The organism is Nocardia sp. MH4 (assembly GCF_019266065.1).
GTDB classification, from domain to species: Bacteria; Actinomycetota; Actinomycetes; order Mycobacteriales; family Mycobacteriaceae; genus Nocardia; species Nocardia canadensis.
Window position 1 is genome coordinate 54,866 of the sequence record NZ_LPNR01000102.1, and the last position, 50,584, is coordinate 105,449.

The window sequence follows — 50,584 nt, forward strand, 5'->3', positions numbered from 1 at the left end:
GCGTCGCGGTGGCGACCGGCAGCATCCACGGCCGCGTGACCATGCCGGCCACCGTGGCGAAATCTGGTTGCGCCTCCACCGCGACGACGGCCGCGGCGCCACCGACGAGGATCGCGGGGATCGCGGCCGCCGAACTCAGGCTGGTCGTCGACGCGATGACCAGCCCGGCGATGGCCGCCTGGAAGGTGAGCCGCGAGTACAACCGGAACTTGGCCGCGCTCGACAGCTCGTGCCACCAGGCGGTCCAGCGCCTCACCCCCGGTCGTCCCAGCGGAAGCTCTTGCGGGTCAGCGCGAGCGCCAGGACGGTCCATATCGCCAGTGTCGCAAACGCCGGGCCGGACGCGGTGAGGGTCCCGGCCGGGGTCAGCACCGGATCGGCCGCCGCGGCCGTCGCGGTCTTGCCGGACGCGCCGAGGAACACCAGGTCGGAGACGGCGGCGAACGGTGTCCAGTCGGCGAGCGCGGCCAGCCGGTCGGGCAGCACCGCGCGGATCGACGCGAGCCCGAGCATGGCCAGCAGCATCACCGGCAGGGAGGTGATCTGGGCGGCCTCGGCGTTCTTGGTGACCGCGCTGGTCGCCAGCGCGAGCAGCGCGAACACCGCGATCCCACCGAGGAGTGCGGCGATCATCAGCGCCGGATTCACCGGTGCGGGCGCCCCACTGCCGTAGACGACAGCGAGAACGGCCACCGCGCACGCGAGGGTCACCAGCACGCCGGGAACCGCTGGGGCGGTCTGGATCTGCCAGTCGGCGGCCTCGCCGGTGCGCAAACGTCTCAGCACGCCCTCGCTGCGGCGGGTCGTCACCATCGACAGCACCGAGTAGTACTGCACGAACACCAGCGCCATGAGCGCGAGCATCTCGATGGCCACCGCGGCCATCGCGGCCGTGGGTTCGGTGTCCTTGCGGGCGATGAAGTAGGTGACCAGCGGAATCCCGACCGGGAACAGCGTCGCCAGGTAGACCAGGGTCTTGTTGCGCCGGAACTGCAACCATTCCGCCGCGGCGAGGGCGGCGAGCGGGCGGCGACGAGGCGCGGTGGCGGTGGTCATCGGCGGGCTCCGATCAGTGCGGTGGCGGGCGCGGGGGTGGTGTCGTGGTCGCCCGCGATGTCGAGGAAGACCGATTCGAGGGAGGCGGCGCGGGCTTCGAGCCCGGTCAGCCGGACCCCGGCCTCGCGGGCCCAGTCCAGGAGTGCAAACAGATGCCCTTGGAGGTCGTCGGTGCTGACGGTGACGCGCTCGTTCGCCTCGATCCGCGCGCCGTGCAGTGGCGGCACCGGCAGGCCGGGATGATCGAAGACGATCCGCGACGGATGGCCGTCGACGATCTCGCGCAGCGTTCCGCGTCGCGCGACCGTGCCCTTGTCCATGATCACGATGCGGTCGGCCAGCGACTCGGCCTCGTCGAGGTAGTGCGTGGTGAGCACCATCGTCACCCCGGCCGCTTTCAGATCGGCGAGCAATCGCCACGTCGCGCGGCGGCTTTCGGGATCCAGGCCGGTGGTCGGCTCGTCCAGGAACAGCAGGCGCGGCTGCCCGAGCAGCGCGCAGGCCAGGTCGACGCGGCGCTGCTCGCCGCCCGAGAGCGACCCGACCCGCACCGCGGCGCGCTCGACCAGGCCGACCTGGGCGAGCACCGTCTCCACGGTGGTCGGATCGCTGCACGTCCCGCGCCACATCTCCAGCGTCTCCGCGACGGTCAACTCGGCGGGGAGTCCGCCGGATTGCAGCATGATCCCGACCTGCGGCCGCACCTGATCGCGGTGCCGGAGCGGGTCGAGGCCGAACACCTCGACCCGGCCCGCCGACGGCGCGGCGAGCCCCTCCAGCAGATCCAACGTCGAGGTCTTGCCCGCGCCGTTGGTCCCCAGCAGCGCGAAGACCTCTCCCCCGACGATGTCGAGGTCTACCCCGGCGACCGCCTCGAACGCCTGCGCACCGCGACCGTAGGTGCGGCGCAGCCCCCGCGCGGAGATGACGATGTCGTTCATCGTGTGCCCCTTTCTCACACTCCCCACGGTCATCGACGCGGGTGCCGTCCGGTAGTACGCGCGATCACCGTTCAGCGATGAGTCCTGCACGGGCGGACGATGACAAAAGTCATGCGGCCGGGCGGACCGGATCGACCACGGCCCGTGGATATCCGGGGTCAGCGGCGGCGCAGCGCCGGGTCGAGCAGAGACGGTGGGGTGTCGTGCTTCTCGTCGGGGGCGAGGTCGGTGCCGGGGGTGACGATGGCATCGATCGCGTCGAGGACGTCGGCGGACAGGGTCGTGTCGGCTGCCGCGAGCTGAGAGTGCAAGTGCGCCATCGTGCGTGGGCCGATGATGGCGCTGGTGACGCCGGGGTGAGCGGTGACGAAACCGAGGGCGAGCTGGATCAGGGTCAGCCCGGCCTGATCGGCCACCTCGGCCAGCTGTTCGACGGCCGCCAGCCTGGCCTGGTTGACCGGGAGGGTGGTGTCGAAGCGTTCGGGCATGAACGCCGAACGGCTGGTGGCGATCTCGCGGTCGGCGCGGATCGCGCCCGAGAGCCAGCCGGAGGCGAGCGGACTCCACGCCAGCACACCCAGGCCGTACTCCTGGGCGACCGGCAGCATGTGGGTTTCGATGCCGCGCTGCAGGATCGAATAGCTGGGTTGCTCGGTGACATAGCGACCCAGGCGATGCTCCCGCGCCGCCCACTGCGCCTCGACGATGCGGTAGGCGGGGAAGGTCGACGAGCCGAAGTAGCGGATCTTGCCCGCCTGCCGCAGGTCGGTCAGCGCCGACAGCGTCTCCTCGTCGCGCACGCTCGGATCCCACCGGTGGATCTGATAGAGGTCCACGTGATCGACACCGAGACGGCGCAGGCTGTCGTCGAGCGCGGTGACCAGCCAGCGGCGCGAAGCGCCGCGGCGGTTGCGCTCCTCCCCCATCGGCAGGCTCGCCTTGGTGGCGAGCACGAGATCGTCGCGACGGCCCGCGACGGCCTTGCCGACGAGTTCCTCCGACTCGCCGCTGCCGTAGAAGTCGGCGGTGTCGATGACATTGATGCCGCCCTCGATCGCGACGTCGATCATGGCGGTGACCTCGGCCTGCGTGGAATTCCCGAGCGCGCCGAAGTTCATCGCGCCGAGCGTGAGGCTGCTGACCCGGACACCGGTCCGGCCGAGGCTGCGGTACTGCATGCGCTGCTCCTTCGTGAGCTGTGCGAGTTGGTTCAGGTCGCCGGATCTGACATCCTGAACAAACGGAACGACGTTCCGATAATCAACATACGGAACATGGTTCCGTTTGCCAACCCTGGAGGTGACGGCACTGTGGCCGACAACGACAGCTCGCCGCCGCGCAAGCGCGCCGACGCCCGACGCAACCAGCAGAGCCTGCTCGAGGCGGCCGCGGCGGCCTTCGTCGCCGCGGGCGTCGACGTTCCGGTCCGCGATATCGCCGCCGCGGCCGGCGTCGGGGTCGGCACCATCTACCGCCACTTCCCCACCCGTGCGGACCTGATCGTCGCCGTCTACCGGCACCAGGTCCAAGCCTGCGCCGAGGCGGGACCCGCCCTGCTCGCCGCCGAGGACTCACCGCATGCCGCCCTGACCGCGTGGATCGAACTGTTCGTCGACTTCCTCGTCACCAAACACGGTCTCGCCGAAGCCCTGCAATCCGACGACGCCGCCTTCGACACCCTGCACGCCTACTTCCTGGACCACCTGCTGCCCGTCTGCGCCCAGCTGCTCGATGCCGCCACGGCGGCGGGCGAGATCGGCCCCGGCACCGATCCCTACGAGTTCCTGCGCGCGGTCGGCAATCTGTGCATCGGCGCGGGAAACGATCCCCGCTATCAGCCGCGTCGCGTGGTCGGGCTACTCGTCCGGGGATTGCAGGGGTAGGAATTCGTCATCGCCGCACGAATCATTTCGGCACCGGAGCGAGCTGCTCGCGAGCTCCCGCGCGCGGCGACGGGTTTCGAACCAGCCTTCGGTGCCCGCCCTTTCGGCGGGCTACCGTCGATCACGTGACCGATCCCGGAGCTGTCCGATCCGCCCGTAGCCGAGTCGCAGCACCATCCGCCCCGGCGGCTCGACCGACGTTCGTCCTCGTCCACGGCGCACACGGCAGTTCCGCCTCGTGGTCGGCCCTGTTGCGGGAACTGGCGCTGCTCGGCCATCGCGGCCTGGCCGTCGACCTGCCCGGACACGGCCTCGACGCCCACTTTCCGCTCGCCTACCAGTCGCCCCAGGACCTCGACACCCTCGCGGCGCAGCCCTCGCCATTGGCGTCGATCACCTTGGACGACAACGTCACCCACGTCCTGGACACAGTGCGCCGAGTCCACGAGTACGGGCCGGTGGTTCTGGTCGGCACCAGCGGTGGCGGCGCGACGATCTCCGGCGTCGGAAACCGGGCACCGGAGCTGCTGGCCGGAATCATCTACGTCTCGGCCTGGTGCTGTGTCGAATTGCCCAGCGTCGCCGCCTATCTGGCCGCGCTCGGACATCACGGCGTCGCCGAGACGATGGTCAATTGGCGCTCGGCCGATCCCGGGCACCTCGCCGCGCTGAAGCAGGGCCTGATGGCTGACGCCACCGACGATCAGTTCCGCGCGTGCCTCAACATGCTCGAACCGGCCGACTCGGCGCAGGTCCTCGCCGCCGACAGTCGCGTGCGCGTCGCCACCTGGGGACGAATCCCCCGCACCTACATCCGCCTGTCCCTGGACCGCGCGATCCCCCTGGACATGCAGGACCGGATGATCGCCGAAGCCGATGCCCTGACCCCACACAACCCGTTCACCGTGCACACCGTCGAGGCCAGCCACCTGGGCGTCTGCCTCCGCGCGGCCGAGATCGCCGCGATCCTGGCCGGCCTCTCCCCGGCGAGCGGAACGTTCGGGTGATCGACCGTTAGTGACCTGCGTCACTCCTTGTCACATCGGGTGGGCCGGTGACGTCTTATGCCCGAAGCCCTCGAGTGAAGGAGAGACCGATGAGCGAGAAGATCGATGTGGTCGTGGTCGGTGGCGGGTACGCGGGTGTGATGGCGGCCAATCGGCTCACGCAGCGGGCCGACGTGGCGGTCACGGTGATCAATCCGCGGGGGCGGTTCGTCGAGCGGATTCGGTTGCATCAGCTGGTGGGCGGGACCGATGACGCGGTGGCCGAGTACAGCGATGTACTGGCGCCGGGGGTGCGCCTGGTGGTCGACGCGGCGACCGGGATCGACGCGGCCGCGCGCACCGTGGCGCTGGCCGGCGGCGACACGATCGGCTACGACTATCTGATCTACGCGGTGGGCAGCGGCAGTGCCGCGCCGCGGGTGCCGGGCGCGGCCGACTTCGCCTATCCGATCGCGAGTCTGGAGGAGGCGCAGCGGCTGGCGCCGGTGCTCGACGCCACGGCGGCGACCGCCGCGGTGACGGTGGTCGGCGCGGGACCGACCGGGATCGAGACCGCTGCCGAGCTGGCGGAGCGGGGCCGCGCCGTGACGCTCATCTGCGGCGATGTGCTCGGCCCGTACCTGCACGCCCGCGGGCGGCGCGCGGTCACCAAGCGACTGAGCGCGCTCGGCGTGACCATCCTCGACGGTCCCGACGCGAAGGTCGTCGAGGTGACCGCGGAGGCCGTGCGGCTCAGCGGCGGTCATACCCTGCGCAGCGCCGTCACGATCTGGACCGCGGGCTTCGGTGTGCCCGACCTGGCGACCCGCAGCGGCCTGCGCACCGATGCCGTCGGCCGCTTGCTCACCGACGAGACCTTGACCAGCGTCGACGACGAGCGGATCGTCGCCGCGGGCGATTCGGCGGCGCCGTCGAACCTGCCGTTCCGGATGAGCTGCCAGGCCGCGGGCCCTTTGGGCGCGCACGCCGCCGACACCCTGCTGCGCCGGATCGCCGACGAGCGCCCCGACCCGATCGACCTGGGCTTCGCTGGTCAGTGCATCAGCCTCGGCCGTCACGCGGGCATCTTCCAGTTCGCCGACAAGGACGATGCCGCCAAGTGGTACCACCTCGGCGGGCGCCCTGGCGCGAAGCTCAAGGAATTCGTGTGCGCCCACACCATCAAGCAATTGGCCACCGAAGCGCGGAAGCCGGGCACGCACAGCTGGGCCAAGGGCGACCAGCGCGCGCAGCTGTTGCGGGACCGGGCCGACACCGACGCGACGCGCACCGCCGCGCACGCCGGGCACCGGTGACCGCGCGGCCGGGGCGGCCCCGAGGACCGCGGTAGGTCATCGGGGCCGTCGGTCCGGGCGTGCGGACCAGCAGAGTGGCGCGCACGGCCGACGAGCGGACAGCGCCGGTCAGATCGTCAGCGGCGAAGTAGTGAGGCTCCAGAAATCGGCGTAGCGGCCGCCGCGATCGAGCAGCTCCGCGTGGGTGCCTTCCTCCACGATGCGCCCGCTGTCGACGAAAATGACGCGGTCGGCGCTGCGGACGGTCCGCAGCCGGTGCGCCACCAGCACGACGGTGCGGCCCGCCATCAGACGTTCGATGCCCTGGTGCACGGCCGCCTCGTTCACCGGGTCCAGGGCGGAGGTGACCTCGTCCAGCAGGACGATGGGCGCGTCCTTGAGCAGCGCGCGGGCGACCGAAACCCGTTGCCGCTCACCGCCGGAGAGCAGCGCACCGCCCTCGCCGACGGCGGCGGACCAGCCGCCGGGCAGTCGTTCGATCACCTCGTCCAGACGCGCGGCCGTCGCCGCCGCGCGGACCTCGGCGTCGGTGGCGTCGGGACGGCCGAGGCGGATGTTGTCCTCGATGGTGCCGTCGAAGAGGTAGACGTGCTGGAAGACGATGGCGATGCGCGACATCAGCGTGGCGGTGTCCATCTCGCGAACATCGACGCCACCGATCCGGATCGCGCCGGCGTGCACATCATGGAACCGCGCGAGCAGTTGGAGCAGCGTGCTCTTGCCCGCGCCGGACGGCCCGACGATCGCGAACCGCTGTCCCGCGGGCACCGTCAGCGACAGGTCGTCGACGACGGTGCGATCGCCGTGCCGGAAGCCGACTCCGGCGAACTCCAGGTCGTGCCGATCCGGGACGATCGGCTGCTCGGGTTCGGGCAGCGGCTCCAGCCCGAGCAGCTCGTCCAGCCGGGTCAGTTGCGCTCGCGCGCTGCGCAATCGACCGCCGATCTCGGCCAGCGACAGCAGCGGCTCGGCGCAGCGAGCCGCCAGGACGAGGATCGCCAGCAGTTCGGCCGCGCCGATCTGACCGCCCAGAGCGAGGGCGGCGCCGAGCGCGAGCAGCGCGGTGAACACGACCTGCACGGCCAGCGTCAGCCCGACGATCCCGGGCAGGGCCGACAGCGCGGATCGGCGCGCGGCGCGCTGGAGTCCGCGCAGCGCGTCGTCGAGCAGGCCGAAGCGTTCGGTGGTGCGGCCACCGGCCCGCAGTACCGGCTGGGCCTGCAGGTATTCGATCACCCGCCCCGCGGCCTGCTGGTCGCGGTCGTGTCGTTCGGCGTCGGCGGCGGCCATCGCTCGCCCCGTCCACCCCTGGATCGCCGCCACCAGCGGCACCGCGATCAGGGCCGCCAACCCCAGCTGCCAGTGGAACGCGAGCATCACGACGACGATCGTCAACGGCGTCACCACCGCGCCGACGAACGGCGCGAGCAGATGCGCGATCACGCTCATCGCCTCCAGCACTCCGCGACTGGCGAGCACCGACACCTCGCCGACCCGGTCGGGGCCGTACCAGCCCAGCGGCAGCCGGGCCAGATGGTCGCCGAGCCGGTGATAGGTGCCGCGCAGCAGCGTGGTGCCCGCGCGGAAACCAGCCAGATCGCTGAGATAGCGCAGTGTGCCGTAGCAGGCGACCGCGATCCCGAACCCGAGCAGCCACGGCCGGGCGCCGGCCGGATCGTCCCCGAACAGTTCCCGGAGCACCGGCACCAGCAGGGCATAGGACAGGCCTTCGAGGATCGCGGTGGCCGTCATCAGCGCGACGGTGCGGCGCACCGGACCGGCATACCGATGGCCGAGCACCCGCAACAGGGTCCGGATCATCACTCGTCTCCTTCGTGGGATCGCCGCAACCCGGCGAACTTGCCGTGGCCTGCCAGCAGGCGCGCGGGCGCGCCGCGCTCCACGATCACGCCGTCGTCCACCATGACGACGGTGTCGGCATCGGCGATCGTCTCCAGCCGGTGCGCGATGACCAGGATCGTCCGGTCCGCGCGCAGGCTCGACAGTGCTTGGCGCACCGCTTGTTCGGTCTGTGGATCGGCGAAGGACGTGGCCTCGTCGAGCACCAGGATCGGGGTGTCGGCCAGCAGAGCGCGGGCCAGGGCGAGTCGTTGCGCCTCACCACCGGACAGGCCGGCCTCCACGCCGAGCACTGTGTCGTATCCGCGCGGGAGTTCGGTGATCCGGTCGTGGATGCCCGCCAGCCGGGCCGCGTGGACCACCCGCTCGTGGTCGGCGTGCGGGACCGCCAGCGCGATATTGTCGGCCACCGACGCCCGCAGCAAGCGCACATCCTGGAAGACGAACGACACCTCGCGATACAGCCGGTGACTGCCGATCTCGCGCAGGTCGACGCCGCCGAGGGTGATCGTGCCGCCCGTCGGATCGAAGAATCGCGGAAGTAGCCGCACGAGCGTGGATTTGCCGCTGCCCGACGGCCCCACGAGGGCGGTGACCGTCCCCGGCTCCAGCACCAGGTCGATCCCGCGCAGCACCTCACGGTCGGCGTCGTAGCCGAACCGGACGCCGCGCAGTTCCACGCGATGCCCGCGCGGCTCGACGGGCGCGGCCGGCTCGGGCAGCGGTTCGACGTCGAGGACGTCCCGGATCCGCCCGACCGCGCGGCCCGCGGCCTGCAGGTCGTCGAAGCCGTGGCCCAGCGCCGCGACCGGGGCGGTCAACCCGAGGCCGAGCAGCAGGAACGGCAGCAGATCGGCGGGCGCCATCGCGTCCGTCGTGATCAGGAACGTGCCGCCGACCAGGACCACGAGCAGCACGAACGGGGGCGACAACGCCAGCTGCATCGCGGCGGCGATCGGCGAGAGCCCGCGCGCCCAGCGCAGGAACGTATCGGCGAAATCGTCCACCGCCGAACGGAATCGACGGTGCGCCCGGTCGCCGCCGCCGAACGCCTTGACCTCGGCGATGCCCTGCACGAACTCCACCACCGCGTCGGCGATGCGGCCCATCGCCGCGTCGAACTCGGTTTGCTCGCGCTGCCGGGCCCCCGTCATCATCAGCGGGACCAGCGCGATCGCCGACAGCACCGGGATCAGCGTGATCAGCGTCAGTCGCCAGTCGACGGTCACCAGGTAGATCAACGACACCAGCGGCACCACGAACGCCGATACCAGCTCGCCGGGCGCGTGGGCGATGAACGGATGCACCGCGCTCACATCCTCACCGACCACCTTGGCCAGCTCCCCGGTGCCGCGCCGGGAGAACCAGCCGATCGGCACCCGGCCCAGATGGTCCGCCAGCTGCCGCCGCAACGACAGCTGCACCGTGCTGTCGAGGACGTGCCCGAGCCCGGAGGACGCGGCGGTGCAGACCAAGCGGACGAACAGTCCCGCCGCCCCCAGCACCACCACCAGCCACACGTGACCGTGGTCGACCGGGCCGGCCGACAGCAAGGTGCGCCCGAGCTCGACCACGGCCAGCAGCGGCGCCAAGCCCGCGACGGCGCCGACGACTTGCAGGATGAGCACGGCCGCGAATCCCCCGAGATGCGGGCGCAGCAGCGCGGTGAGGCGCGGACCCGCGGACCCGATATCCGGCGGCGGGGCGGACATCTCCCTTACCTCGACAAGGTCGGTGGTGGTCATCGCTGTCCCTTCTCCTCGCACAACAGCGGCATCAGCACAGGTCAGCGACCTGATGTCGACACTCGCGTCGTTTGAGAAAGTCACTATCTCTAGCAAGTGACTGTAGGTAAGCAATTACAGACAGTCAATGTCTGTAGCGAGTCACTTTCTGAAACGAGTAGCTCTTGCTAACCTGCTCGCATGACCGGACTTCGTGAGCGGTGGCGGCTCAAGGCCATGCACACCATCCAGGAACGCGCCCTGGATCTGTTCGACGAGAAGGGCTTCGGCGCCGTCACGATCGACGAGATCGCGGCTGCCGCCGAAGTCTCACCGTCGACGGTCTACCGGCTGTTCGGCACGAAGGAAGGGATCATCGTCGCCGACGAGTTCGACACCATGAGCGAGGCCGAGATCGCCGAGATGGTCGACCCCCACGACCCCGTCGAGAGCCTGCTCCGCTCGGTACGCGCCGACGAATCCACCGGCGAGGAACCCGCCCCGGCCGACAAGGGCCCGTGGCGCCGGGTCCGCTACCACTTCACCGAGCCCTCGGTCCGCATGGCCGCCTGCGCCTCCGCCGATCGCACCAGCCGGCGACTCCTCCCGCTGATCGCCTCGACCGGGAAATTCACCGAAACCCAGGCCCGCGTCGCCACCAATGCCCTGACCTTCGGCTACTTCGCCGCCCTCGAACAGTGGTACCTCGACGGCGGCGACCGCCCGATCGCGGACTACGTCGAAGACGGCCTGCGACCCCTGCGCGCCCTCTGGACCTCCGACGACGGGCCCGCCTGACCCCAGAATCCGGCCACGGCCGGGCGAACTCCCCGACCGAACCGCACTGCTGGGCAATGCCGTTCACGCGCTGCCGGCGGAACCGGCGCGACGGGCGACCCGGAAAACGAACGAGTTCCCCCTCGACAACAGCTGCGTCACGATCGGCGACAGGCCCGGCACTGTGGTGCTGGAATAGGGAACTACCAGCCGTTCTTTGTCGACCCGGAACCGGTCGGGCGCCACGCCCGCCGGTTTCGCCGAGGAGGCAGGCAGATGAGCACCCCGTACCGCCACGACGAGGACCTGTTCCCCGCGGCCGCCGGCGAACCCGCCGATATCTGTCAGCGTCTGCACGCCGAGCTCGAGTCCCGCAGCACCGTGGTCATCCTGCACGTGCACGGCGAGATCGACGCCTTCACCCTCCAACGCTGGCATCGCATGGTCGATACCGCCGTCGACCGCGCCATCGAGTGCGGTCACCTCGTCGTCGACATCAGCGACACCGAATTCATGGCGTGCCGCTCGGTGCTGGACCTGGCGGCCCGCGCTCAGCAAGCCGCCGCCCACAGCGTGCTCGTCAGCGTGGTCGATCCGGGCCCCTCGGTGGTCGCGCGCGTCGTCGCCGTCGCCGGCCTGACCGAGTGGCTCCCGCTGCACACCACCTTGATCGACGCTCTCGCCGCCCACACCCCGCGCACATCCCCCTGCCCGACCCCGCCCCGATCTCCCCGACACGCCAAGCCACCGCGAACCACCCGAAACCGACCGACTCCCCCACCCTGACAGGACAGTGGGGCGGGTGGGGCTCGAACCCACGACCAGCGGATTATGAGTCCGCGGCTCTAACCGACTGAGCTACCGCCCCTGGCCAGGGGTGTCCCCGGGCGAGTCGCATGGTACCCGGTGGGGTGCGACGTTGACCACTCGGCGAGCCGGGTGGCGGGGGTCGGCGAGGCGGGCGAGGATGGGGGTATGGCCGATCTTTTCGTGCGAGTTCTGGCGGGGCATCAGTGGATCTACGAGCACAGCGGTGGGCTGGTGGGGCACCGTTTGCTGTTCGGGAATCCGACCCTGTTGCTGCGGACGGTGGGGCGCAAGACCGGGCAGGCGCGCACATCGGCCTTGACCTATGCCCGCGACGGAACGGACTTTCTGGTGACCGCGTCGAACGGCGGGTCGCCGCGGCCGCCGGGATGGCTGGCGAACGTGACCGCGCGGCCGGACTGCGAGATCCAGGTGGGGACGCGCAAGATCGCGGTGACCGCGCGGGCGACCTACCCGGACGATCCGGACTACGCCCGGCGCTGGGAACTGGTGAACGCAGTCAACGGCGACCGGTACCGCGGCTATCAGACGAAGACGCGGCGACCGATCGCCGTGGTGGTACTGCACCCCAGAAGTGAACCCAGCTAAGCCTTTTCGGCTTTCTGCCGCGGCACCTGCGCCCGCCGCTCGCGGTCGCGACGCTCGATCGTGCCCCCGGGGTTGCTGGCTAGCTTGATCACGCCGATAACCAACAGAAGAACCGCGACTATCACTGCTATGACAATTATTCCCTGCACAGTATGAACTTATCGCGTATTCCGTTGCGGCGCAGACTAAGTTACAATGACGCGCCGATCGTCAACAGGGTCCGGCCGAGTGCCGATCGGCTCTCGATGACCGCGTGCGCGCGCTCGACTTGCTCGATCGGGAACGTCTGACCGATCACCACCTCCAGTCTGCCTGCGGCGACCTCGGTTTGAGCGCGTCGAGCGATGGCCGTCCAGTCGATTTCGCCGGCGACGACATCGAACAGACCGAGCACGGTGACGCCGCGGGCGGCGGCCGCCTCGGCGTCGGCGTGAGCGAAATCACCTGCGGCGGACCCGTATCCGAGGAAGATGCCGCCGTCGGCCGCGGCGGTCAGGGCCAGGCCGCCGAGCGCGCCGCCCGCGCCGTCGAAGACGACATCGGCACCCCCGCCGGTGATCTCACGCACCCGCTCGTCCCAGCCGTCGACGGTGTAGTCGACGACCTCGCTCGCGCCGAGCCGCTGCGCGAGGGCGAGCTTGTCGGCGCCGCGCGCGGCGGCCACCACCTTCGCGCCCGCCGCCACCGACAGCTGGGTGAGCAGCGTGCCGAGACCACCCGCGGCCGCGGTGATCAGCACCCACGAATCCGGGCCGACGGCCGCGCGGTCGAACACGGCGAACGCGGTGCGGCCGTCGTGGGCGAGCGCGACGGCCTGCTGGGTGCTCAGCCCGTCGGCGATCCGCACCAGGGTCTCGGCCTTGGCCAGGGCGTGTTCGGCGTAGCCGCCGGTGGGCACGCCGCCGCCGACACCGCTGGCGGCGGTCTGGGTGACGACGCGCTTGCCGAGCCAGCCGGAGTCGACCTCGGCGCCGACCGCCGAGACGACGCCGCCGATCGCGCCGCCGGGCACGTACGGCAGGCTCAGCGGGAAGAAGTCCCGGCCCCAGCCGCTGCGCAGCCGGGTGTCGAGGAACATCACATCGGCGACCTCGACATCGACCACCACTTCGGCCGGACCGGGTTGCGGCGCGGGCAGTTCCCGCACCTCGAGCACTTCCGGTCCACCGAATTCCTTGACCTGCACAGCACGCATCGCGACTCCCTCGTGGTATCTACACCGACGCGCTCAGCATGGAACCTGAAGTCGAGTTCAGGTCAAGAGAGGTGCGGCGTGGATCACCCGATCACGAGCCGCCACCGCAACTGCTGCTGGAACCACCGCCACAGCTGCTACTCGATCCGCCGCCACAACTGCTGCTCGAACCACCGCCACAACTGCTGCTCGATCCGCCACCGCAACCACTGCCGCTGCCGGAGCAACCGCTGCTACTGCCCCCGCCACAACTGCTGGTCGAGCCACCGCCGCAGCTCGATCCGGAGCCGTGCGGCCCGGTCGGCCCGTCGAAGAACCCGTAGGTCCCCGCCGACCCGGCCAGCCAGCTCTGATCGGTGAACCCCTGCGGGCCACGCGGCGGACTCAGCTTGCGAACCAGCACCACTACCGCCGTGACCAGCACCGCGAGACCGACCACCAAGAACGCGAGCACGATCACCAGCATCACCACCATGTCTGCAGGCTAGCCGCCCCACCCGTCCGCGGCAGCGCAGACGAGCGACCACCCAGGGGGCTTACAGTGACATCGTGGCGCTCTCGTTCCTTCGACGCGGTCCGCGACCGATCGACCTCGGCGCGGTCGATCGCACCGTCGCCGACCTGCGTTTCCCCGACGCGATCTTCAAGACCTGCCCCTGGCAGCCGCGCGAACTGGTGGAAACCGGTCTGCGCCAATGGTTGCGCTGCTGCGGCGCGGCGATGCGCGACGACCAGGTGATCGGGATGCCCTCGCACGCGGTCGACGAAGCCTGGCACGGGTTCATCCTGTGCACCCAGCAGTACGCGCGATTCTGTACCGACGCCTACGGCCGGTTCCTGCACCACTTCCCCGACGGCGCCGGCGACAGCGCACCCGATCACGGGTCCATGCTCGACCAGCTCGGCCGGACCGTGGTGGCCTGGTCGCTGGTGGCCGGACCGGACGAACAGTGCGTGCTGTGGGACCTCGACCGCAAGGTCGGCGTCGAGCAGCCGTGGGGCGTGGACGCCCGGCACGTCGCCGCCGTGCGGGAGCGACTGCGCCGGGCGTGACCGCGCGTCAGACCAGCTTCATCCGGCGGGCCGCGAACCGCACCGCGCCGGGCGCGAGCCGGTTGATCCGGTACTGCACCCACGATTCCGGCGTCACCGGCACGATGTCACGGCCGCCGCGCACCGCCTTCACGATCTGCGCCGCGACCTTGTCGGGGGTGTAACCGCGCCGCTCGTAGAGCTTGTCGAACTTGCGCTGGGTGGCCGCCTCGTCCTCGGCGGAGACACCCGAGATGCGGGTGGTGGCCACGATATTGGTGTGCACGATGCCCGGGCACACGGTCGAGACCGAGATGCCGCGCTCGGCCAGTTCGGCCCGCAGGCAGTCGGAGAACATGAACACCGCCGACTTGCTGGTGGCATAGGCGGCCATGTCGCGCTGCGGGCTGTAGGCGGCCATGCTGGACAGGTTCACGATGTGCCCGCCCAGGCCGCGCTCGGCCATCGCCGCGCCGAAAGCTCGGCAGCCGTTGACCACACCGCCCAGGTTGATCCGCAGGACCCGGTCGAATTCCGCGGACGGGGTGTCGAGGAAGCCGCCCGCCTGCCCGACACCGGCGTTGTTGATCAGGACGTCGGGCACGCCGTGCGCGGCGATGACGTCGTCGGCATGCGCACGGACCGCGGCCTCGTCGGACACGTCCAGCGCGTAGGCGTGCGCGACACCACCTTCGGCGACGATCAGCTCCGCCGTCTCCTTGGCGGCGTTCTCGTTCACGTCCGAGACCACCACCTCGCCGCCGAGCCGGGCGAAGGCCAGCGCGGTCTCGCGACCGATGCCGCTGCCCGCACCGGTGATCACCACCAGCTTGTTCTCGAATTCCTTACGGGTGCGGCCCACTTCGGCACGGGCGAGCCCGCGCGGGACCTCGCCGCCGGCGAGCGCGTCGATCAGTTCCGTGGTGGCGGTGGCCAGCAGGTCGGGGTGCGAGAACGGCATCCAGTGCCCGGCGGGCACATCCCGACGCCACAGGCGAGCGGTCCACTTGCGGGAGTCGTCGTAGCCCGCGGGGCGCACGGCCACGTCGCGACCGGCCACGATCAGCTGCACCGGCACCTCGGTGCGCCGCTCGCGCGGCGAGAGCATGCGCTGCACGATGTTCGCGCGATAGATGAGCAGGCCGTCGACCATGTCGCGGCGGAACGTGGGGCCGAGCACGACATTGCCGGGCGCGGTGTCGTTCATCAGCGCGACGGCGCGCTGCCACACCTTCTCGGTGCCGATGGCGCCGAAGGTGGCGCGCGGGAGCACCGGGGTCATGAAGAACGCGGTGTAGGCCGAGGACAGCGCCTGAGTCACCGGCTGCCAGATGTTGCGCGGGGTCGGTCGGGCGAGCCGGTCGCGCACCCAGGCGGCCAGGTGGTCGAGGTTCGGGCCCGACACCGAGGTGAACGAGGCGATCCGCTCGGTCGCCTGCGGCTCGCACACCGCCTCCCACACCTGCACCGAACCCCAGTCGTGGGCGAGCACGTGCACCGGACGGTCGGGACTGACCGTGTCGATGACGGCGTAGAAGTCGCGGGCGAGTTCGTCGAGCCGGAAGTCGGCGGTGCGCTGGGTGCGGGTGGACTCGCCGTGGCCGCGGGTGTCGTAGGCGACGACGTGGAAGCGCTGCGCGAGTCGTGGAATCACCTTGTCCCACAGGTGGTGGGTGTCGGGCCAGCCGTGCACGAGCACGACGGTGTCGGCCGCGGGGTCGCCGTATTCGAACACGGCGAGCTCGAACTCGCCGTTGCGGACGGTGCGCCGGTTGGCGGCCTGCGTGGTGTCGACAGACATCTCTCTTCGGACTCCTTGTCCTGGAATCGAACTCACAGGTCGAGCACCAATCGCTCACCGTGCGAACGGGATACGCAGGCGAGCAGCTCGCCCGCGGCATGGTCGGCATCGGAGAGGGTGTTCTCCCGATGATCGGGCTCGCCCGCGAGCACCCGCACGACGCAGGTGCGGCAGAAGCCCTGCCGGCACGAGTAGGGCTGGTCGGGGCGGGTCGCGAGGATGGCGTCGAGCGCGCTGCGGTCGGCGGGGACCTCGATCACCGCACCGGTGGAGGCGAATTCGATCTCGAAGGCGGTGCCGTCCACGATCGGCGGCGGCGAGAACCGCTCGAAGTGCAGTTCCACCTGGGGCATGGTGCGCACCGCGGCGACGATCGCCGAGGTCATCGGGGTCGGGCCACAGGCATAGACCGCCGTGCCCGCGCCGACCCCGGGCAGCAGCGCCGCCGCGTCGGGCAGACCGTGCTCGTCGTCGGTGCGCACGACGACATGCTCGCCGAAGCTCTCCAGCTCGGCCAGGAACGGGATGGTGTCGCGCGAGCGCCCCGTGTAGACCATCGTCCACGGCACGCCGAGCCGGTGCGCGAGCCGCGCCATCGGCAGGATCGGTGTGATGCCGATGCCGCCGGCGACGAAGTGCAGGCGCTGCGCGGGCGAACCATGACCGGGAACCGCGAACGGGAAGGCGTTACGCGGACCGCGCACCACGAATCGACTGCCCACCGGCAGTTCGTCGTGCACCTCGCGCGAGCCACCGCCGCCGTCGGGGATGCGGCGCACCGCGATCCGGTAGGCGCGCTCGTCGGCGGGGTCGCCGCACAGCGAGTACTGCCGCAGCAGGCCGGAGGGCAGCTCGAGATCCAGGTGCGCGCCGGGACGCCACGCGGGCAGCACCCGGCCGTCGGGCGCCTCCAGGCGCAGACTCACCACGTCCTGGTCGCGCGCGACGATCCGGCGCTCGGTGACCACCACCGGGAACCGGCGATCGTCGACGCGTGGACGCACGTCACGGCGGTTGACCAGGGCACTCCAGCGCAGCCGGGCGGTCGCGATCGCGTCGAGCACGCGGGTGCCGGGATCGTGGCGATGCTTGCCGTAGAGGTCGCCGGGCAGCGCCTGCGGCACGTCGCGCACCGTCACGAGGCCGCCGCCCTGGCCGCGGGCGACTGCGCGAGATAGGCGACGGCCTGCGCGGTCGAACCGACGTTCTCCGGGCTGTAGCCGGGCTGGAAGGTCGACAGCGCACTGATCAGCAGCGACGGGATGCCCGGCAACGCGCCGCGCCACATCGCGCCCAGGACCGAAGAGATCACCCGCGGGTACCCGTGATCGGGCAGCTGCGGATCCTGCTGCACCAGGAATTTCGCGCCACGCACCAGCAGCGCGATGAAGATCGGGAACACCAGCATCATCGAGGCGCAGCGGCGCACGTAGCCGACGCCGAAGTACTCGGCGACATCATGGGCGACGTTGCGGTGCTCGACCTCCTCGGCACCGTGCCAGCGGAACAGATCGGCCATGCGCGGGTCGGCGCCGAACTTCTCCAAATCGGCGTTGATCACCCAGTCGCCGAGCCAGGCGAAGAAGTGCTCGAGGCAGGCGATGAACGCGAGCCGTTCGATCAGCATCTGCCGTCCGGCGCGGTCGTCACCGCCACGGGGGCCCAGCGTCTTGCGGAACAGGTATTCCATCTGCCGCACGTAGGGCGCCGCGTCGATGCCGTTGGCGGTGAGCACGTCGTGCAGGACCTTCTCGTGGGTCTCGGCGTGCATCGATTCCTGCCCGATGAAACCGAGCATGTCCTCGCGCAGCTTCTCGTCCTTCACGTAGGCCAGCGCCTCGCGGTAGGTCACGATGAACATGCGCTCGCCCTCGGGCAGCAGCATGTTCAGCGCGCTGATCAGGTGGGATGCGTACGGTTCGGCCGGCATCCACTGCAGATCGACATCCGACCAGTCGAAGGTCACGTTGCGGGCATGCAGGGCGACCTTGCCGGGATCTACCTCCGGTCGCCGTACGGCCCGGCGAAGTAGCTTCATCGGTACTCCTCGTCCTACCGCGCGTTGCTCGGTCGAGCGCCGGCGCCACGGTGCGCCGGTCGTGCGGTAAGGAAATGATACATGTACGTAGTATTCGAGGTAACACCTATTTTGCCGCGTTTTTCGCCGAAGTCAGGAGGCGAGCAGTGCCACGAACGGGAGCGCGACCAACATCGCGCAGACGGCGATATTGAGCCGTTTGTACTCGACGAGCACGGCGGCGAACTCCCGCAGGATGGCGCTGGGCAGGTAGTAGCGGGCGGTCGGCGCACCGACCGCCTGGGCGTCGAGGCCGACGGATCGGGCGAGCAGCGCGGTGCGCAGCACATGGAAATTGCTGGTGACCAGCACAATGTCGCGGTCGATCCCCTGCCTGGCCAGCAACTCCCTGCTGAACAGCAGGTTTTCCCTGGTGCTCGTCGACCGGTCCTCGGGCAGCACGTCCTGGGCGGGCACGCCGTGTTCGGCGAGGTAGGCGCTCATCGCGTCGGCCTCGGAGACCTTCTCGTCGGAGCCCTTGCCGCCACTGGGCACCAGCAGCGGAGTGCGGCCCCGTGCCTGAGCCGCGTGCCAGATGCCCAGGGCCCGGTCCAGCCTGCTCGCCAGCAGCGGCGGCACCCGGTCGCCCAGCAGTCCCGCGCCGTGCACGACGATCGCGGCGGCGTTGTCGGTGCGGGTGGCCATGCCGTAGACCACCGAATAGAGCAGAAACGCCGACAGCACGAAGCCCAGGTAGGCGGCGACGAGGACGACGGCGAGCAGCAGCACGCCGAGCACCTGCCACCGCGCGACCACCGCGACCACCAGCAGCCCGTACGGGACGAGCAACGCCAGGCCCAGGCCGAGCGAGAGCAGATTGGCCGCCCGCACGCCTTCCCGGCGCAACATCACCACCCCGTTGACCATCAGCAAACCCGCCAGCACCAGCACGAGCAGCGGCGACAGCACCAGCGCCAGCGCGAGCAACAACTCCGGCCCCGCTCCCTCCGCGCCGGCGGACACCAGCGCCCCACCCGCGCAGAGCAGCCCGAGCAGCAACAGCACCCCGTTACCGAACCGGCGACGCTCCTGACGGAAGCGCAGCGCGAAGATCCCGAGCAGAACCACACCGACCACCAGCAAGATCACCAGGCCACCCTATCCGGCTACCGGCAGGCAACCTCGATGTCGCAGGTAGGGGTCATCCGGCCGAGGCGCGGTGCCGGAACCGGCGCACCAGCGCCGCCGGATCCCAGGCACCGCCGCGCCCCCGGGTGAGCGGGTAGCAGGCGAAGCCGAGGGCGGCGGCGCTCGCGTGTCCCACGTCGGTGAACGTGCGATCGACGAAGACCGGCGGCAGCACGACCGCGAGCACGCCCAGGACGTAGAGCCACCGCCACGGCGTCACCAGCCGGTAGGCCAGCACCGCCGCGACGCCGGCCAGCGCGTAGCTGACGCCCACGTCGAGGGTGTACATCGCGCGTTCGGGCGCGTCGTCGTGGCGGATCGCCCACAGCAGCACGCCTTCGCTGAGGTAGGTGGCGCCGACATGGGCGAGCACCGCCACCGCGAGCCAGCGCAGCGTGCCGAGCCAGCGTTCGGCATTGGCGTGGAAAAGAGTGAACAGCACCGCGTAGGCGAACCAGCTGCCCCCGTCGGTCCAGAACGCGCTGCCGATCAGCACCCGGATGGGGTCCTCGGCCAGATGATGCAGATTGGTCGACCGGTGGCCCAGCCATTGGCGCGCCTCGTCGTCGGGCAGCCGCCGGATGATGATCGTGGTCACCGCCAGCGCGGCCAGCCACAGGTAGGTCCCCGGCGCGCTGCGGACCCACCGCCCCACCGCCACCGCGCCGGTTCGAGCCCGCCCGCTGCCAGATGCGCTCACCACCTCAGTGTGCCGGACCTGCCCCGGGACCGTGGTGCGCGGCGCGAGGACCGTTTCCGGACGGGCTGCCCGGGTAGTCGCCGGATGCGGGGGCACCGAGTGAGCGTGCGCGAGGGGCAGGTGAGTGGCGTGATCCGGGTCGGCACCTCCGGCTGGCAGTACCGCGATTGGCGCGGTGTGCTGTATCCGGAGGGCCTGCCGACGCGACGCTGGCTCGAGCGCTACGCCGACGCGTTCGCCACCGTCGAGTCGAACAATGCCTTCTACCGGCTGCCGAGCCGGGAGACCTTCGCCGCCTGGCGGGAGCGCACTCCGGCCGACTTCGTGATCGCGGTGAAGGCCAGCCGCTATCTCACCCACATCAAGCGATTACGGGATCCCGCCGAACCGGTGCAGCGCCTGCTCGACCGGGCCGACGGCCTCGGCGACCGGCTGGGCCCGATCCTGCTGCAACTGCCGCCGACCCTGCGCGCCGATCCCGCGCTGCTCGACGACTGCCTGCGCTGCTTCCCCGCCACGGTGCGGGTCGCCGTCGAGCCGCGGCACGCGTCGTGGTGGACCGGCGAGATCCGTGCGGTCCTGGAATCGCGGAACGCGGCGCTGGCCTGGGCCGATCGCGACTCGCGCCCGGTCACCCCGCTGTGGCGGACCACCGACTGGGCCTACCTGCGCCTGCACGCCGGACGCGCCACTCCCCCACCGCATTACGGTCGCCGGGCGCTAGCGAGCTGGGTGGACCGGCTGCTCGACGCCGGGCCGGGCGATGCCGACGGCTACGTCTACTTCAACAACGACCACGGCGGTGCCGCCGTCGAGGACGCCGTCACCTTCGCCCACCTCGCCGACGCGGCGGGCGCGCGGGTCAGCCGAGTGCCCGGGTAGGTGTGGACACCCGACCGCGACCGCACCGATGAATTCTGGGTGGATCCGTCGTCGATACCGGTGGATACACCGACAGCGGTGGGCCTGTGCCGGGACCGTTCCAGCGCGGGCAGAAGCACACGGAGGCAACGATGAGCGTCGACAACCCCGCGCACGAACACCCGGACGAGACGGGCGAGCGGGCGGGCGGGCCGCACAGCCCCAGGGTGCTGGTAGCGGGGGCGAGCATCGCGGGGCCCGCGCTCGCGCACTGGCTGCACCGGCGCGGGGCCGAGGTGACGGTGGTGGAACGGGCCCCCGCGCTGCGTCCCGGGGGACAGGCGGTGGACGCACGCGGGGTGAGCAGGGAGGTCATCCGGCGCATGGGGCTCGACGCGCGGGTGCGCGCGGCCCGCACCGAGACCGCGGGCGCGCACACCGTGGACGCGACCGGGACCGTACTGGAGACCGTCCGTGCGGACGACGACGGCGGCGACGGCTACATCGCGGAGATCGAGATCCTGCGCGGTGACCTGTCCCAGGTGCTCTACGACGACACCCGCGACGACGTCGAGTACCTGTTCGGCGACCGGATCGCGACGCTCACCCAGGACCCGGACGGGGTCGACGTGACCTTCGAGAGCGGCGACCGGCGGCGCTTCGACCTGGTGATCGGGGCGGACGGGCTGCACTCGGCACTGCGGGCGATGGTCTTCGGGCCGCACGAGCGATTCCTCCGCCACCTCGGGCTCGTGCTGGCCTTCTACAGCGTGCCCAACGAGTTCGGGCTGGACCGCCGGCTGATCGAGTACCAGCAGTCCGGTCGCTCCGCGATTCTGCGGCCGCTGCGGGACACCACCCGGGCGATGGCGATCTTCTCCTTCCCCTCGGGGGACTTCGACGTCGACCACCGCGACATCGCGGCCCAGCAGCGCCTGCTGCGCGAGCGGATGGCCGGTATGGGCTGGTCGACCTCGCGCATCCTCGCCCACCTGGACGACACCCCGGACTTCTACCTCGACCAGGTCGCCCAGGTGGTGATGGACCGCTGGTCGACCGGCCGGGTGGGGCTGCTCGGGGACGCGGCCTTCAGCTCGTCGCCGATGTCCGGGCAGGGCACCGGGCTGGCTCTGGTCGGCGCCTATCTGCTGGCCGGCGAGCTGGCCGCTGCCGGCTGGGACCCGGAGGCCGGATTCACCGGCTACGAGCGGCGGATGCGCTCGTTCGTCGAGGCCAACCAGGAAATCGGCAGGCTGCACGCGCAGAGCTTGACCGCCGCGCCGGGCGAGGCCGCGACCGAGTGGGACTTCGACCTGATCGACCGCGCGATCAACGGCATCGAGCTGCCCGACTACGCGGGACTGCCGGACTCCGGTGTTCCGGTCGAAGCGCCGGTCACGGCGTCGCCGAAGCCATGAAGGCCCCGCCGCGGGGCGGGGCCTTCGGCCGAAAGGCGAGCCACGATCAGCGCTGCGCCGCGCGGGCGGCGATCACCAGCCGGGATCGGTATCCAGCGGAACGTTGATCCAGCTCGGGCGAGCGGGGTCGAGTTCGAGGTGCTGGGTGCGCAGGCCGCTCTCGTTCAGCAACGGCCGCAACGGGATTCCGCTGGGGAAGTTGCTCGCGAAGACGTCGATGCGCAGCCGGTGCCCCGGCAGCAGGACGCCGTCGGTGGCGCGGATGCCGATGTCGATCGTGGTCGGCTCGCCCGGGACGACCGGCTGACGGGTGTCCAGGGTGAGGATCGGGTACGGGTCGGTGTAGTCACCGTTGGGCGAGCGGGTCGACTTGCCGTCGTCGACCGCGCGCAGCGAGGCCACCAGCTGACCCTGCGACCAGACCGTCGACCGGCCGTCGGGCGCGACGTCGTTCACCGTGACGGTCCAGTAGCCGTCGGGCGCGTCGAGCACCGTGTTCAGGTGCGCGGCGATCGCGCCGGAGATCCGGGTCGCCTGGGTGACCGGAGCGGTGGTGAAGGTCAGCGCCGCGCCCTCACTGATCCGCGCGTCCTTGGCGCACACGTCCGGCAGCGGGATCAGCCCCGCCGTGCCCTGCGCGGCGTCCCGCGAGCAGATGGTCGTCAGGCTCGGATCCACCGATACCCGCTGCGCGGCACCGGGTGCGCCGACGAGACTGCCGTCGAAGCGGGCGCCCGGCGCCGAGCCGGACGACGCGGGGTCGAGGTACATCCGCCGGTACTGCATGCCGGGCCGCGGGAAGGCGACGTCGGTCGTCCACTGCTCACTGCCCTGCTGCCACAGGGTGACCGGCTCGTAGCGGTCGACTCCGTTGTCGATGCCCTTGAGCCACTTGTCGAACCACGCCCGCTGCAACGACTCCAGCGGCGCGGGCGCACCGGCCTGGCCCAGACCCGAACTCACGGTCACGTGGTAGACGTTGCCCATGACGAGCTTCTTCTGCTCGGCGGGCACATCGACGGCGTTGTAGATGCGCGGGGTCGAGTAGGTGAAGATGTCGTGCCAGCCGCCGTAGAGGAAGGTCGGCACCCGCACCTGGTCGGGCTGCCCGACCCAGGCGGTGCGCAGCGGGCTCTCGTCGTCGAGGATGCTGGCCATCTCCGGCGGGATCTGGTCCACGCTCGGCGTGGTCAGGGCCGCGATGAGCACATTGAAGAAGGTGAACGGGTCACGCACCCGGTCGCCGAGCCACGTCCAGTCGAACTTGCCGGAAAAAATCGACACCAGGTCCGGCAGCAGCTTCGCCCCGTCGACGGCGAGCAGCCACGGCGGGATGAAGCCGACGCCCAGCGCGCCGCCGGGCGCGGCCACATCGCGGATCAGGTCGCTGCCGGGCACGATCGGGAAGATCGCCTTGAGCGCGGCGGGATGGCGCTGCGCGGTCTGGAGCTGATTGATCCCCGAGTAGGAGATGCCGCTCATCCCGATCTTGCCGTTGGACCAGCCCTGCGCGGCCGCCCAGTCGACGACCTCGACGCCGTCGAGCTGTTCGCGTTCGCCGAACACCTGCCAGGTGCCCTGGGAGAATCCGGTGCCGCGCACATCGACGACGACCTGGGTGTAGCCGCCGCGGATCAGGTTCCGGTCGACACCGAAGGTGCGGGCGGCGCCGCCGGGCAGCGCCTTCATCATGTCGCTGAGGCTGCTGAAGCCGAACGCCGAGAAGTCCAGGTTCTGCAGCACCGGCAGCAGCACGTCGGACAGGCCGGGCACGGCGAGCGCCGAGTCGGCGACGTTGGACACCAGCTTCGTGTACGGCGTCATGTTGACGATGGTGGGCGTCGGCTCGGTGATCGGCTGGCCGTCGGCACCCGCCGGGTGATAGACGTTGGCTTTCAATACCGTTCCGTCACTCATCGTGATCGGCACGTCCCACTCGATGAAGACGTTCGGGTATTGCTGCGGGCCGTTGTGGGTGGCGACGAACTGCGCGTCCAGCCCCCCGTCGGCCGGCAACGCCTGGCCGACCGGGGCCGATGCGACAGCGCCCGCGAACACGACGACGGATGCGACCAGCGCGGCCAGTCGCCCTCGATTTTTGATCATGCTTCGGTCTCAGCCCTCCACCATCGGGAACCACGACGTTCCCGTACCGGGAAGTAACGTAGCCTGCGTCACGTTCGATCGCAAGAACATGTTCTCGGCCCCTCCCCCGCAACCACCGGCCGCCGCGCCGACCCGCACGAGCCACCTGACAGAATCGATGGCGTGAACGCGCCCGATATCGATGCCGACGGACGCAGGTACCGCGGCGCCGCACCCGGACAGCGTCAGCAGGAACGGCGTGCCCGGCTCATCGAGGCGGCCACCGAAGCCTTCGGCACCGACGGCTACCGCAACACCACCGTCACCACCATCTGTGCCGCGGCCGGCGTCGGGAAGCGGTACTTCTACGAATCCTTCACCGACAGCGAGGACCTGCTGCTCGAGGTGTATCGCGAGGTCACCGCGCGGATGCTGGAGGCGATCCACGTCGGCATCGGCGACCTCGACGCCGATATCGACACCAGGGTGCGCGGCACGCTCACGGCGTACTTCCAGCTCATCCTCGACGATCCCCGCGTGCCGCGGATCGCCTTCTTCGAGATCCTCGGCGTGAGCCCGACCGTCGACCGCGCCTACCACGATGTGCTCGACGCGCTGGTCGACATCTGCCTGGCGCTGTTGACGCCGTATGTGGATCTGGACTCCCATCCCGCGCCGAGCGCGCGGATGGTCGTGCTCGGGCTGGTCGGCGCGATCCTGATCATCGCCCAGAAATGGGTGCTCGACGACTACCGTCAGCCGCTGGCCGATGTCGTCGACAGCGGTTGCCTGGTGGTCGGCGCGGTGCTGGACCGGATCAGCGCGGACGCCGAATAGGGTTGCCCTGGAGCGTTCTCCGTGCGCCGATGCCGTCGAGCAGAGCGGCGAGACCGAACCGGAACGTCCCGTCCGGGGCGGCGTTGCAGCCCGTGCCCGCCGGCTTCCCGGCGTGGACCTGGACCCTCCAGAAGGTCCGCAACACCGTGGATTTCGGCGGCGCCCTGCTCGGCCTGGCGATCTCGGTCCTCGGCTGAGATCGCCGAACCCCGGTCAGGGGATCGCGAGGACGGCCACTCCCACGAGTACGTCGACCAGACCGCAGAACTCCGCGAAGGTACGCGCGACCGTGCGCCGCGCGTGCCGATGTTCGTAGTCCCACAGACCGTGCCCGATCCAGCCCGCCGCGACCAGGACCCGCGCCCACCCGATATCCACGTGCTGCGCCGCCACCGCGAGCACCGTGAACAGCGCGAAACCCGCGAGCTGCGCCAGAAACGGCCGATCGACCCGGTCGTGGCGCAGCGCCAGGGCCACCGCGAGCGCCGCCACCACCGCCAGCACGACCGTGGTCGGCACCAGGTCCTGCACCGACAGCAGGCCGAACAGGACGCCGAGCGCGCCGAAGACAGCCCATGTGCGATCCGGCCTGCCGAGGGCCGCGGTGACCAGATAGATCAGCGGCAACACGACCAACAGCTCCGCCAGCGCCCGCACCGTGCTCTCCGCGCCCGTCGGCCAGATCAGCAGCACCAGCCCGAGCGCGACGACACTCGGCCAGCGCCGCGGCATCGCCGCACCGATTCTGCTGTATCCCAAGGACATTCGTTGGTCCGATACCGTCATGACCCGCCTCCGTCGATCGCCGTTCCCTCAGCCTGGCGCGCGCGAACGCGACATTCGACAGCCGCGGCCGACCCTGTCTGTTTTCTTGTGATTCCTGGCAGAACAGACCCGCGAGGACGACGCCCGGCCCACCTACACTGGGCCGTATGGGCGCACGGACTGTTGCCGTCATCGGCTACGACGGCGCCGAGCTGCTCGACCTGGCCTGCGTCACCACCACCCTCGACGGCGCCAACCGGCTCGGCGCCGATCCGCCGTACCGGGTCGAACTGGCCACGCGCGGCGGGCGGACCATCACCTGCGATTCCGGGCTACGGTTGCACGGGCAGGCCCGGTGGGAGCGCCTCACCGGCCCCCTCGACACCTTGATCGTCTCCGGCGGTCTCGGCCATCTGGACGCGGCGCGCGACACCGCACTGGTCGCGCATGTCCGCAGGCTCGCCGCGGTGAGCCGCCGCGTCGCCTCGGTCTGCACCGGGGCGAGCGTGCTGGCCGCGGCCGGACTGCTCGACGGCAGGCGGGCGACCACGCACTGGATCGCCGCCGACATGCTGGCCGCCGAATATCCGCGCGTCACCGTCGATCCCGATCCGATCTACATCCGTGACGGCCGCGTCGCCACGGCGGCGGGGATGACCAGCGCGATCGACCTCATGCTCGCCTTCGTCGAGGAGGACCACGGCGCCGAGCTGGCCCGCCAGGTCGCCCGCGGCCTGGTGACCTACTTGCAGCGGCCCGGTTCACAGGCGCAGATGAGCATGTTCACCGCGCAGCCGCACGCCGAGCACGCGCTGGTCCGGCGGGTCACCGCGCATATCGCCGCGCATCTGTCCGAGGACCTGTCCACCGCGACGCTGGCCGCCAGGGAAGGCGTGAGCGCACGTCACCTGACCAGGCTGTTCGGCAAACATCTCGGCGTCACCCCCGGCCGCCACATCCGCCGCGCGCGGGTCGAGGCCGCCGCGCAACTGCTCGTCCACACCACGACCCCGGTCGCGGTGATCGCGACCCGCTGCGGCTTCGGCACCGCCGAATCACTGCGGCAGGCCTTCGTCCGCCGATTCGGGGTCGCCCCCGCCCACTACCGGGCAACGTTGTCGCGTCCCGCTCCCGACGCCGACCCGGAACCGTTGCCGGTCAGCCGATCCCGGCGGTGAAGGCGGTGAACCGCTCGGCGATGCGGTCGGGGTCCTCGCCGTTGATGGCGTGGGACGCGTCGGGCCAGACCTCGACCTGCGCGCCGGGGATCAGGCGCGCGGTGGCGGCGGCCCGGTCGGCGTCGTGCACGATGGAGCGGCCCGCGAACAGGGCCAAGACCGGCACCGTCAGAGCGCGCAGCTGGTCCTCGGTGGGGCGCGGGAGCAGCGGCTGGGCGCCACGGTAATCCGTCATCCCGGCGGCGATCAGCCTGCCCTCGGGAATCGAGTCGTCGACCGGGACACCGCCGGAGATCCAGCCCAGCAAGCGGTTTCGCAGCCCGGTCGGCAGGGCGGGGACCGCACTGCCCAGCGAGACGACGATCATCTTCCAGCTCAGCCGGGCGAAGGTATCGGCCGGATCGAGCAGGGTGATCGAGGCGACGCGCTCCGGACGATGCAGCGCGGTCTGCACGGCCAGGTTCGCGCCGATGCTGACACCGAGCAGATGGGCCCGCCGAACCCCCAGTCCCACCAGGGTTTCGGCGATCCAGGTCGCCTGATCCGACCCATCGGTCAGCGCCGTGGTCTGCCCGCTCGCGCCCGGCTCACCCACGCTGTCCACCGACCAGACCGTGCGCCGCGCCATCAGGCCCGGCAGGTTGGTGGCCCACATCGGCGTCGAGGCCTGGCGGCCGGACAGCAAGACCACGGGGGTGTCGCCGCCGGGACCGAAGCGGTAGGCGCGCACGGGACCGAACGAGGTCGGCACCGCGGCGATGGCATCGGGCGGCGGAAGTTGGGCCATGCCCGCGCGGTAGGCGGCGGCGAAGTGCTCGAAGCTCGCCCGATCGGGGAAGTATCCGACCTTGTCCGCGGGTCGGCCGATCGTGGGAGCAAGGAACAACCCGTCCGCGGCCATATCGCCGAGCGTAGACCGCTGACCTGAGCGTCTCCCGCAGCCGCGGTCGGCACCTGGTCAGCGCCCGCGCAGCAGGGCGACGATCGCGTCCTGATTCCTCCGCTCGGCGTTGTCCAGCGCGGTGCGGCCGTCCGCGTCGCGGATCCGCGGGTCGGCGCCCGCGTCGAGCAGCGCGGTCACGGTCTCCTGGTAGCGCTGCGAGCCGTCGCCGTAGACGATCGCCTCCTGCAGCGCCGTCCATTTCGGCGTGTTGACGTGGTTCACGTCGACGCCCGCCGCGATCAGCAGGCGCACGGTGCTCACGTGCCCGTGCTCACTGGCGGGAATGAGCGCGGTCCCGCCGTAGCGATTGACGCTGCGCAGGTCGGCGCCGTGGCGCAGGACCGGCTCGAGGATCTCGTCGAAGCCCTCGGCACCCGCGTAGAGGTAGGCGGAGTCCTGCAGGTCGTCCTTGGCGTCGACGTCGGCGCCCGCGTCGATGAGAGCCACCGCCGCCGCACTCGCCCGGTTCTTGGTGGCGGCGATCAGCGGCGTCCGGCCCTGGTCGCCGCGCGTTTCCAGATCGGCGCCCCGAGCGATCAGGTCACGTACGCGCGCCGCGTCGTTGCTCGCGGCGGCGGCGAACAGGTCGTCGTCGAGGCTGTGGTCGAGCTGCCGGGTGGTCGGCGGCGCCTGGATGGGGGCCTCGGTGGTCACCGTGGTGGCCGGAACGGCAGACCGTACGTCCGGATCGGCGGAACAGGCGCCGATACCCACCGCCAGCACGGCGAGCGCGAGCACGCTCGCGCGGGCGCCACGGATGGTCGAACGAGCCGGGTGCATGGGTTCTCCTCTGGTCAGGTCCCCTCCACCGTGCCCAGCGAGTGCCATCGCGTCCAGGACGCAGTACCGATCATCGCCATCGACACCGTCTATGGCGTGTCGCGGTAACCACGCGGTGAACAGCGCAGAACTATCGCTCTCGCCGTATTGCCCTGCGCGCCAGCCGATGTCCACACTGAGAGCCGTCCGACAGCGCGGTCGACACCTCCGCGGCCCGCACGGTCTCCCTGCCCCGCGCACCACGACGGGCGGCGATCACCACGAGCCGAAGGACGCGCGATGCCGTTTCTGCTGATCTCCGGAGTCTTCGTCGCCAAGGGCGCCCAGCCCGACGGCGACTCGGTGCGCTTCCGTCCCGACGACCCCACCCTGTGGGACCGGGTGGGCGGCCCACATCGGGTGAAACGCAACGCCTCCGGCGCCGCGCAGTTGCGCCTGGACGGCATCGATTCGCTGGAGACGCACTACACGCCCCGCCACGGCACCCGCACCCACCAACCGTTGCCGCTCGCCCACGCCGCCGCCGAGGAGCTGCTCGCCTGGCTGGGCTTCACCGGCGTGGTGCGCGATGCGAACGAGACCGTCACCGCCGCGGATCAGGCCGAGGTGCCCGGTTTCATCCTGACCCGGGGCGCCGATCTGCACGGCCGGTGTGTCGCCTTCGCCGGGCGCGGCGCCTCGCCCGATAGCGCGGGCGCCGAGATGTTCGTCGACGTGGCCCTGCTGCGACTCACCCTCAATCACCACCAGCTGGCCACCGGCCTGGCCTACCCGACGTTCTATCGCAGCCTGTTCCCCGCCCTGCGGACCGAGTTCGCCGCGGTCGCCACGGCCGCCGCGACCGCGGCGACCCCGCTCGGTGTCTGGGCGGCCGACGCGACGACCACCGGCGCCGCGATCACCTCGCCGACCGCCCTGTCCGACGAGGTGGTGCTGCTACCGAAGCTGTTCCGCCGCCTGGCCGACTACCTCGCGCTCGGCGACGGCGATCTCTCGCTCGACGGTTTCCCCGCCTTCCTCGCCCAGGCGGCCGATCGCTTCTTCATCCTCTCCACCGGTCACTCCACCACCGGTCTCGACGCGATCACCGTGGTCGACGGCCCGACCGTGCGCCTGACCCACCCGCCGACGGATCTGGTCTTCGACGAGAAGTAGCCGGGTGAGATACCTCGTTCCCGGGGTACCCCTGGGACATGACTACTCACGAGGATCAGCAACTCGACGAGGTCATCGAACGGTTGACCATCCGGTATCCGACCGTCGCCCCCGCCGAGATCGCCGACATCGTCCGCCGGACCCACGACCAGTTCGCCCGGGCCCACGTCCGCGACTTCGTCCCGCTGCTCGTCGAGCATCACGTGCAGGACGCGCTCGGCACCCGGACCGGCCGGATCCCACCCATCCCGATGTGATCCGGCGCCGGACCCCGCTAGCGTTGACGACGACGTCAACCTAGGAGGTCCGCATGCCCGACACCGTTCGCGGAGTCATCGCCCGCGCGAAGAACGCGCCGGTCGAAACCGTCGATATCGTGATTCCCGATCCCGGGCCGCACGATGTGGTCGTCCGCGTCCAGGCGTGCGGGGTCTGCCACACCGATCTGCACTATCGCGAAGGCGGGATCAACGACGAGTTCCCGTTCCTGCTCGGCCACGAGGCGGCGGGTGTCGTCGAGTCGGTCGGCGCGGCGGTCACCCATGTCGCCGAGGGCGATTTCGTCGTGCTGAACTGGCGCGCGGTCTGCGGCGAGTGCCGGGCCTGTCGGCGCGGTCGCCCCTGGTACTGCTTCGACACCCACAACGCCAGCGTGCCGATGACGCTCACCGACGGCACCCCGCTCACTCCGGCGCTCGGCGTCGGCGCGTTCGCCGACAAGACCCTGGTGCACGAAAAGCAGTGCACCAAGGTCGATCCCGAGACCGATCCGGCCGTGGCCGGACTGCTCGGCTGCGGTGTGATGGCCGGCATCGGCGCGGCGGTGAACACCGGCGCGGTCTCGCGCGGCGACAGTGTCGCGGTGATCGGCTGCGGCGGCGTCGGTGACGCGGCCATCGCCGGCGCCTTCCTCGCCGGCGCGGGCACCATCATCGCGATCGATCGCGACCCGCGAAAGCTGGAGTGGGCCAGGGACTTCGGTGCCACCCACACCATCGACGCGAGCACCGCCGATGTGGTCGAGCAGATCAAGGAGCTCACCGACGGATTCGGTGCCGACGTGGTGATCGACGCGGTCGGGCGCCCGGAGACCTGGAAGCAGGCGTTCTACGGCCGCGACCTGGCAGGCACCGTGGTGCTCGTCGGCGTCCCGACCCCGGACATGACCCTGGACATGCCGCTGATCGATCTGTTCTCGCACGGCGGCGCGCTGAAGTCGTCCTGGTACGGCGATTGCCTGCCCGAACGCGACTTCCCGATGCTCATCGACCTGCACCGCCAGGGCAGGCTGCCGCTGGATCGCTTCGTCACCGAGCGCATCGGCGTCGACGAGGTCGAGCAGGCGTTCGCCGCCATGGGCGAGGGCAAGGTGCTGCGCTCGGTGGTGGTCTGGTGAGTGCCCGCATCGAGAAGGTCGTCACCTCGGGCACTTTCGCGCTCGACGGCGGCACCTGGGACGTCGACAACAATGTGTGGCTGATCGGTGACGACACCGAGGTGCTGGTGGTCGACGCCGCTCACGATGCCGACGCCATCGCCGCCGCGGTCGGTGCCCGGCACGTCACCGCGATCCTGTGCACGCACGGCCACAACGACCACGTGACCGTCGCGCCGGAGCTGTCCCAGCGACTCGACGCGCCGGTCCTGCTGCATCCGGGCGACGAGCCGCTGTGGCGGATGACCCACCCCGACGCCGCCTACCGCTCGCTGGCCGATATCGACCGGATCACGGTGGCGGGCACCGATATCGACCTGCTGCACACTCCGGGCCACTCCCCCGGCTCGGTCTCGCTGCACCTGCCGGAGTTGTCGGCCCTGTTCACCGGCGACACCCTGTTCGCGGGCGGACCCGGCGCCACCGGCCGTTCCTACTCCGATTTCGGCACCATCATCGATTCCATCCGCGACCGGCTGTTCGCCCTCCCGGACGATACGACGGTGCACACCGGCCACGGCCCCGACACCGCGATCGGCGACGAACGTCCCGCGCTCGCGGACTGGATCGCCCGCGGTCACTGAGCCCGCCGGGAGCGTCCGCCGCGTCCGTCGGCGGGCACTCCCGACGCTCGAATCCATCGTGCTCCCGGAGCCGGTCAGCCGATCCGTCGGGCGCGAACCAACGCCAGCCCGCCGAGCGCCGCGCCCAGCACCCCGACCACGCCGGCGATGTACCCGCCCGCGATCCCGTTGCCGGTGCCGAGACCACCGTCGGCGGTGACCACGACGAACACTCCGACAACGGCGGCGATCACCGCCGCGCCCACCGCGAACGCGGCCCGGACACTCGACGGCCGCGCCAGCGCGATCCCGCCGAGGACGGCCCCGAACAGGGCGAGAAACGCGGCCGAGGTCGCGATCGCGCGGTCGGCGGTCAGGCCGTAGGCGTCCGCGACGAGAACGGTCGACGCGGACGCCGGCGCGGCCGAGACGAGCCCGGCGCCGAGAACGGCGGCGACGGTGCCGGGGAGGTGACGGAAAGACGACATGGGGTGCTCCTTACGATCTGCTGCGTACCGCTCGATCGTCGCCCCGCGCCCCGGGTCCGGTCGTCGTGCGACCGTGGACAATCCACGCTGCCACACCCGCGGTACCGGCTACCACCGAGGCGGTAGCACCGGCTCGGATACCGCGAGCGCGGTAGTCGCGGGATCATCCCGCCGGCGGACTCGCCGCGCCGCCGATCGGACTAGGGTGCTGGCATGAGCAGGGCATGGATCGGTGACTGGGCGATCGCGGTCGGCGTGGCTGCCGTCCTGCTGATCACCGCGCTGACCCGGCAACCGTCCCCGACCGAGACGCGGCCCCTCGGATACGCGTTGCTGGTCGCCGGTGGACTGGCGCTGGCGGCCCGGCGCCGGGCGCCGGTGGCGGTGCTGGTGGCGACCGGAGCCTGCGCGCTGGGGTCCCAGGCACTCGGATTCGACGTGCCCGCCGTCGCGTTCCTGTTCGCGGTGTACTTCGCCATGCGCGCGGGCCATCGCTGGGTGACGCTCGCCGCCTCGGTCCTGCTCCTGGCGACCCTTCCGCTCGCCGCCATGCTCTCCCTGCACGACACCGCCGCCGCGCTCGCCCGGTCCCGCGACGCGCTCGAGATCGCCTGGCTGATCGCGGCGGCCGCCGCCGGTGAGGCGCTGCGGCAGGCCGAGCGCCGCGCCGACGAGGCCGAACGCACCCGGGAGGAGACCGCGCGCCGCCGCGCCGACGAGGAACGCCTGCACATCGCCAGGGAACTGCACGATTCGCTCACCCATCAGATCTCGGTGATCAAGGTGCAGTCCGAGGCGGCCGTCCACGTCGCGCGCAAACGCGGCGAGGAGGTGCCCGAGGCGCTGCTGGCCATCCGGGAGGCCGGGCGCGAGGCGGCCCGCGAGCTACGGGCGACGCTGGAAGCGCTGCGCGACGACGGCGCACCGCGGCCGGGGCTCGCCCACGTCGGCGAACTGGTCGAGCGCGTGCGCCTGTCGGGCGTCGACGCGACGCTGACCATCGCGGGCACCCGCACCGATATCCCCGCCGCCGTCGACCGGACCGCCTACCGGATCGTGCAGGAATCGCTCACCAATGTCACCCGCCACGCGCACGCGGACACGGCTTCGGTGCGCATCGATTACGGCGCGGACACTCTCGTGGTCGACGTCGCCGACGACGGCCGGGCCACCCCCGCCACCGCGCCGCTGCCCGGTGTCGGCCTGCTCGGGATGCGCGAGCGGGTGACCGCGCTCGGTGGGCACCTGCATGCCGCGCCGCGCGTCGGCGGCGGATTCGCCGTGCACGCCGAATTACCGGTGGTGCGAGCGTGATCCGGGTGCTGCTGGTCGACGACCAGCCGCTCATCCGCAGCGGCTTCCGGGCGCTGCTCGACATCGAGGACGATATCGAGGTCGTGGCCGAGGCGGCCGACGGACGCGAAGGCGTCGACCTGGCCCGGCGGCACCTGCCCGACATCGCCCTCATCGATATCCAGATGCCGAGCGTCGACGGCATCGAAGCGACCCGCCGCATCGCGGCCGACCCGGCTCTGGCCGCGGTGCACGTCGTCATCCTGACCAACTACGGCCTCGACGAATACGTCTTCGACGCGCTGCGCGCGGGCGCGGCGGGGTTCCTCGTCAAGGACATCGAACCCGAGGACTTCCTGCACGCCATCCGGGTGGCCGCCCGCGGCGACGCCCTGCTCGCCCCCTCGATCACGCGCCGCCTCATCGCCCGCTACGTCACCCAGCCCCCGCACACCCCCGCCACGGATTCGGCACTGCGCGAACTCACCGCCCGCGAACGCGAAGCCGTCGCCCTGGCCGCTCACGGCCTGTCCAACGACGAGATCGCCGCCCACATGGTGATCAGCCCGCACACCGCCAAGACCCACCTCAACCGCGCGATGACCAAGCTCCACGTCCGCGACCGCGCCCAGCTCGTCGTCATCGCTTACGAATCCGGGTTGGTCACGCCGCGCACGCGGCCGTCCTGATCGGGACGAGCCGCCGCTACCGCCCGATTCCGGGAACGAATCGTGGTGTCCTGGCGCAATATTCGCGATAGCCGACGCCGTGGACGCGCGCCGGATACGGCTCCTCCACCACCCGAACCTGTCCCTCGATCGTCCCGAGCAGCAGCGCGAACGCCGCCAGGGCCACGATGTTCGGGACGATCAGCGCGATCCCCGCCGCGAAGACGAGCATGGCGGTGAAGATCGGGTTGCGCACGAGGGCGAACACGCCGGTGTGCACCAGCGCCGTTGTCTCACTGGCGTCGACGCCGATGCGCCACGAGGCGCCCATCTGGTTCTGAGCGACCAGGGTCGCGCCGATACCGGCCACCGCCAGCACGACGCCGATCAGCTGAATCATCGTGGCGGTGAGGAACTCGAGCGGAGCCACGATGCCGGTCAGCTGGAGCGCCACCCCGGCGAGGCCGACGAGGATCGCCGCGACGAAGCCCACCCCGGCCAGCCATTCGAGCGAGCCGGGACGGCCGCTGACGCCACGGAATCCGGTGGAGCCGGTCGTTCGATACTGCCGCAGGCTGCGCCACCCGAATCCGAGCGCACCGAAGATCACATACAGGACCAGTGCCGTCACCGCCATGGCCGATTCCTCTCATCCAGCACAGCAGTCGCGAGCGCCGATCGGCGGTGTCGCACAGCAGGTGTCGCCGCGCCAGGCGTCGCGCCCTTCCTTGACGGCGATGACCGCGATCACCAGCGCGGCGATCGGGTCGGCCCACGACCAGCCCAGCGAGGCGTTGAGCACGAGCCCGACCAGCAGCACCGCGGACAGATAGGTGCACAGCATGGTCTGCTGGGAATCGGCCACCGCCGACGCGGATCCGAGTTCACGGCCCGCCCGGCGCTGCGCGGTCGACAGCACCGGCATGATCACCAGACTCAGGGCGGCCAAGGCGATGCCGATCGGCGAGTGTCGCGCGTCGTCCGCGCCGGTCAGCGCCCGAATCGCGTCGACGGTGACGTAGGCGGCCAGCGCGAAGAACGACACCGCGATGATCCGCAGCGCGACCTTCTCCCGCGCGTGTGGGTCCCGGCCGGCGAACTGCCAGGCCACCGCCGCCGCGGACGACACCTCGATCACCGAATCGAGCCCGAACCCGATCAGCGCCGTCGAGGACACCCGGGCGCCTTCGGTCAGCGCGATGCCCGCCTCGACCACGTTGTAGGTGATCGTCGCCGCCACGAGCCACCGGATCCTGGTCGCCAGCACCCGTTGTCGATCCGAAACCAGCAGCGGTACCCCGAGTTCCGCCATCAGCAGCAGTCCTGCGTCGCGGCGGCCGGGCAGCAGGCCGGATCGACCGCGAGCACCAGCCCGACCAAGTCGTCGAGCGCGCGCCCGATCCGGGGATCGGCCAGTTCGTATCGGCTGCGCCTGCCCTCGGGCACGGCGACGACCAGCCCACAACCGCGCAGGCAGGCCAGGTGATTCGACAGGATCTGCCGCGATACCCCGATCTGGTCCGCCAGCTCCGACGGATAGCCCGGCCCGGCGCGCAGGCTCAGCAGAATCCGCGTCCGGGTCGGGTCCGAGAGCGCGTAGCCGAATCGGGACAGCGCGTCGCCGTGCATCGTGGTGCTCACATCTCCGATAGTACAGCTGATTCTGTATTCAGAAAACAGTGAATCAACTCGGCCGCTCGATGTCACGTTCCCCCACCCGCCGCATCCCCACGACGAGGGCGATGACCAGGGCGAATGCCACGAACGACGTGCCGGTGCGCAGGAAGTGGAACAGATCCCAACGGGCCAGGATCGCGGCATAGTCGGTCGGCGCACCGTCGGTCACCCACCGGTTGATCCGGTGATTGATCGGCACATTGCCCCAGCGGGTGATCAGGAACGAGGCGACCACCAACGCCGTGGCGGCCGCGGCGGCGACCCGGCGCCGGCCGGACGTCAGCACCGCGAAGGCCAGGCAGCTCAGCGCCGCCGCGGCCATCGTGGCCTGCATGCTGATGCTGTTGTTGCGCATGAGTTCGGTATGGAATTCCAGGCGCATCCGCAACGGCACACGATGGAACGTCGGCACCAGATTGGCGGCGCCGTAGCCGAAGGCACCGGCGAGCAGGCCGGTGGTGGCCAGGGCGAGCGAGCGGACGAGCACGGGTTCTCCTCGGCCGGTCACGCGGCGGCGACGCGGCGGGTGAGCTGGTCGGCGCGACGGAGCTTGCCGTCGGGCGTGAACTCACCGAACAGGAAGACCTCCGTGGCCACGGACCCGGTGGTGCGCAGCGTGGCGTGCACAGTCAGCCGGGCGGCCATCCGGGTACCGTCCGCGATCACCTCGTGCACCTCGAATCGGTAGTCGCGCAGGTTCTTGCGCACCGGCCGCAGGTGCGCGATCAGCCGGTCACGGTCGAGCCGGATCCCGTCGGCGACCTGGATCACCTCGGGCGCGTGGAACCGGTCGACCACCTCGGCCGGATCGGCGTCGCTGTCGAGGGCCGCGGCGGTGAAATCGGTGAAGAAATCGGCGATGAACCGCTCGGGCGAGCGGGGTGATGCAGGGTCCATGACACTCCAGCCGTAGAATTCTTACAGTGCCGTAAAGATTAGACTCGACCAGGTAACTTTGACAAGGGTGTAAGACTTTGACCGCATCACGGGAACCGAAGCGACGGGCCGACGCCACCCGCAGCCGGGCGGCCGTCCTCGACGCCGCCACCCGCCTGCTCGCCACCCGACCGGACGCGGGCATGGCCGCCATCGCCGCCGAGGCGGGGGTGACCCGGCAGACCGTCTACGCGCACTTCGCTTCGCGCGAGGACCTGATCAACGCGGTCGTCGACCGCACGACCGGCCGCGCCGCCGAAGCCATGCAGGCCGCCGACCTCGACAGCGGGCCGGCTACCGCGGCGCTGCTGCGCATGCTCGACGTGGGCTGGCAGTTCTTCCGCGTCTCGCCCCTGGCTCACCACGTCGGCGCGTTCGCCCGGCAGCGCGACGAGGACCGCCAGCTGCCGGTCAACCACCGCCTGCTCCGCCTCGTCACCCGTGGGCAGCAGGCGGGCGAATTCACCGACACGGTCACACCGCAGTGGCTCGTCACGGCGATCGTGGCGGTCAGCCATGCGGCGGGCGACGAGGTCAGAGCCGGGCGGATGACCCAGCCGGAGGCTCAGATCGTATTGCGCGACAGCGTTCTCCGGCTCGTCGGCGGCCGCCTCGACCACCCCTGAGCCTGCGGGATCAGACCACGGCGACCGTGTCGAGGAGTGCGCGCGCCGCGCCCGGTGTCAAGGCGAGTCCGGCGGTGTGGGCTTCGGCGAAGGCGTCCGCGCCCAAGCCGGTGCGGACCATGGCGGTGGCGCGGTCGATATCGGGTTCTTCGGCAGGCAGCAGCGGCATGCCGGTGCCGGCTCGCAGCGCCTCGGCAGCGCCGAGCAGGCGTGCGGCGGTAGCGAATTCGCCGAGCGCAGCGGTGGCGGCGGCCGCGCCACCGAGGGCGAACGCGGCGTCGCGGGGCGCGTCCATCCGCTGGGAACCGTCGAAAGCGCGCAGATGTTGGGCCAGACCCGCGGCGGGTTCGCCGCGCAGTTCCAGCAGATAGCCCAGTTCGACCTGGAGCATCGGGACGAACAGCGGGATCTCGTCGTCGGCGGCGGGGTCGGTGGGGGCATCGGCGAGCAGGGCGCGCAGCAGTCGCTCCGCTTCCTCGGGACGGCCGTCCCGGCGCGCGGTGAAAGCGAGCACGATCGAGGCGAACAACCGGCCCGCGCCGTCGCCCTGTTCGGCCGCGAGCACCATCGCCTGCTCGGCGAAATCACGCGCTGCGTCGAACTCGGTGTGCTGCATGGCGATCCAGCCGAGCCAGCACAGGTGCGACGCGGCCTGCCCCCACAACTCCAGCTCTCTGGCCAGGACCAGGGCTTCGCGATGGATCTCGGCGGCACCGGCCAGATCGCCGGTCAGCTCGGCCAGACCACCGAGCCATTCGGCGGCTTGCAGCCTGCCCCACCGATCGCCGAGCTCGGCGAACAACCGCGCCGCTTCGTTCGCGTAGCGAGTCAGCGCCGCCACATCGGCTCGGCTGTGCGCGGACTTCGCCAGCGCCACCTGGATGGTCGCCACGCTCCAGCGGTCGCCGAGGTCCCGGCACTCCGAAAGCAGCTCTCGCACCGAGGTTTCCAGGTCCTGGTTGGCGCCGGCGTCCAGCGCCGCGGTCAGCAGGACGACTTCGGCGCGCACCCGCACGGCGGGGTCGTCGAGGGCGGCGAGCCCCGCCGACACCTGCGCGCGGCGCGTACTCGCCTCGGTGAAGTCGCCCTGCTGGAAGGCCGCGGTGAGCTGCCAGGCCGCCACCGGCGCCCGTCGGTGCGCGCTGCCACCCAGCGCGAGGGCCGCGTCGAACCAGCGTCGGGCCAGGCCGAGGCGGCCACGCAACAGCCAGTACCACGACAGGGCGTCGGTGAGTCCGAGCGCCGCGTCGGCGTCGCCCTCCCGCAGCGAATCATCGAGCGCCAGGCGCAGATTCGCGTCCTCGCTGTCGAGCTGACACAGCCATCGTTGCTGGTCGGCGCCGTGGAGTTCGGGCGCGGCGCGCTCGGCCAGCGCACGGTAGTACCGGTGATGCGCCCGCCGCACCGCGACGTCTTCCCCCGCCTCGGCCAGCCGGTCCAGGCTGAACGCCGCCACCGATTCGAGCAGCCGATACCGGCGCCCGCTCTGCTGGACCAGCGATCGGTCGACCAGCCGGGCGATCACATCGGCGACCACGGCGGGCGCGACCGGCGCCGCCGCGCCGTCGATCTCGGCGGCGCACACCGATTCGCCCGCCGCCAAGGTGCAGCCGCCGGCGTGGACGGCCAAGCGGCGCAGCACGACTCGCTCGTCCTCGTCGAGCAGCCCCCAGCTCCAATCGATCATGGCCGCGAGGGTCTGCTGGCGCGGCGGGGCACCACGATGCCCGGTCGCCAGCAGCCGGAACCGGTCGTCGAGCCGGGCCACCATCTCGTGCACACCGAGCGCGCGGACCCTGGTCGCGGCCAGCTCCAGCGCCAGCGGGATGCCGTCGAGCCTGCGGCACAGCGTGGCGACCGCATCGGCGTTGTCCGCGTCGAGCGCGAACTCCCGCGCGCCCGCCTGCGCGCGAGTCACGAAAAGCCGCACCGCGTTCGACTCGGCGATCGTGGACACGTCACTGCCGGTGGGCGGCACGGTGAGCGGTTCGACCGTGACGACGTCTTCACCGGCCAGACGCAGCTGTTCGCGGCTGGTCGCGAGGATGCGCAGCCGTGGAGCCGCGCCGAGCAGGGCCTCGGTGAGGTCGGCCACCTGTTCGACGATGTGTTCGCAGTTGTCCAGCACCAGCAGCAGATCCTGTTCGGCCAGCGCCTCCCCCAGTGCCGCCGCCGAACCCGCGCCGTCCGCGAGCCGGACGCCCACGGCCTGTGCCACCGTGTCGGCGAGGCGGTCGGCGTCGGTGGTGGCCGAGGCCAGCGGCGCGAGCTCGACGAGCCAGGTGCCGTGCGCGGCGCGATCGCCGCGGGCCGCCGCGGTCGCCGTGGCGAGGCGGGTCTTGCCGACGCCGCCCGGGCCGATCAACGTCACCAGGCGCGAGTCGTCGAGAGCCCGGCTCAACGCGTCTAGATCGGCTGTCCGGCCGATCAATGCGGTGCGCGGCGCGGGGATGTTCGTCGTGCGCCTGCGGACGACGGCGCGCGGACGAGCGACCACCAGGTCGGGGTCGTGGCCGAGGATCGACCGGTGCAGGTCGACCAGTTCCGGGCTCGGGTCCAGCCCCAGTTCGTCGGCCAGTTGCCTGCGCAGGTCCTCGTAGCCGTCGAGCGCGTCGGCCTGCCTGCCCGCGCCGTAGAGGGCCCGCAGCTGGGCCGCGCGCAGCCGTTCCCGCAGGGGATGTTCCGCGACGAAACGAGTGAGCTCACCGACGACCGCGCCGTATTCGCCCTCGGCGAGCCGGGCCTCGGCCAGTTCCTCGACCGCGACCAGGCGCAGCTCTTCCAGCTGGGCGATGGCCGAGCGGGGGAATTCCGCGTCGCGGAAGTCGGCGAAGGCCGGTCCGCGCCACAGTGCCAGCGCCTCGGTCAATGTCGCGATCCGCTGTCCGGTGTCGGTGTGGGCGCGGGCCTGGGCCAGGAGAGCGCGGAACCGCAAGGCGTCGACCGCGGTGGTGGCCAGGCGGTATCCGGGCGGCGGCGACACGACCAGATCGCGACCGCCGGGTTCGGCGTCCTCGAGCGCGCGGCGCAGCTGCGAGGCCTTGGCGGCGAGGGTGCCCGCGGGATTGCCGGGCGGGTCCTCGCCCCAGATGTCATCGATCAACCGGTCGGCGGACACCGGCTGACCGGCGGCGAGCAGCAGGTCGGCCAGCAGGGCGCGAACCTTGGTCCCGGGGACCGGCACGACGTCACCACCGTCGGTCCACACCGTCAGCGGACCGAGCACACCGAAACGCATAACCGCACCCTAGCGGGTTCCGCGCGCACCGGAATCCGACCGTAAACAAACCGGAAGCCCCCGGGCGCACTGTGGTCCCAACGAGATCGACACACCACAGGAGCACGACATGAAACTCACCGCCCTCGCCCTGATCACCGGCATCGCCGCCACCGCGCTGCTGTCCGCCTGCGGCACCGACAAGACCGCCGCGCCCAGCTCGCCCGGCGCTTACGCCGAGGTCAACGGCCTGCACATGTACTACGAGCGCCATGGCGTGGCGACCGACCAGCCGCCACTGGTGCTGCTGCACGGCGCGCTGTCGGGCATCGGCACCGACTTCGCCGAGCTGATCCCCGAGTTGTCCAAGACCCGTGAGGTGATCGCGATCGAGCAGCAGGCGCACGGCCGCACCGCCGATATCGACCGCCCGCTGCGCACGCCACAGATGGCCGAGGACACCGTCGCGCTGCTCGGTCAGCTCGGCATCCGGCGGATCGACCTGCTCGGCTACAGCATGGGCGCCGGCGTCGCGCTCGACATCACGCTGCGCCACCCGGAACTGGTGCGCAAGCAGGTCCTGCTCTCGGGCGGACTCGGCGTCGAGGCCATGCACCCCGGGCTGATGGACGGGATGGACGAGCTGAAGCCCGAGCACCTGCACGGCTCGACGTTCCACACCGACTACCTGGCCAATGCTCCGCGACCGGAGGACTTCCCCCAGCTGGTGGCCCGGGTCGTCGACCACGACGTGCACGGCATGCCGTCGGTGTCCCCGGAGGCCGCCCGCACCATCAAGGCCCCGACGCTGACCGTGATCGGCGACTCCGACATCGTCCGGCCCGAGCACGCCGTCGAGATGTTCCGGCTCTTCGGCGGCGGCATCATGGGTGACACCCCCGCGGGCCTGCCGAATGCCCAGCTGGCGATCCTGCCCGGCACCTCCCACATCACCGCGCCCCATCGCCCGGAGCTGCTGCTGCCGATGATCCCCGCCTTCCTCGACGCGCCCGTCAAGGACGCCTGATGCGCGAGCCGATGCGGGTGGCCCTGATCGTCGGGTCCACCCGCACAGGCCGTTTCGGCCCGCTGGTGGCCGACTGGTTCGCCGGTCGCCTCGCCCGCCGCCCCGAACTGAGCCTGGACCGGATCGACCTGGCCACCGCCGAGCTGCCCCACCAGCTCCCCGACCTCGACGACGACCGCCCGGACCCGGTGCGCGCGTTGGGTTCCCGGCTCGCGACCGCCGACGCCTTCGTCCTCGTCACCCCCGAGTACAACCGGAGTTTCCCGGCGCCGGTGAAGAACGCGATCGACTGGTTCGACATCGAATGGGCCGCCAAGCCGGTCTGCGTGGTCACCTACTGCCGCGATGCCGAAGGCGGCCACGGCGCCGCCCAGCTGCGTCAGGTCTTCGGCGAACTCAACGCCGTCCCGATCCGCCGCACCGTCACCATCACCAAGGCCTGGCAACGCTTCGCCGTCGACGGCTCCTGGCCCCGCCGCGACCCCGAGCTCGACGACACCGTCGAAACCACCCTCGACCAGCTCACCTGGTGGGCCACGGCCCTGCACACCGCCCGCACCACCACCCCCTTCGTGCCGTGACGGCCTGCGCGGACCGATGAGTTCCGGGCCGGGCCGTCGTCTCTTCTGACAAGACGCACCCAGCGGAGGAGTCGCCGTGCCCGTTCGACAATCACCCGAGCAGCTGGTCGCCGTCGGCGATGTCGACCTGTGCGCGACCACCTTCGGCGATCGGCGACAGCCCCCGGTGCTGCTGCCGTGCACCTCGGTGCTGTTCTGGGAAGACGAGTTCTGCCGCAAGCTGGCCGAGGCAGATCGGTTCGTCCTGCGCTACGACATCCGCGACACCGGCCGCTCGACCGCCTATGCGTGCGGCTCCCCCGGCTACACCCTCGGTGACCTGGTCGCCGACCTCCTCGGCCTCCTGGATGTCTTCGAGCTCGAGCGGGCCCAGCTGGTCGGCTTCTCCGTGGCCGGGTGGATCTGCCAGCTCGCCGCACTCGACCGCCCCGACCGGGTCTCGGCGCTGACCCTGATCAACACCCGCCCGACCGCGCCCGGCCCCGCCGACCCGGACCTGCCCGAACACGCGGACCGGGTCATGGCGTCGTTCACCCGCAACCCGCTCCCGGACTGGTCCGACCGGGCGGCGGTGATCGACTACCGCGTCGAACAGGCCCGGGTACTCGCGGGCGCCCACGGCTTCGATGAACAGCAGGCGCGACAGCAGGCGACCGCGATGGTCGACCGCACCACCGATGCGGCCGCGAGCGCGCTCAACCTGGCCTATGTCGACTCGGGCCCGCGCTGGCGCGAGCGCCTGGGCGACATCACCGCGCCGACCCTCGTCGTCCACGGCACCGACGACCCGTTCTTCCCCTCCGGCAACGGTCGAGCCCTGGCCGACGAGATCCCCGGCGCCGAACTGCTCGCTCTGGACGGCATCGGCCACGAACTCCCGGCCGTCACCTGGGATCGCGTGCTCACCGCCCTGGTTTCGCAATATCCCGACCGAAGCGGCGACGTCGCTGCCTCGCGCGCGATCGTCGCGGGCACGGGAACCGCCATCGACCCTCTATCGGGTGACACACAGCCCCTGCCGCAATCGACATCGCGCCGCGGCGATGAGCCCCCGGCGTCGGCGCACCACGATCGACCACCTGGCGACTCGCGCACCGCGAAGTAGCGAAACGGGTCAGACCGCCAGCGGCAGCTCGACCGGTTCGCCCGCTTCGGCGCCCGCGCCGCGCACCACCGCGGCCAGCAGCCCGAGCAGGACGAACTGGTCGCGTGGCAGCAACAGCGCCTCCGGCGCCCAGTTGTGCACGAACCCGACGGCCAGCCCCGACGCGGGATCGGCCCAGCCGCCGGATCCGACGAAACCGATGTGCCCGAACGCGTTTCGCGCACCCGGCACCGGCATGGAGTGGTAGCCCAGCCGCCAGCCCATCGGCAGCAGGAGATTTCGGTCGGGCAGTACCGATTGCAGCCGCGCCATGGTGCGCACCCGCTTGCGGGAGAACAGCGGCGACTCGGTGGCGATCGCGTTGTAGACGGCGGCCAGCGAGCGCGCGGTGAACACACCGTTCGCGCCGGGCAGTTCACCGCGGAGGATGGCCGGGTCGGCGCCGTGGGCCAGGCGGTCGATGCCCTGGGTGTAGATCGACCGCAGGAAGCCCGCGCCGGGCACCGGCGTACGCGAGGCGAGCCGAATCATCATCTCGGCCTGCGGAATTCCGAGCGGCGTTGTCGATCCGTGCGTCACGGCCACGGTGGTGCGCGCGTCGGGGCCGGGGGCACCGAGGTGCAGACCGTCGACACCCAGCGGCTCGGCCAGCTCCGTGCGATACAGCTCGCCCATGCTCTTGCCGGTCACCGACCTGGCGATGCCCGCGATGATGGTTCCGTACGAAATCGCGTGGTAAGCGGGAATTCCGCGGAATCGGTCCGGTGCGGCGGCGGCGAGGCGTTCCTCGATCAACCGATGATCGGCGAGTTCATCGGCGGTATGGGCGAACACGCCGATCCGCGACAGCCCGGCCCGATGACTCATCGCCTCCGCGACGGTGATCTTCGCTTTGCCGTTCACGCCGAACTCCGGCCAGTACTCCGCGACCGGCGCCCGGTAGTCCACCAGCCCGCGTTCGGCCAGAAGATGCAGCACCGTCGAGGTGACGCCCTTCGACGTCGAATACGACAACGCCGCGGTGTTCTCCTGCCACGGCACCGTGCCCGCGGCATCCGCGCACCCGGCCCACACGTCGACAACCCGCCGTCCGTGCTGGTACACCGCCAGCGCACCACCGCCGCGCCCGCCGTCGAACAGCCGCCCGAACCGGTCGATAGCCTCCCGGAACTGGGGTGCGGCGCTCCCGCGAATCGCGGTGGCCTGCGGCCCGGACGATGCTCCACGCATTAGAAAACCTCACATGTCACCATTGACAGACGGATTCCGGAGCACTGTCCGCAACCAGTCGGAGTGTTTACGTTACCGGAGATCAACAGGCATTTCGAGACCACGTCACCACCTCGATACCCGCCTGCTCACATTCCTCTCCTCCGGAGAATTTCGCTTAACAAGTTTGTCTCAGGAGACCAACCGACCTCGGACCGCGCCGCTTCGCCGCCGGCCCTGCTCGCGGGCTCGAAGAACAGCCCGCCCATGGCGCCCGGGCGCGGGTCGAACCCGCGCCCGGCCGAACGATCGGCGTTCCTGGTCCTCAGACCCGCGAACGGTCGATGCCCGCTTCGATCAGCGCGGTCCGCGCGACGTCCTTCGCGCACGCGGTGAGCGCACCGAACGCGCTGATCCGGCTGAACGTCTGCCCGGTGTGGACGACATTGTCGTGCTCGTCGTCACCGTCGACGATCGGCACCGCGCCCGCCAGCAGCCACTTGCGGACATCGGCGACCGAGGGCAGCGTCCCGGTCGCCCGCAGATGCAGTTGCTGCACCAGCAGGATGACGCCGGCGACCACGGGGGTGGCCTGACTGGTGCCGTGCTGGATCGACTCACCGGTGTCGTTGCGGATCCCCGACGAGGTCGTCGGGGCGCCGGGCGCGAAGATGTCGGTCGCGCAGTCGCCCCCCGCTGTCGCGTGCAGGCGCTGCGAGAACGGCGTGATCCGGTCCGGCGCCGTGGACAGGGCGGTCGCCCCGGATCCGTAACTGAACGATCCCTCGTCGGCGTCGTAGACCGCGCCGACACTGATCGTCTGACGGAAGATCGCCGGGTAGCTCATCCCCTGGGCGCTGCTGTGCCCGAAGTAGTCGTTACCCGCCGCGACACAGCAGGCGACCCCGGCGTCGGTGAGCTTGCGCAACTCCGCGCCGATGCCGTCACCGGCGAAACCCGCGTCCGAGGTGTTGTTGTCCGAAGCGCCGAGCGACATACAGACCACGGAGATGCCGAGCGCCGCCCGATTGGCCAGTACCCACCGCAGTGCGTCACGGATCGCGAGAAAGCTACCGCCACCGGAGTTGTCGAGCACCTTGACGGGCACGACGTTCGCGCGCGGCGCCATCCCGGTGTGCACGCCGCCGGCGCAGATGATGCCCGCGACATTGGTGCCGTGCCCCTGGCCGTCGGTCGCGTCGGTGGGCGAACCGTTGTTGTCGGTGGTGAAGTTCCGGCTCGCCCGGACCCGACCGGCGAAATCGACGTGGGTGGTGCGCAGCCCGGTATCGAGCACGGCGACGGTCATGCCGGTGCCGTCGACGTTGAACTTGGCCCGCGCCTCGGCCGCGCGCACCAGCAGATCGACCTCGAGCAGTTCGGGCAGCACCGACAGGTCGGACTGCAACGGCTTCTCGACGGGGACGACCGTGTCGAACGCGACGCCGGCTTCCGGCTCGGCGGAGATGATGTCGGACATGATGATTCCTCCTACAGCGCCGAGTACTCGACGATGAAGTCGAAGACGTCGCGCGTCATCCGACGGCCGAAATTGGGCTTCGAGTTGTCACCGATCGCGCCCGCGGCCCCGCGGAGCACGCCGACCACGTAGGGCCAGCCGTCGGTGTCGTATACGTAGAGGCCGGAACCGCTGTCGCCGTACCACGCGTCCATGAAGAAGTTGATGTACTGGCCGTTGAGCAGCCCGTTGCCTTCGTTGCCCCAGATCTGCGGCTGCGCCTTGTCACTGGGATGTCCGTACAGATACATCCGGTTGCCGGTCACCACGTTGTCGGGCGCGACCCACAGCCCCTTCCACCCCGAGGCCCGGCCGGGAAAGTCCCCGTAACCGGAGAACTCGATGACGGCGTAATCGAATCGCGCGTCACCGCCCGCGTTGTTGACCCAGCCCCCGGGCACCGTCACGTTGTAGCCGCCGTGGCTGCCGAAAGGCATCGGGGTGGGGTCCTGACGATCGGTACCGGGCGCGAAGGACGCGAACGGCAGCCAGTTCGTCCCGTTGTGCACCACGTGCGCCGCGGTCACCGCGGTCGACGGCCCGACCATCGTCCCTGACCCGGCGTATCCGCCGCCCGGCAGCGCGAGGTAGGTGACCGTGCTCATCGGATACACCGTGTTGTCACGGCGCACGACACGGTTGTCGGTGCCGATGATGCCCGACAGCGCGTGCAGCGACTTGGCGTCGATGTGTTCGGACTCCGAGCGCGGCAGCGCGGTGTAGGACGACGTGCGCCGATCGCGGTCGGCCCGCAGCAGCTCGACGAACGAGGTGTTCGGCGCGTCGGTCGTGTATTCCTTGCCGTCGTTGAAGATCACCGGCCGCAGCGCTTCGGCGAGCTCGTAGTCCGACATCTCGAGAACGGAGCCGAGTTCGTCCCCGTACGGCGGTTCGACGCGCGGATACACCGAGTTCGGCGACACCCTCGCATCACCGACGAGCGTCAGCGGTTTCCCCTTGGGCGATGTCAATGTGGTCATGGCGGTAGACATGCGGACTCCTCGTTTTCCGAGCGGCTTCCGATGCCCATCGCCACGTCAGCCGCGGATTGTGTGCCGCTCTCAACGTACGAAGATGCGACCCGACCAGCGCGAGTACACGGCTACCCCACTTCCCGGGCCTACTACCTGCGTCCCACGCCAGACCAGCTGGCGATGACCGCCCGCGTCGACGTCGATCCGATGACGGGTTCGCTATCTCATCCGGTACGGGTGATGACCGGCCGAAGTCGACGGAGAACCCTGACTTCGTGGTCGACCGACCGCCTACCGGAACGGAGAACATGATGTCCAAGACCGACGACGAAACCTTCCTCTATCTCGCGACCTACCCGGACGAAGCCACGGCTCGACAGGACTACCAGGTCGTCAAGGACCTGCACGCCGGGGGCTTGGTCGGTTCATACGACGCGGCCGTGGTGACCAAGGACGCCAAGGGCAAGGTGCACGAGAACAAGGACGAGACCGCCACGCGCCACGGCGCCTGGGGCGGCATCGCGGCAGGCGCGGTACTCGGTGTGATCTTCCCGCCCGGGGTCCTCGCCTCGGCCGCCGTCGGCGGCGTCATCGGAAGCGTCAGCGGCCACCTCGCCCGGGGCATGTCCCGCTCGAAGGTCAAGGAACTCGGTGACTTCATCGACCCCGGCCAAGCCGGCCTCGTCGTCATCGGTGAACTCAAGGTCAAAGAAGCCATCGAGAAGGCGGTGACCAGGGCCGAGAAGGAAGTCGCGGAGGAGCTCGGGGTCGCGCCCGAAGACATCGACCGGGCGCTGCAGGATGCCTTGAAGGGGCTCTAGCCGATCGTCCGCCGTCCGGCCGGAACCGGCGGCTAGTTGTTGGCGCGTTGGATGGAGCGTCGGACCAAGCCGCGGATGCCGGGGAGCTGGATTGCGCGCAGCATCACTTCGCCCGCCCACACCTGTGCGCGTGATGCCGGGGCGAACCGGCTGATTCCCTTCCGCGCCAACGCCTGTCGCTTGTCCACCTCGGCCCGCAACGCCGTTTCCCAGGCACCGAGGGCGGCGGGGATATCGTCGCCGTGTGCCGCGAGCGCGGTGCCGAGCCGGTCGGCGCCGTCGAGGGCGAGGGCGGCGCCGTACCCGGCGAAGACCGTTACGCACCAGGCCGCGTCACCGACCAGGACGACGCGGCCCTGGCTCCAGCGGTCCATCACGATCTGGCCGACGGAATCGAAGTAGGCGGTGTCGGGCTCGAGCTGACGAAGCGCCTCGGCGACACCGCCGCCGAGATCCCCGAACGCTCGGGTGAGGGCGGGGGCGGCGCCGAGAGCGAGTTCGGCGGCAGGGTCGGGGCAGCGATAGGCGAAGAACGCCGACGACCTTCCCGGCCCCAGGTTCATCACCGCGCCCGTGCGGCCGGGACCGATGAACGTGGCGCCGACACCGTCGGGCAGGTGGACAGGCGAGGTTTCCAGCGGAAATGCGCCGACCATATGGCCCAGGTCCACGAAATACTCCGACTCGGCACCGAATACGAGCTCTCGAACCCGGGAGTGCACGCCGTCCGCGCCGACGAGGAGTTCGCTGCGCAGGCGGGTGTCGTCACTGAGGGTGACGTCGACCTCCCCGGCGGTCTGGGTAATGGCCCGCACCGTGACGCCGAAACGGATATCGGCGAACTCGGCGACGGCGTCATACAGTGCCGATTCCACATCACCGCGGAACAAACTCAAGGCCCGGCCCCCGACGGCGGCCTCGGTGACGGCGGCGGGAATCCTGAGTTTCTCCCGCCCATCAGCGTGGACGAGGACCGAGGTGAAGAAGCCGATATCGCGCGGGGTCAACGCCGGCAGCAACCCGAGCCGCTCGGCAGCGGCGTACCCGGGCCCGTGCAGGTTCACCAGGTAACCGCTACTGCGCCGACTGGGCGCACGTTCGACCACGACGACATCCCAGCCCTCCTGCCGCAATCGCACCGCGGCAGCCAGCCCGGCGATCCCTGCCCCGATGACCGTCGCCCGTCTGCCCGATGACTCGGCTTGCCGGTGCGCTGCGCTGTCGATGGCTTCCATTGCCGCTCCTCGGTTCGATGTGCTGTCGGCGAGCACTACTCACGAACTCTCGCCATGCGTCAACTAGTAGTTGACGCATGGGCTATCGTCAACCTTTAGTTGACGATCGGTTCGGCCGACATCCCCCAACGACGAGGAGTTGAAGCCCGTGAAACCTCTTAGTACACAAGTTCATTCGTGTCATGGCCCGCCTCGACCCCGCTGAGCCCACCTCCCGCAGCAACCTGATCGTCGCCACCTGGCACGTCCAACGCGCTGCGGGCAGTGAGATTCAGCGAGGAATCCGCCGCCGGGTCGGAAGACTCCGGGCGGCCAGATCTCGCGAAACGAGCGACCCGCATTGCCAGACGGGTTGACGCCACCGAGTGCGAGCAGAGAATCTTGGCGCACTATGGTTGCTCTTCGCAAACGCAAAAAGGTCAGGCACAATAACCGTGCCTGACCTTTTTGGTAATGCTCCCCCATCTGGACTCGAACCAGAAACCTGCCGTTGCTGGTTCGGGGGTTGGCCAGTGTTCACTCCCGAGCACGTCGGGTCACAATAGACGATCTACCTGCGACGATGCCGGGGGCGTGTTGCACCACGGTTCACAGACGATCACGGACAATCCCCGCCAATTCTTGGGGTAACTTTGGCCTGGATCAAATCCACCACGGCCCGCGCCGTCCCGCATCTGGCGCGATGGCGCGGGCCGTGGTGGATTGCACGTCCGGCTGAGGTGTGCCCGCGTAGTCGCCTGTGGACATTGGTACACCGGGCTGGTCCGAAGCATTCAGCTTGCTCTGCCCAACCCCTCCTCCAGGACGGCCGACGAGTCCGGCGCCAATTCCGCCGACGCGATGTAGTGCCGCTCCGTGATCCCCTCCCGGGCATGTCCCAGTTGTTTCGCCGCTGTCCTGGCATCTGAGCCTTCGGCGATCAGCGTGGCAACCGTCTTTCGAAACGTATATTGCGTCACATCCTTGTACACGGTGCCGCGTGCGGCGCGCCATGTGCGGTTGAAGTTGTGTGGATCGCGTAGCACCCCACCACGCCCCGGGAACACAAGAGCCGTCTGATGATTCACCTCCACTACTTCGCCGCGAACCTGGCGCAGCGCCTTCACTTCACACATCCGTCCGTGCGTCGGGTCCTCCCGCAACCGCTTCAACATGTCTACGGCGAACCCGGGCAGCGCGACAGTTCGGTGCCCCGCTGAGGTTCCCCCGCTGAGCCGGAGAGCGAATTACCTGGTTCCGGCTGGAACCCGGCCATGGTAGCTGGCTTCGTACTCGTCGGGTGACCGCCAACCCAGC

The 50,584-nt window shown here is 70.5% G+C and carries 52 protein-coding genes and 1 tRNA gene (1 of these 53 only partly in view); 24 read left to right on the plus strand and 29 right to left on the minus strand.

From position 1 onward, the window contains the following. From ATM97_RS16580 to ATM97_RS16595, 4 genes are all read right to left on the minus strand, one after another. Window positions 1-256: the 5' end (the start) of a histidine kinase gene (locus tag ATM97_RS16580; protein ID WP_308248509.1), read on the minus strand. 887 nt of this gene lie to the left of the window's left edge; only the first 256 of its 1,143 coding nucleotides appear in the window; its start codon is at window positions 254-256; its stop codon lies off the left edge, out of view. Beyond that, on the minus strand, window positions 253-1,056 hold the full coding sequence (locus ATM97_RS16585) for an ABC transporter permease (protein ID WP_218718919.1): 804 nt from the start codon (window positions 1,054-1,056) through the stop codon (window positions 253-255). Before ATM97_RS16585 ends, ATM97_RS16580 begins: the two co-directional genes overlap by 4 nt. After that, on the minus strand, window positions 1,053-1,997 hold the full coding sequence (locus ATM97_RS16590) for an ABC transporter ATP-binding protein (RefSeq protein WP_218718920.1): 945 nt from the start codon (window positions 1,995-1,997) through the stop codon (window positions 1,053-1,055). Before ATM97_RS16590 ends, ATM97_RS16585 begins: the two co-directional genes overlap by 4 nt. Before the next feature lie 158 nt (window positions 1,998-2,155). After that, on the minus strand, window positions 2,156-3,175 hold the full coding sequence (locus ATM97_RS16595; RefSeq protein WP_218718921.1) for an aldo/keto reductase: 1,020 nt from the start codon (window positions 3,173-3,175) through the stop codon (window positions 2,156-2,158). Window positions 3,176-3,307: 132 nt separating this feature from the next. On the opposite strand from ATM97_RS16595, the gene ATM97_RS16600 reads away from it, so the two are divergent. The 3 genes from ATM97_RS16600 (at window position 3,308) to ATM97_RS16610 (ending at window position 6,182) form a co-directional block, all read left to right on the plus strand. Then, window positions 3,308-3,880, plus strand: a complete 573-nt coding sequence (locus ATM97_RS16600) for a TetR/AcrR family transcriptional regulator (RefSeq protein ID WP_308248510.1) — start codon at window positions 3,308-3,310, stop codon at window positions 3,878-3,880. 125 nt (window positions 3,881-4,005) lie between these two features. Continuing rightward, a complete protein-coding gene (locus ATM97_RS16605) occupies window positions 4,006-4,887 on the plus strand; it encodes an alpha/beta hydrolase (protein WP_218718923.1) in 882 nt (293 codons plus the stop codon). Between the two features lie 89 nt (window positions 4,888-4,976). Beyond that, window positions 4,977-6,182, plus strand: coding sequence for an NAD(P)/FAD-dependent oxidoreductase (locus tag ATM97_RS16610; RefSeq protein WP_218718924.1), 1,206 nt, complete (start codon window positions 4,977-4,979; stop codon window positions 6,180-6,182). Between the two features lie 108 nt (window positions 6,183-6,290). Here the strand turns inward: ATM97_RS16610 and ATM97_RS16615 are convergent, their stop codons facing one another. Both ATM97_RS16615 and ATM97_RS16620 read right to left on the minus strand, forming a co-directional pair. Further along, window positions 6,291-8,003 carry an ABC transporter ATP-binding protein gene (locus ATM97_RS16615; RefSeq protein ID WP_218718925.1) on the minus strand — a complete coding sequence of 571 codons (1,713 nt, stop codon included), beginning with the start codon at window positions 8,001-8,003 and terminating at the stop codon, window positions 6,291-6,293. Beyond that, window positions 8,003-9,787 carry an ABC transporter ATP-binding protein gene (locus tag ATM97_RS16620; RefSeq protein WP_218718926.1) on the minus strand — a complete coding sequence of 595 codons (1,785 nt, stop codon included), beginning with the start codon at window positions 9,785-9,787 and terminating at the stop codon, window positions 8,003-8,005. The genes ATM97_RS16615 and ATM97_RS16620 overlap by 1 nt, the downstream gene beginning before the upstream one ends. Window positions 9,788-9,967: 180 nt before the next feature. Between ATM97_RS16620 and ATM97_RS16625 the strand changes: the two genes are divergently transcribed. Continuing rightward, a complete protein-coding gene (locus ATM97_RS16625) occupies window positions 9,968-10,564 on the plus strand; it encodes a TetR/AcrR family transcriptional regulator (protein WP_218718927.1) in 597 nt (198 codons plus the stop codon). A gap of 255 nt (window positions 10,565-10,819) precedes the next feature. Continuing rightward, window positions 10,820-11,329, plus strand: coding sequence for an anti-sigma factor antagonist (locus ATM97_RS16630; RefSeq protein WP_218718928.1), 510 nt, complete (start codon window positions 10,820-10,822; stop codon window positions 11,327-11,329). Between the two features lie 8 nt (window positions 11,330-11,337). Here ATM97_RS16630 and ATM97_RS16635 read toward each other — a convergent pair. Next, window positions 11,338-11,411, minus strand: a tRNA-Ile gene (locus ATM97_RS16635). Between the two features lie 107 nt (window positions 11,412-11,518). Between ATM97_RS16635 and ATM97_RS16640 the strand changes: the two genes are divergently transcribed. Next, window positions 11,519-11,959, plus strand: coding sequence for a nitroreductase family deazaflavin-dependent oxidoreductase (locus ATM97_RS16640; protein ID WP_218718929.1), 441 nt, complete (start codon window positions 11,519-11,521; stop codon window positions 11,957-11,959). Between the two features lie 190 nt (window positions 11,960-12,149). Here ATM97_RS16640 and ATM97_RS16645 read toward each other — a convergent pair whose 3' ends face one another. Continuing rightward, the gene (locus ATM97_RS16645) at window positions 12,150-13,154 is read right to left on the minus strand and encodes a zinc-binding dehydrogenase (RefSeq protein WP_218718930.1); all 1,005 of its coding nucleotides are present in this window, start codon (window positions 13,152-13,154) and stop codon (window positions 12,150-12,152) included. A gap of 71 nt (window positions 13,155-13,225) precedes the next feature. Between ATM97_RS16645 and ATM97_RS16650 the strand changes: the two genes are divergently transcribed. Together ATM97_RS16650 and ATM97_RS16655 are read left to right on the plus strand one after the other, a co-directional pair. Further along, entirely contained in the window at window positions 13,226-13,477 is a 252-nt protein-coding gene (locus ATM97_RS16650; RefSeq protein WP_218718931.1) for a hypothetical protein, read from the plus strand. Between the two features lie 226 nt (window positions 13,478-13,703). Further along, the gene (locus ATM97_RS16655; RefSeq protein ID WP_218718932.1) at window positions 13,704-14,207 is read left to right on the plus strand and encodes a hypothetical protein; all 504 of its coding nucleotides are present in this window, start codon (window positions 13,704-13,706) and stop codon (window positions 14,205-14,207) included. A gap of 7 nt (window positions 14,208-14,214) precedes the next feature. Here ATM97_RS16655 and ATM97_RS16660 read toward each other — a convergent pair whose 3' ends face one another. The 5 genes from ATM97_RS16660 to ATM97_RS16680 form a co-directional block, all read right to left on the minus strand. Beyond that, window positions 14,215-15,987 (minus strand): SDR family oxidoreductase, encoded by a 1,773-nt coding sequence (locus ATM97_RS16660; protein ID WP_218718933.1) that lies wholly within the window; start codon window positions 15,985-15,987, stop codon window positions 14,215-14,217. Window positions 15,988-16,019: 32 nt separating this feature from the next. Beyond that, window positions 16,020-17,126, minus strand: coding sequence for a PDR/VanB family oxidoreductase (locus ATM97_RS16665; protein WP_218718934.1), 1,107 nt, complete (start codon window positions 17,124-17,126; stop codon window positions 16,020-16,022). Next, window positions 17,123-18,025: a metal-dependent hydrolase gene (locus tag ATM97_RS16670; RefSeq protein WP_218718935.1), complete on the minus strand. Its 903-nt coding sequence runs from the start codon at window positions 18,023-18,025 to the stop codon at window positions 17,123-17,125. The genes ATM97_RS16665 and ATM97_RS16670 overlap by 4 nt, the downstream gene beginning before the upstream one ends. 132 nt (window positions 18,026-18,157) lie before the next feature. Beyond that, window positions 18,158-19,153 carry a YdcF family protein gene (locus tag ATM97_RS16675; protein ID WP_218718936.1) on the minus strand — a complete coding sequence of 332 codons (996 nt, stop codon included), beginning with the start codon at window positions 19,151-19,153 and terminating at the stop codon, window positions 18,158-18,160. A 52-nt stretch (window positions 19,154-19,205) separates the two neighbouring features. Next, on the minus strand, window positions 19,206-19,892 hold the full coding sequence (locus ATM97_RS16680; RefSeq protein WP_308248511.1) for a rhomboid-like protein: 687 nt from the start codon (window positions 19,890-19,892) through the stop codon (window positions 19,206-19,208). Window positions 19,893-19,991: 99 nt separating this feature from the next. Here ATM97_RS16680 and ATM97_RS16685 point away from each other — a divergent pair, with 99 nt between their 5' ends. Together ATM97_RS16685 and ATM97_RS16690 are read left to right on the plus strand one after the other, a co-directional pair. Then, on the plus strand, window positions 19,992-20,774 hold the full coding sequence (locus tag ATM97_RS16685; protein WP_308248512.1) for a DUF72 domain-containing protein: 783 nt from the start codon (window positions 19,992-19,994) through the stop codon (window positions 20,772-20,774). Window positions 20,775-20,905: 131 nt separating this feature from the next. Further along, on the plus strand, window positions 20,906-22,171 hold the full coding sequence (locus ATM97_RS16690) for an FAD-dependent monooxygenase (RefSeq protein WP_218718938.1): 1,266 nt from the start codon (window positions 20,906-20,908) through the stop codon (window positions 22,169-22,171). Window positions 22,172-22,243: 72 nt separating this feature from the next. On the opposite strand, the gene ATM97_RS16695 is transcribed toward ATM97_RS16690, so the two are convergent. Then, a complete protein-coding gene (locus ATM97_RS16695) occupies window positions 22,244-24,277 on the minus strand; it encodes a CocE/NonD family hydrolase (RefSeq protein WP_218718939.1) in 2,034 nt (677 codons plus the stop codon). Window positions 24,278-24,439: 162 nt separating this feature from the next. On the opposite strand from ATM97_RS16695, the gene ATM97_RS16700 reads away from it, so the two are divergent. Both ATM97_RS16700 and ATM97_RS16705 read left to right on the plus strand, forming a co-directional pair. Beyond that, window positions 24,440-25,093 carry a TetR/AcrR family transcriptional regulator gene (locus ATM97_RS16700; protein WP_218718940.1) on the plus strand — a complete coding sequence of 218 codons (654 nt, stop codon included), beginning with the start codon at window positions 24,440-24,442 and terminating at the stop codon, window positions 25,091-25,093. Window positions 25,094-25,122: 29 nt separating this feature from the next. Then, window positions 25,123-25,290, plus strand: coding sequence for a hypothetical protein (locus ATM97_RS16705; RefSeq protein ID WP_218718941.1), 168 nt, complete (start codon window positions 25,123-25,125; stop codon window positions 25,288-25,290). Window positions 25,291-25,306: 16 nt separating this feature from the next. On the opposite strand, the gene ATM97_RS16710 is transcribed toward ATM97_RS16705, so the two are convergent. Next, the gene (locus ATM97_RS16710; protein WP_218718942.1) at window positions 25,307-25,852 is read right to left on the minus strand and encodes a hypothetical protein; all 546 of its coding nucleotides are present in this window, start codon (window positions 25,850-25,852) and stop codon (window positions 25,307-25,309) included. Window positions 25,853-26,025: 173 nt separating this feature from the next. On the opposite strand from ATM97_RS16710, the gene ATM97_RS16715 reads away from it, so the two are divergent. Continuing rightward, window positions 26,026-27,036 (plus strand): GlxA family transcriptional regulator, encoded by a 1,011-nt coding sequence (locus ATM97_RS16715; RefSeq protein ID WP_218718943.1) that lies wholly within the window; start codon window positions 26,026-26,028, stop codon window positions 27,034-27,036. Here the strand turns inward: ATM97_RS16715 and ATM97_RS16720 are convergent. Then, complete coding sequence (locus ATM97_RS16720; protein ID WP_218718944.1) at window positions 27,017-27,937, minus strand: alpha/beta fold hydrolase; 921 nt, start codon at window positions 27,935-27,937, stop codon at window positions 27,017-27,019. The genes ATM97_RS16715 and ATM97_RS16720 overlap by 20 nt on opposite strands. A 57-nt stretch (window positions 27,938-27,994) precedes the next feature. Continuing rightward, complete coding sequence (locus ATM97_RS34420) at window positions 27,995-28,759, minus strand: ankyrin repeat domain-containing protein (protein ID WP_255587898.1); 765 nt, start codon at window positions 28,757-28,759, stop codon at window positions 27,995-27,997. Window positions 28,760-29,038: 279 nt separating this feature from the next. Here ATM97_RS34420 and ATM97_RS16730 point away from each other — a divergent pair, with 279 nt between their 5' ends. From ATM97_RS16730 to ATM97_RS16745, 4 genes are read left to right on the plus strand one after another with little or no spacing between them, the layout of a single operon-like run. Next, a complete protein-coding gene (locus tag ATM97_RS16730) occupies window positions 29,039-29,914 on the plus strand; it encodes a hypothetical protein (RefSeq protein ID WP_218718945.1) in 876 nt (291 codons plus the stop codon). Between the two features lie 38 nt (window positions 29,915-29,952). Next, window positions 29,953-30,171, plus strand: coding sequence for a three-helix bundle dimerization domain-containing protein (locus ATM97_RS16735; RefSeq protein WP_218718946.1), 219 nt, complete (start codon window positions 29,953-29,955; stop codon window positions 30,169-30,171). Between the two features lie 53 nt (window positions 30,172-30,224). Further along, the gene (locus tag ATM97_RS16740) at window positions 30,225-31,310 is read left to right on the plus strand and encodes an S-(hydroxymethyl)mycothiol dehydrogenase (RefSeq protein WP_218718947.1); all 1,086 of its coding nucleotides are present in this window, start codon (window positions 30,225-30,227) and stop codon (window positions 31,308-31,310) included. Then, entirely contained in the window at window positions 31,307-31,933 is a 627-nt protein-coding gene (locus ATM97_RS16745; protein ID WP_218718948.1) for an MBL fold metallo-hydrolase, read from the plus strand. The genes ATM97_RS16740 and ATM97_RS16745 overlap by 4 nt, the downstream gene beginning before the upstream one ends. A 74-nt stretch (window positions 31,934-32,007) precedes the next feature. Here the strand turns inward: ATM97_RS16745 and ATM97_RS16750 are convergent, their stop codons facing one another. Then, window positions 32,008-32,400 carry a DUF6223 family protein gene (locus tag ATM97_RS16750; RefSeq protein WP_218718949.1) on the minus strand — a complete coding sequence of 131 codons (393 nt, stop codon included), beginning with the start codon at window positions 32,398-32,400 and terminating at the stop codon, window positions 32,008-32,010. A gap of 213 nt (window positions 32,401-32,613) precedes the next feature. On the opposite strand from ATM97_RS16750, the gene ATM97_RS16755 reads away from it, so the two are divergent. Together ATM97_RS16755 and ATM97_RS16760 are read left to right on the plus strand one after the other, a co-directional pair. Further along, on the plus strand, window positions 32,614-33,714 hold the full coding sequence (locus ATM97_RS16755; RefSeq protein ID WP_218718950.1) for a sensor histidine kinase: 1,101 nt from the start codon (window positions 32,614-32,616) through the stop codon (window positions 33,712-33,714). Further along, window positions 33,711-34,382 carry a response regulator transcription factor gene (locus ATM97_RS16760; protein ID WP_218718951.1) on the plus strand — a complete coding sequence of 224 codons (672 nt, stop codon included), beginning with the start codon at window positions 33,711-33,713 and terminating at the stop codon, window positions 34,380-34,382. Before ATM97_RS16755 ends, ATM97_RS16760 begins: the two co-directional genes overlap by 4 nt. A gap of 16 nt (window positions 34,383-34,398) precedes the next feature. On the opposite strand, the gene ATM97_RS16765 is transcribed toward ATM97_RS16760, so the two are convergent. Genes ATM97_RS16765 through ATM97_RS16785 form a run of 5 tightly spaced genes read right to left on the minus strand, consistent with a single transcriptional unit; the run spans window position 34,399 to window position 36,935 of the window. Then, window positions 34,399-34,998, minus strand: coding sequence for an isoprenylcysteine carboxylmethyltransferase family protein (locus tag ATM97_RS16765; protein ID WP_218718952.1), 600 nt, complete (start codon window positions 34,996-34,998; stop codon window positions 34,399-34,401). A gap of 12 nt (window positions 34,999-35,010) precedes the next feature. Beyond that, entirely contained in the window at window positions 35,011-35,673 is a 663-nt protein-coding gene (locus tag ATM97_RS16770; RefSeq protein WP_218718953.1) for a cation transporter, read from the minus strand. Continuing rightward, window positions 35,673-35,990, minus strand: coding sequence for a metalloregulator ArsR/SmtB family transcription factor (locus ATM97_RS16775; protein ID WP_218718975.1), 318 nt, complete (start codon window positions 35,988-35,990; stop codon window positions 35,673-35,675). The genes ATM97_RS16770 and ATM97_RS16775 overlap by 1 nt, the downstream gene beginning before the upstream one ends. A gap of 55 nt (window positions 35,991-36,045) precedes the next feature. Further along, window positions 36,046-36,525 carry a DUF1772 domain-containing protein gene (locus tag ATM97_RS16780; protein ID WP_218718954.1) on the minus strand — a complete coding sequence of 160 codons (480 nt, stop codon included), beginning with the start codon at window positions 36,523-36,525 and terminating at the stop codon, window positions 36,046-36,048. Between the two features lie 17 nt (window positions 36,526-36,542). After that, entirely contained in the window at window positions 36,543-36,935 is a 393-nt protein-coding gene (locus ATM97_RS16785) for a nuclear transport factor 2 family protein (protein ID WP_218718955.1), read from the minus strand. Window positions 36,936-37,012: 77 nt separating this feature from the next. Here ATM97_RS16785 and ATM97_RS16790 point away from each other — a divergent pair, with 77 nt between their 5' ends. After that, on the plus strand, window positions 37,013-37,600 hold the full coding sequence (locus tag ATM97_RS16790) for a TetR/AcrR family transcriptional regulator (protein ID WP_218718956.1): 588 nt from the start codon (window positions 37,013-37,015) through the stop codon (window positions 37,598-37,600). Between the two features lie 10 nt (window positions 37,601-37,610). Here ATM97_RS16790 and ATM97_RS16795 read toward each other — a convergent pair whose 3' ends face one another. After that, entirely contained in the window at window positions 37,611-40,838 is a 3,228-nt protein-coding gene (locus ATM97_RS16795; protein WP_218718957.1) for a BTAD domain-containing putative transcriptional regulator, read from the minus strand. Between the two features lie 109 nt (window positions 40,839-40,947). Between ATM97_RS16795 and ATM97_RS16800 the strand changes: the two genes are divergently transcribed. The 3 genes from ATM97_RS16800 (at window position 40,948) to ATM97_RS16810 (ending at window position 43,530) form a co-directional block, all read left to right on the plus strand. Next, complete coding sequence (locus ATM97_RS16800; protein ID WP_218718958.1) at window positions 40,948-41,844, plus strand: alpha/beta fold hydrolase; 897 nt, start codon at window positions 40,948-40,950, stop codon at window positions 41,842-41,844. Further along, window positions 41,844-42,425, plus strand: coding sequence for an NADPH-dependent FMN reductase (locus ATM97_RS16805; RefSeq protein ID WP_218718959.1), 582 nt, complete (start codon window positions 41,844-41,846; stop codon window positions 42,423-42,425). The genes ATM97_RS16800 and ATM97_RS16805 overlap by 1 nt, the downstream gene beginning before the upstream one ends. A gap of 76 nt (window positions 42,426-42,501) precedes the next feature. Continuing rightward, window positions 42,502-43,530 carry an alpha/beta hydrolase gene (locus ATM97_RS16810; protein ID WP_308248514.1) on the plus strand — a complete coding sequence of 343 codons (1,029 nt, stop codon included), beginning with the start codon at window positions 42,502-42,504 and terminating at the stop codon, window positions 43,528-43,530. Between the two features lie 9 nt (window positions 43,531-43,539). On the opposite strand, the gene ATM97_RS16815 is transcribed toward ATM97_RS16810, so the two are convergent. The 3 genes from ATM97_RS16815 to ATM97_RS16825 all read right to left on the minus strand — a co-directional run bounded on the left by ATM97_RS16815 (window position 43,540) and on the right by ATM97_RS16825 (window position 47,250). Then, window positions 43,540-44,760, minus strand: a complete 1,221-nt coding sequence (locus ATM97_RS16815) for a serine hydrolase domain-containing protein (protein ID WP_218718960.1) — start codon at window positions 44,758-44,760, stop codon at window positions 43,540-43,542. 304 nt (window positions 44,761-45,064) lie between these two features. Next, complete coding sequence (locus ATM97_RS16820; protein ID WP_218718961.1) at window positions 45,065-46,219, minus strand: S8 family serine peptidase; 1,155 nt, start codon at window positions 46,217-46,219, stop codon at window positions 45,065-45,067. Window positions 46,220-46,230: 11 nt separating this feature from the next. Next, the gene (locus ATM97_RS16825) at window positions 46,231-47,250 is read right to left on the minus strand and encodes a serine protease (protein ID WP_218718962.1); all 1,020 of its coding nucleotides are present in this window, start codon (window positions 47,248-47,250) and stop codon (window positions 46,231-46,233) included. Window positions 47,251-47,543: 293 nt separating this feature from the next. Here ATM97_RS16825 and ATM97_RS16830 point away from each other — a divergent pair, with 293 nt between their 5' ends. Then, entirely contained in the window at window positions 47,544-48,053 is a 510-nt protein-coding gene (locus tag ATM97_RS16830; protein ID WP_218718963.1) for a DUF1269 domain-containing protein, read from the plus strand. Window positions 48,054-48,085: 32 nt separating this feature from the next. Here the strand turns inward: ATM97_RS16830 and ATM97_RS16835 are convergent, their stop codons facing one another. After that, on the minus strand, window positions 48,086-49,288 hold the full coding sequence (locus ATM97_RS16835; RefSeq protein ID WP_218718964.1) for an FAD-dependent oxidoreductase: 1,203 nt from the start codon (window positions 49,286-49,288) through the stop codon (window positions 48,086-48,088). A 773-nt stretch (window positions 49,289-50,061) separates the two neighbouring features. Further along, window positions 50,062-50,442: a tyrosine-type recombinase/integrase gene (locus ATM97_RS16840; RefSeq protein ID WP_374104868.1), complete on the minus strand. Its 381-nt coding sequence runs from the start codon at window positions 50,440-50,442 to the stop codon at window positions 50,062-50,064. Window positions 50,443-50,584: the final 142 nt, after the last annotated feature.

Coding starts and splice junctions, on each gene's coding strand:
- ATM97_RS34420 (WP_255587898.1), bottom strand. CDS start 28,759: ATGCACCCGGCTCGTTCGACCATCCGTGGCGCCCGCGCGAGCGTGCTC.
- ATM97_RS16730 (WP_218718945.1), top strand. CDS start 29,039: ATGCCGTTTCTGCTGATCTCCGGAGTCTTCGTCGCCAAGGGCGCCCAG.
- ATM97_RS16585 (WP_218718919.1), bottom strand. CDS start 1,056: ATGACCACCGCCACCGCGCCTCGTCGCCGCCCGCTCGCCGCCCTCGCC.
- ATM97_RS16785 (WP_218718955.1), bottom strand. CDS start 36,935: ATGGACCCTGCATCACCCCGCTCGCCCGAGCGGTTCATCGCCGATTTC.
- ATM97_RS16690 (WP_218718938.1), top strand. CDS start 20,906: ATGAGCGTCGACAACCCCGCGCACGAACACCCGGACGAGACGGGCGAG.
- ATM97_RS16755 (WP_218718950.1), top strand. CDS start 32,614: ATGAGCAGGGCATGGATCGGTGACTGGGCGATCGCGGTCGGCGTGGCT.
- ATM97_RS16735 (WP_218718946.1), top strand. CDS start 29,953: ATGACTACTCACGAGGATCAGCAACTCGACGAGGTCATCGAACGGTTG.
- ATM97_RS16820 (WP_218718961.1), bottom strand. CDS start 46,219: ATGTCCGACATCATCTCCGCCGAGCCGGAAGCCGGCGTCGCGTTCGAC.
- ATM97_RS16590 (WP_218718920.1), bottom strand. CDS start 1,997: ATGAACGACATCGTCATCTCCGCGCGGGGGCTGCGCCGCACCTACGGT.
- ATM97_RS16835 (WP_218718964.1), bottom strand. CDS start 49,288: ATGGAAGCCATCGACAGCGCAGCGCACCGGCAAGCCGAGTCATCGGGC.
- ATM97_RS16625 (WP_218718927.1), top strand. CDS start 9,968: ATGACCGGACTTCGTGAGCGGTGGCGGCTCAAGGCCATGCACACCATC.
- ATM97_RS16805 (WP_218718959.1), top strand. CDS start 41,844: ATGCGCGAGCCGATGCGGGTGGCCCTGATCGTCGGGTCCACCCGCACA.
- ATM97_RS16620 (WP_218718926.1), bottom strand. CDS start 9,787: ATGACCACCACCGACCTTGTCGAGGTAAGGGAGATGTCCGCCCCGCCG.
- ATM97_RS16825 (WP_218718962.1), bottom strand. CDS start 47,250: ATGTCTACCGCCATGACCACATTGACATCGCCCAAGGGGAAACCGCTG.
- ATM97_RS16670 (WP_218718935.1), bottom strand. CDS start 18,025: ATGAAGCTACTTCGCCGGGCCGTACGGCGACCGGAGGTAGATCCCGGC.
- ATM97_RS16775 (WP_218718975.1), bottom strand. CDS start 35,990: ATGCACGGCGACGCGCTGTCCCGATTCGGCTACGCGCTCTCGGACCCG.
- ATM97_RS16830 (WP_218718963.1), top strand. CDS start 47,544: ATGTCCAAGACCGACGACGAAACCTTCCTCTATCTCGCGACCTACCCG.
- ATM97_RS16750 (WP_218718949.1), bottom strand. CDS start 32,400: ATGTCGTCTTTCCGTCACCTCCCCGGCACCGTCGCCGCCGTTCTCGGC.
- ATM97_RS16640 (WP_218718929.1), top strand. CDS start 11,519: ATGGCCGATCTTTTCGTGCGAGTTCTGGCGGGGCATCAGTGGATCTAC.
- ATM97_RS16765 (WP_218718952.1), bottom strand. CDS start 34,998: ATGGCGGTGACGGCACTGGTCCTGTATGTGATCTTCGGTGCGCTCGGA.
- ATM97_RS16800 (WP_218718958.1), top strand. CDS start 40,948: ATGAAACTCACCGCCCTCGCCCTGATCACCGGCATCGCCGCCACCGCG.
- ATM97_RS16770 (WP_218718953.1), bottom strand. CDS start 35,673: ATGGCGGAACTCGGGGTACCGCTGCTGGTTTCGGATCGACAACGGGTG.
- ATM97_RS16720 (WP_218718944.1), bottom strand. CDS start 27,937: ATGGCCGCGGACGGGTTGTTCCTTGCTCCCACGATCGGCCGACCCGCG.
- ATM97_RS16705 (WP_218718941.1), top strand. CDS start 25,123: ATGCCGTCGAGCAGAGCGGCGAGACCGAACCGGAACGTCCCGTCCGGG.
- ATM97_RS16815 (WP_218718960.1), bottom strand. CDS start 44,760: ATGCGTGGAGCATCGTCCGGGCCGCAGGCCACCGCGATTCGCGGGAGC.
- ATM97_RS16715 (WP_218718943.1), top strand. CDS start 26,026: ATGGGCGCACGGACTGTTGCCGTCATCGGCTACGACGGCGCCGAGCTG.
- ATM97_RS16695 (WP_218718939.1), bottom strand. CDS start 24,277: ATGATCAAAAATCGAGGGCGACTGGCCGCGCTGGTCGCATCCGTCGTC.
- ATM97_RS16610 (WP_218718924.1), top strand. CDS start 4,977: ATGAGCGAGAAGATCGATGTGGTCGTGGTCGGTGGCGGGTACGCGGGT.
- ATM97_RS16795 (WP_218718957.1), bottom strand. CDS start 40,838: ATGCGTTTCGGTGTGCTCGGTCCGCTGACGGTGTGGACCGACGGTGGT.
- ATM97_RS16630 (WP_218718928.1), top strand. CDS start 10,820: ATGAGCACCCCGTACCGCCACGACGAGGACCTGTTCCCCGCGGCCGCC.
- ATM97_RS16595 (WP_218718921.1), bottom strand. CDS start 3,175: ATGCAGTACCGCAGCCTCGGCCGGACCGGTGTCCGGGTCAGCAGCCTC.
- ATM97_RS16615 (WP_218718925.1), bottom strand. CDS start 8,003: ATGATCCGGACCCTGTTGCGGGTGCTCGGCCATCGGTATGCCGGTCCG.
- ATM97_RS16645 (WP_218718930.1), bottom strand. CDS start 13,154: ATGCGTGCTGTGCAGGTCAAGGAATTCGGTGGACCGGAAGTGCTCGAG.
- ATM97_RS16660 (WP_218718933.1), bottom strand. CDS start 15,987: ATGTCTGTCGACACCACGCAGGCCGCCAACCGGCGCACCGTCCGCAAC.
- ATM97_RS16740 (WP_218718947.1), top strand. CDS start 30,225: ATGCCCGACACCGTTCGCGGAGTCATCGCCCGCGCGAAGAACGCGCCG.
- ATM97_RS16840 (WP_374104868.1), bottom strand. CDS start 50,442: ATGTTGAAGCGGTTGCGGGAGGACCCGACGCACGGACGGATGTGTGAA.